The sequence below is a fragment of the Pseudoalteromonas sp. bablab_jr011 genome (assembly GCF_016464045.1).
Classification (GTDB): Bacteria; Pseudomonadota; Gammaproteobacteria; order Enterobacterales; family Alteromonadaceae; genus Pseudoalteromonas; species Pseudoalteromonas lipolytica.
Window position 1 is genome coordinate 1 of the sequence record NZ_JACDWU010000208.1, and the last position, 57,671, is coordinate 57,671.

At 41.2% G+C, this 57,671-nt stretch carries 53 protein-coding genes, 2 tRNA genes and 1 pseudogene (1 of these 56 running past the window's edge); 37 read left to right on the forward strand and 19 right to left on the reverse strand.

Annotated elements, in window-relative coordinates; genetic code table 11:
• The 5 genes and pseudogenes from JIG41_RS12330 to JIG41_RS12350 all read left to right on the forward strand — a co-directional run.
• Nucleotides 1–79: pseudogene (locus tag JIG41_RS12330) on the forward strand (IS200/IS605 family transposase); the annotation flags it as partial.
• 125 nt (nt 80–204) lie between these two features.
• Nucleotides 205–549, forward strand: coding sequence for a hypothetical protein (locus JIG41_RS12335; RefSeq protein WP_036968811.1), 345 nt, complete (start codon nt 205–207; stop codon nt 547–549).
• A gap of 19 nt (nt 550–568) precedes the next feature.
• Nucleotides 569–1,012: a hypothetical protein gene (locus JIG41_RS12340; RefSeq protein ID WP_118844217.1), complete on the forward strand. Its 444-nt coding sequence runs from the start codon at nt 569–571 to the stop codon at nt 1,010–1,012.
• Between the two features lie 38 nt (nt 1,013–1,050).
• Complete coding sequence (locus tag JIG41_RS12345) at nt 1,051–1,419, forward strand: hypothetical protein (protein WP_199524840.1); 369 nt, start codon at nt 1,051–1,053, stop codon at nt 1,417–1,419.
• 82 nt (nt 1,420–1,501) lie between these two features.
• Nucleotides 1,502–2,626 carry a sterol desaturase family protein gene (locus JIG41_RS12350; protein ID WP_199524841.1) on the forward strand — a complete coding sequence of 375 codons (1,125 nt, stop codon included), beginning with the start codon at nt 1,502–1,504 and terminating at the stop codon, nt 2,624–2,626.
• Between the two features lie 21 nt (nt 2,627–2,647).
• Here JIG41_RS12350 and JIG41_RS12355 read toward each other — a convergent pair whose 3' ends face one another.
• From JIG41_RS12355 to JIG41_RS12365, 3 genes are all read right to left on the reverse strand, one after another.
• On the reverse strand, nt 2,648–3,934 hold the full coding sequence (locus tag JIG41_RS12355) for a leucine-rich repeat-containing protein kinase family protein (protein ID WP_199524842.1): 1,287 nt from the start codon (nt 3,932–3,934) through the stop codon (nt 2,648–2,650).
• 31 nt (nt 3,935–3,965) lie between these two features.
• A complete protein-coding gene (locus JIG41_RS12360; RefSeq protein ID WP_199524843.1) occupies nt 3,966–4,679 on the reverse strand; it encodes a YebC/PmpR family DNA-binding transcriptional regulator in 714 nt (237 codons plus the stop codon).
• Nucleotides 4,680–4,753: 74 nt separating this feature from the next.
• On the reverse strand, nt 4,754–6,496 hold the full coding sequence (locus tag JIG41_RS12365) for an ABC transporter ATP-binding protein/permease (RefSeq protein WP_199524864.1): 1,743 nt from the start codon (nt 6,494–6,496) through the stop codon (nt 4,754–4,756).
• A gap of 207 nt (nt 6,497–6,703) precedes the next feature.
• Here JIG41_RS12365 and JIG41_RS12370 point away from each other — a divergent pair, with 207 nt between their 5' ends.
• The 9 genes from JIG41_RS12370 (at nt 6,704) to JIG41_RS12410 (ending at nt 15,607) form a co-directional block, all read left to right on the forward strand.
• A complete protein-coding gene (locus JIG41_RS12370; protein ID WP_199524844.1) occupies nt 6,704–7,750 on the forward strand; it encodes an NAD(P)-dependent alcohol dehydrogenase in 1,047 nt (348 codons plus the stop codon).
• Nucleotides 7,751–7,878: 128 nt separating this feature from the next.
• A complete protein-coding gene (locus JIG41_RS12375) occupies nt 7,879–8,316 on the forward strand; it encodes a hypothetical protein (protein WP_036968795.1) in 438 nt (145 codons plus the stop codon).
• 73 nt (nt 8,317–8,389) lie between these two features.
• The gene (gene secD / locus JIG41_RS12380) at nt 8,390–10,201 is read left to right on the forward strand and encodes a protein translocase subunit SecD (protein WP_199524845.1); all 1,812 of its coding nucleotides are present in this window, start codon (nt 8,390–8,392) and stop codon (nt 10,199–10,201) included.
• Nucleotides 10,198–11,118, forward strand: a complete 921-nt coding sequence (gene secF, locus JIG41_RS12385; protein ID WP_036968789.1) for a protein translocase subunit SecF — start codon at nt 10,198–10,200, stop codon at nt 11,116–11,118. Before secD ends, secF begins: the two co-directional genes overlap by 4 nt.
• Nucleotides 11,119–11,299: 181 nt before the next feature.
• Nucleotides 11,300–11,776, forward strand: coding sequence for a GreA/GreB family elongation factor (locus JIG41_RS12390; protein ID WP_199524846.1), 477 nt, complete (start codon nt 11,300–11,302; stop codon nt 11,774–11,776).
• A 251-nt stretch (nt 11,777–12,027) separates the two neighbouring features.
• Nucleotides 12,028–13,422 carry a RimK family protein gene (locus JIG41_RS12395; RefSeq protein ID WP_036968785.1) on the forward strand — a complete coding sequence of 465 codons (1,395 nt, stop codon included), beginning with the start codon at nt 12,028–12,030 and terminating at the stop codon, nt 13,420–13,422.
• Nucleotides 13,423–14,526, forward strand: a complete 1,104-nt coding sequence (locus JIG41_RS12400; protein ID WP_074988274.1) for a GNAT family N-acetyltransferase/peptidase C39 family protein — start codon at nt 13,423–13,425, stop codon at nt 14,524–14,526.
• 27 nt (nt 14,527–14,553) lie between these two features.
• Nucleotides 14,554–15,048, forward strand: coding sequence for an MgtC/SapB family protein (locus JIG41_RS12405; RefSeq protein ID WP_036968779.1), 495 nt, complete (start codon nt 14,554–14,556; stop codon nt 15,046–15,048).
• Between the two features lie 109 nt (nt 15,049–15,157).
• Nucleotides 15,158–15,607, forward strand: coding sequence for a GNAT family N-acetyltransferase (locus JIG41_RS12410; RefSeq protein WP_036968776.1), 450 nt, complete (start codon nt 15,158–15,160; stop codon nt 15,605–15,607).
• 319 nt (nt 15,608–15,926) lie between these two features.
• Here the strand turns inward: JIG41_RS12410 and JIG41_RS12415 are convergent, their stop codons facing one another.
• Nucleotides 15,927–16,937, reverse strand: a complete 1,011-nt coding sequence (locus tag JIG41_RS12415) for a GlxA family transcriptional regulator (protein WP_036968773.1) — start codon at nt 16,935–16,937, stop codon at nt 15,927–15,929.
• 125 nt (nt 16,938–17,062) lie between these two features.
• Here JIG41_RS12415 and JIG41_RS12420 point away from each other — a divergent pair, with 125 nt between their 5' ends.
• Together JIG41_RS12420 and JIG41_RS12425 are read left to right on the forward strand one after the other, a co-directional pair.
• Complete coding sequence (locus tag JIG41_RS12420) at nt 17,063–18,961, forward strand: beta-ketoacyl synthase (protein ID WP_199524847.1); 1,899 nt, start codon at nt 17,063–17,065, stop codon at nt 18,959–18,961.
• A gap of 300 nt (nt 18,962–19,261) precedes the next feature.
• Nucleotides 19,262–20,755 (forward strand): BCCT family transporter, encoded by a 1,494-nt coding sequence (locus JIG41_RS12425; protein ID WP_206770767.1) that lies wholly within the window; start codon nt 19,262–19,264, stop codon nt 20,753–20,755.
• Between the two features lie 182 nt (nt 20,756–20,937).
• Here the strand turns inward: JIG41_RS12425 and JIG41_RS12430 are convergent, their stop codons facing one another.
• From JIG41_RS12430 to JIG41_RS12440, 3 genes are all read right to left on the reverse strand, one after another.
• Nucleotides 20,938–21,489, reverse strand: a complete 552-nt coding sequence (locus JIG41_RS12430) for a sigma-70 family RNA polymerase sigma factor (protein ID WP_199524848.1) — start codon at nt 21,487–21,489, stop codon at nt 20,938–20,940.
• Nucleotides 21,490–22,148: 659 nt separating this feature from the next.
• Nucleotides 22,149–22,985: an S-formylglutathione hydrolase gene (gene fghA, locus JIG41_RS12435; RefSeq protein ID WP_036968767.1), complete on the reverse strand. Its 837-nt coding sequence runs from the start codon at nt 22,983–22,985 to the stop codon at nt 22,149–22,151.
• A gap of 54 nt (nt 22,986–23,039) precedes the next feature.
• Nucleotides 23,040–24,161, reverse strand: coding sequence for an S-(hydroxymethyl)glutathione dehydrogenase/class III alcohol dehydrogenase (locus tag JIG41_RS12440; protein WP_036968764.1), 1,122 nt, complete (start codon nt 24,159–24,161; stop codon nt 23,040–23,042).
• 108 nt (nt 24,162–24,269) lie between these two features.
• On the opposite strand from JIG41_RS12440, the gene JIG41_RS12445 reads away from it, so the two are divergent.
• The 6 genes from JIG41_RS12445 (at nt 24,270) to JIG41_RS12470 (ending at nt 29,481) form a co-directional block, all read left to right on the forward strand.
• Nucleotides 24,270–25,151, forward strand: a complete 882-nt coding sequence (locus JIG41_RS12445; protein WP_036968761.1) for a LysR family transcriptional regulator — start codon at nt 24,270–24,272, stop codon at nt 25,149–25,151.
• Between the two features lie 89 nt (nt 25,152–25,240).
• A complete protein-coding gene (locus JIG41_RS12450) occupies nt 25,241–26,458 on the forward strand; it encodes a lipoprotein-releasing ABC transporter permease subunit (RefSeq protein WP_199524849.1) in 1,218 nt (405 codons plus the stop codon).
• The gene (lolD, locus tag JIG41_RS12455) at nt 26,451–27,149 is read left to right on the forward strand and encodes a lipoprotein-releasing ABC transporter ATP-binding protein LolD (RefSeq protein ID WP_036968755.1); all 699 of its coding nucleotides are present in this window, start codon (nt 26,451–26,453) and stop codon (nt 27,147–27,149) included. Before JIG41_RS12450 ends, lolD begins: the two co-directional genes overlap by 8 nt.
• Nucleotides 27,139–28,383: a lipoprotein-releasing ABC transporter permease subunit gene (locus JIG41_RS12460; RefSeq protein ID WP_074988268.1), complete on the forward strand. Its 1,245-nt coding sequence runs from the start codon at nt 27,139–27,141 to the stop codon at nt 28,381–28,383. Before lolD ends, JIG41_RS12460 begins: the two co-directional genes overlap by 11 nt.
• A 17-nt stretch (nt 28,384–28,400) precedes the next feature.
• Nucleotides 28,401–28,931, forward strand: coding sequence for a DUF924 family protein (locus JIG41_RS12465; RefSeq protein ID WP_074988267.1), 531 nt, complete (start codon nt 28,401–28,403; stop codon nt 28,929–28,931).
• A gap of 103 nt (nt 28,932–29,034) precedes the next feature.
• On the forward strand, nt 29,035–29,481 hold the full coding sequence (locus JIG41_RS12470; RefSeq protein ID WP_036968747.1) for a DUF4826 family protein: 447 nt from the start codon (nt 29,035–29,037) through the stop codon (nt 29,479–29,481).
• Between the two features lie 68 nt (nt 29,482–29,549).
• On the opposite strand, the gene JIG41_RS12475 is transcribed toward JIG41_RS12470, so the two are convergent.
• The 12 genes from JIG41_RS12475 to JIG41_RS12530 all read right to left on the reverse strand — a co-directional run bounded on the left by JIG41_RS12475 (nt 29,550) and on the right by JIG41_RS12530 (nt 37,849).
• Complete coding sequence (locus tag JIG41_RS12475) at nt 29,550–30,008, reverse strand: GNAT family N-acetyltransferase (RefSeq protein WP_036968745.1); 459 nt, start codon at nt 30,006–30,008, stop codon at nt 29,550–29,552.
• Nucleotides 30,009–30,020: 12 nt separating this feature from the next.
• Entirely contained in the window at nt 30,021–31,166 is a 1,146-nt protein-coding gene (locus tag JIG41_RS12480; protein WP_074988266.1) for a cupin domain-containing protein, read from the reverse strand.
• A 269-nt stretch (nt 31,167–31,435) separates the two neighbouring features.
• Nucleotides 31,436–32,806: an adenylosuccinate lyase gene (gene purB / locus JIG41_RS12485; RefSeq protein ID WP_036968740.1), complete on the reverse strand. Its 1,371-nt coding sequence runs from the start codon at nt 32,804–32,806 to the stop codon at nt 31,436–31,438.
• A 33-nt stretch (nt 32,807–32,839) separates the two neighbouring features.
• Complete coding sequence (gene hflD / locus JIG41_RS12490; protein WP_036968737.1) at nt 32,840–33,442, reverse strand: high frequency lysogenization protein HflD; 603 nt, start codon at nt 33,440–33,442, stop codon at nt 32,840–32,842.
• On the reverse strand, nt 33,442–34,542 hold the full coding sequence (mnmA, locus tag JIG41_RS12495; RefSeq protein ID WP_065979989.1) for a tRNA 2-thiouridine(34) synthase MnmA: 1,101 nt from the start codon (nt 34,540–34,542) through the stop codon (nt 33,442–33,444). Before mnmA ends, hflD begins: the two co-directional genes overlap by 1 nt.
• A 209-nt stretch (nt 34,543–34,751) precedes the next feature.
• Nucleotides 34,752–35,186 (reverse strand): NUDIX hydrolase, encoded by a 435-nt coding sequence (locus JIG41_RS12500; RefSeq protein ID WP_036968734.1) that lies wholly within the window; start codon nt 35,184–35,186, stop codon nt 34,752–34,754.
• Nucleotides 35,179–35,826: an rRNA large subunit pseudouridine synthase E gene (locus JIG41_RS12505; protein ID WP_199524850.1), complete on the reverse strand. Its 648-nt coding sequence runs from the start codon at nt 35,824–35,826 to the stop codon at nt 35,179–35,181. Before JIG41_RS12505 ends, JIG41_RS12500 begins: the two co-directional genes overlap by 8 nt.
• Nucleotides 35,826–36,155, reverse strand: coding sequence for a sulfurtransferase TusE (tusE, locus tag JIG41_RS12510; RefSeq protein WP_036968729.1), 330 nt, complete (start codon nt 36,153–36,155; stop codon nt 35,826–35,828). Before tusE ends, JIG41_RS12505 begins: the two co-directional genes overlap by 1 nt.
• Before the next feature lie 3 nt (nt 36,156–36,158).
• Nucleotides 36,159–36,425 (reverse strand): sulfurtransferase complex subunit TusB, encoded by a 267-nt coding sequence (tusB, locus tag JIG41_RS12515; protein WP_065979864.1) that lies wholly within the window; start codon nt 36,423–36,425, stop codon nt 36,159–36,161.
• The gene (gene tusC / locus JIG41_RS12520; RefSeq protein ID WP_075593624.1) at nt 36,422–36,778 is read right to left on the reverse strand and encodes a sulfurtransferase complex subunit TusC; all 357 of its coding nucleotides are present in this window, start codon (nt 36,776–36,778) and stop codon (nt 36,422–36,424) included. The genes tusB and tusC overlap by 4 nt, the downstream gene beginning before the upstream one ends.
• Nucleotides 36,775–37,128 carry a sulfurtransferase complex subunit TusD gene (gene tusD / locus JIG41_RS12525; RefSeq protein ID WP_036968721.1) on the reverse strand — a complete coding sequence of 118 codons (354 nt, stop codon included), beginning with the start codon at nt 37,126–37,128 and terminating at the stop codon, nt 36,775–36,777. Before tusD ends, tusC begins: the two co-directional genes overlap by 4 nt.
• Nucleotides 37,129–37,183: 55 nt before the next feature.
• Complete coding sequence (locus JIG41_RS12530) at nt 37,184–37,849, reverse strand: Bax inhibitor-1/YccA family protein (RefSeq protein WP_036968718.1); 666 nt, start codon at nt 37,847–37,849, stop codon at nt 37,184–37,186.
• A gap of 257 nt (nt 37,850–38,106) precedes the next feature.
• Here JIG41_RS12530 and JIG41_RS12535 point away from each other — a divergent pair.
• The 15 genes from JIG41_RS12535 to JIG41_RS12605 form a co-directional block, all read left to right on the forward strand.
• Nucleotides 38,107–38,197, forward strand: a tRNA-Ser gene (locus JIG41_RS12535).
• A 42-nt stretch (nt 38,198–38,239) separates the two neighbouring features.
• Nucleotides 38,240–38,330 (forward strand) — tRNA-Ser (locus JIG41_RS12540).
• Between the two features lie 141 nt (nt 38,331–38,471).
• On the forward strand, nt 38,472–38,867 hold the full coding sequence (locus tag JIG41_RS12545) for a hypothetical protein (protein ID WP_036968716.1): 396 nt from the start codon (nt 38,472–38,474) through the stop codon (nt 38,865–38,867).
• A 125-nt stretch (nt 38,868–38,992) separates the two neighbouring features.
• On the forward strand, nt 38,993–39,454 hold the full coding sequence (locus JIG41_RS12550) for a GAF domain-containing protein (RefSeq protein ID WP_199524851.1): 462 nt from the start codon (nt 38,993–38,995) through the stop codon (nt 39,452–39,454).
• On the forward strand, nt 39,451–39,729 hold the full coding sequence (locus JIG41_RS12555) for a hypothetical protein (RefSeq protein WP_036968711.1): 279 nt from the start codon (nt 39,451–39,453) through the stop codon (nt 39,727–39,729). The genes JIG41_RS12550 and JIG41_RS12555 overlap by 4 nt, the downstream gene beginning before the upstream one ends.
• A 14-nt stretch (nt 39,730–39,743) precedes the next feature.
• Entirely contained in the window at nt 39,744–40,397 is a 654-nt protein-coding gene (gene proQ / locus JIG41_RS12560) for an RNA chaperone ProQ (RefSeq protein ID WP_036968708.1), read from the forward strand.
• 27 nt (nt 40,398–40,424) lie between these two features.
• Nucleotides 40,425–42,449 (forward strand): carboxy terminal-processing peptidase, encoded by a 2,025-nt coding sequence (gene prc / locus JIG41_RS12565; protein ID WP_036968705.1) that lies wholly within the window; start codon nt 40,425–40,427, stop codon nt 42,447–42,449.
• 196 nt (nt 42,450–42,645) lie between these two features.
• Nucleotides 42,646–44,124 (forward strand): Na+/H+ antiporter NhaC, encoded by a 1,479-nt coding sequence (nhaC, locus tag JIG41_RS12570; protein ID WP_065979868.1) that lies wholly within the window; start codon nt 42,646–42,648, stop codon nt 44,122–44,124.
• Nucleotides 44,125–44,166: 42 nt separating this feature from the next.
• Nucleotides 44,167–46,761, forward strand: a complete 2,595-nt coding sequence (gene pepN, locus JIG41_RS12575; protein WP_199524866.1) for an aminopeptidase N — start codon at nt 44,167–44,169, stop codon at nt 46,759–46,761.
• The gene (locus JIG41_RS12580) at nt 46,761–46,982 is read left to right on the forward strand and encodes a DUF2835 family protein (RefSeq protein ID WP_118844221.1); all 222 of its coding nucleotides are present in this window, start codon (nt 46,761–46,763) and stop codon (nt 46,980–46,982) included. Before pepN ends, JIG41_RS12580 begins: the two co-directional genes overlap by 1 nt.
• A 311-nt stretch (nt 46,983–47,293) precedes the next feature.
• A complete protein-coding gene (locus tag JIG41_RS12585) occupies nt 47,294–49,378 on the forward strand; it encodes a DUF1302 domain-containing protein (protein ID WP_199524852.1) in 2,085 nt (694 codons plus the stop codon).
• Between the two features lie 12 nt (nt 49,379–49,390).
• Entirely contained in the window at nt 49,391–50,755 is a 1,365-nt protein-coding gene (locus tag JIG41_RS12590; RefSeq protein WP_065979990.1) for a DUF1329 domain-containing protein, read from the forward strand.
• Nucleotides 50,756–50,878: 123 nt separating this feature from the next.
• Nucleotides 50,879–51,883, forward strand: coding sequence for a YCF48-related protein (locus JIG41_RS12595; RefSeq protein WP_036968692.1), 1,005 nt, complete (start codon nt 50,879–50,881; stop codon nt 51,881–51,883).
• A complete protein-coding gene (locus JIG41_RS12600; protein WP_199524853.1) occupies nt 51,883–54,207 on the forward strand; it encodes an RND family transporter in 2,325 nt (774 codons plus the stop codon). Before JIG41_RS12595 ends, JIG41_RS12600 begins: the two co-directional genes overlap by 1 nt.
• A 212-nt stretch (nt 54,208–54,419) precedes the next feature.
• A protein-coding gene (locus tag JIG41_RS12605) for an NAD-glutamate dehydrogenase (protein ID WP_036968686.1) crosses the window boundary here: on the forward strand, nt 54,420–57,671 show its 5' portion. 1,587 nt of this gene lie beyond the right edge of the window; the window shows 3,252 of its 4,839 coding nt (coding positions 1–3,252); its start codon is at nt 54,420–54,422; its stop codon lies beyond the right edge, outside the window.

Consider the following 57,671-nt stretch of genomic DNA (forward strand, 5'->3'; position numbering starts at 1 on the left):
TGAAGAAATAATAAGGCGGTATGTCAGGCACCAAGAAAAGGAAGAGGTGCAAGAGCAGGCGCAGTTAACACTTCAGTAAACAACGCCCCCTTCTAGGGGGCTAATGCAAAGCCACCTTCTTTAGAAGGTGGATCTTTTACTTTTGCTAGAAAAAACATTTTATTCGCAGTATCGTGTTGTTTACCGATATTTCAGGGAAAAATAATGAATAAAGTATTGCCAATACTATGTTTACTCATAGCATCCTGTGGCTCAACCACAACTAATAACTATCCTGACTTTACTCTCCCCAAAGACGTTTTATTACAAGCAAAAGACGACTTTAGACGTTCTGATGATAAAATTTTATTTTTGTTGATGGTCAATCAAACGGGTGATGTAGTTAAGGTAAGGGTATTGGATAATAAATTACAAAATAAGCAATTTTTGAATATGTTCAAGAAGAATATGTACAACCTCAAATACCCAAAAGCAGATAAAAGTGATCCTGAATTCAGGGAGTTTGTTTTACCATTCGGTGTAAAAACTGAAGTCGAATTCTATGGTTAAATACATCGAGGGACGAACAATGAAAAATATCCTGCTACCGCTTCTACTTAGTGCACTTGCAATGCTTCCTAGTTATACATTCGCTTCTCAAGAGGCGCAGCAACTCGCTGTTTGCCTAACTGATTCACTCAACGGTAAGGAACGTAAGAACCTTGCCAAGTGGATTTATCTGGGTATGTCGACTCACAGTATTATCAAACCGTTCTCAAACGTGACAGAACAAGATATCGATGATACCAATCGCTATGTTGGCGCATTAGTTACGCGCTTATTAACCGAAGACTGCCCAAAGCAAGCAAAAGCCGCTATTGATGTCGGTGGGCAAGGGGCAATGGAAAATGCATTTCGTCTTGTTGGTGAAGTTGCAATGCAAGAATTAATGACAGAGCCCAGTGTTGGCAATGCTTTGGGCGCATTTGATAAATACCTTGATCAAGAAAAGTTTGATAAAGCATTTCAATAGATTTCTATCGGGAAGTCGATACCTAAATAGGGAAGTTAATGTATCAAAAATTTAAATCGTTATTAGGCAACAGCGTTTATAAATCAATCGCGCTTGTTCTCGTTATACTTCTGGCTGGCCCAGAGTTAATGATAGGTTACGAGTTAATGGCGTTAGTTGAAATTTTAGGCCCAACCACATTTGTGCTTATACATTTAGTTGGTATCAAGCTTTATTTTTATAAATTTAAACAGCTTTTTTTACGCTTTGAGTCGCATAGTGCCTTGTTTTTGCCAACATTTAAGCAGCTTAAAACAATGCCAACGTTGCTGTATCACATACTACCAGAGCGCACTTTCGTCGCGAGTTTTTTACTTAGTGTTGCAGTGGGCTGCGCTCAAATAACATATTCCGCTTTTGTGTTTTAATGTCGCGTTGGCTAATTCAATTACCCATTTTTACGCATAATTGTCTGTGCTATGCTGCGACAAATTATTAAATGGATTTTAGATGATGTCTCGTATTAGTAAGCGACTCTTCCGTGCTGAGCAGTTTCACATCGGCGAGGGTAATATTAGTGGCTATATTGCCTGTTTTTTAGCGATGTTATCGTGTTTAGGTGTATTGGCTTTTCACTTCCCTGAATACCTTACAACCCCAGAATTACGACAAAGTTACAGTGTCGAATTTTTACGTCAGTTAATGTTTGTGGCACTGATTATTTCAGGCAGTTTAGGACTGTTGAACTTTGTCCGTAATACCAATAAACGACTGGGGGCAACTGCTTGGGTATTAATAACGGTGGCGATTGCGTTTGGTGGTCCTAACGTTGAAGTGGGCGACTTTAGGGATAACACGCCGTATTTAGGGCTTGATTGGTTTATTCTTGATTTACTCGGCTCTACGCTTATTTTTATCCTTATTGAAAAATTATTACCACATCGCAAAGAGCAAAAGATTTTACGTTCTGAGTGGCAAGGGGATTTAAATCATTTCTCTATTAATCATTTAATTATTGGCTTTGTACTGCTTGCAACGAACCAGTTTGTTCACCATGCGTTTGGGTGGGCAGTGTCTGAGACTGTACAAGGCTTTATTGTGCAAATGCCGTTTGTTCTACAACTGTTTTTGATTATTTTAGTGGCTGATTTAATGCAGTATGTTGTTCATAAAGCTTATCATGAAGTGCCATTGCTTTGGCGTTTTCATGCTGTGCATCACAGTGCAAAAGAAATGGATTGGTTAGCGGGATCTCGTCAGCATATTTTAGAAATTTTAGTGACTCGCAGCTTAGTGCTTACGCCTATTTTCGTGCTTGGTTTTCCTTCTGATGTCATTAGTCTTTACGTGATCATTGTTGGTTTTCAGGCGGTATTTAATCACGCCAATGTGAGGGTTAAATTTGGGTGGTTGAGATATATCATTGTGACACCACAATTTCACCATTGGCATCATTCATCAGATAAAGCCGCTATTGATAGAAATTATGCCGCGCACTTCTCGTTTTTAGATTACGTACTTGGCACGGCGGTAAAAGGCCAAGCCGAGTGGCCTGATAAATACGGTGTGGTGGGTGATTACATGCCAGAAGGTATGCTCAAACAGCAGTTGTTTCCGTTTAAAAAGCAAAAATAAAGCCTCAACGAGGCCTTATTTTTATAACCGGTTTAATACTTCGCTAAAGCTGGGTCGTTGTATAGCTTCTGCGCGTAAGCAATCTGTAGCGATGGCGGCAAGTTGTTCGGTAATGGCGTTCTCGTTGCTGACGACTGTGAGTAAGTCTTCAATAAAATAACCAAGCGCACGTATTTCTATGCCGTGCATGCATTGCTGCTGATACGGCACTAACTGTGACAAGTCGGTTGCTGCGCCAAAGTCGCCAAAAAGTAAGTCAGCGTTGTCGTTTATCATGCTGTTATGCGCATAGATGTCACCATGGCTGACATGGTTTTTGTGCAAATGCGCCAGTGTGCTGCTCATTTGTTTCACAACCTTTAGCACAAACTCAGGGCTATATTGGCAGCCATTTTCAAAGGTATCGCGAGTACAAGTGTCAAATGACGGAGGTAAACCGAGATTCCTGAAGCCTTCACCAATCAGCTCCATGACTAAACCTAATTGTGATGGCTCATTTATATAGCCAAGTGCTTTGATGAGGTTAGGGTGCTCGTTTGCTTGTAAGCAACAATTTAACTCATCTAGCGGGTAGCCATCGCTGGTTATATTGCCTTTAAATAACTTAAGGGCAATAGGGCGCTGCTGCCAATGTGCTAAATGAATAAACCCCGAGGCACCTTGGCCAATTTGCTGTTTTACATCTAGTTCATCTAAGCCAATTTCAGAAAATTGCTCAGACTCCAGAGAATCTGAACGATTAAAATCATTGCCCGAAAATGCAAGCCACGCAAGTTTGGGCAGTTCAAGCAACCAATTATCAATGTGAGAAAGCCTATTGGCACTTAAGCGAACCAATTCAAGCTCGTGGCAGGCACTCATTGACTCTGGTAGGGCCGTTAACTGATTACCGGCTAACGCTAATTTTTTTAGTTTACTGTACTCACCAAATGATTCAGGCAACGCTTTGATTTGGTTATCGGTTAAAATTAGCCATTCGATATTGCGTGGTAAACTGTGCTCGGCAAACTCGCAAATTTGATTCCCTTTAAACGCCACCATGATTAAATTTGGGCATTGCTTTAGTACTTTCGGAATGTGCTTAAACTGATTAAATGATAAAAACAGCCGCTTTAAGTTTTTTAGCGTGTGGAAATCATCAGGTAGGTTGCTTAATTGATTATTCGATAAATCGAGAATTTCTAATGTGTTGGCGAGGGTGTAAATTTCTTTTGGAAAATCAGTCAGTGCTTCTACGAGTTGCAGGCGAGTACAGCCTTGTAAAGCGCCTGATTTTAACTCTTCGAGGGTATTCAAAATTAAGTCCATGCGTTCAGGCCAACATAGTTGGCCTTGTTAATTAAAACTGTGCGTTGTGGTAAACGTTTTGTACGTCGTCGCACTCTTCTAGCATTGATAAAAAACGTTCCATTACTTCAACGTCTTCGCCTTCAATTGGTGCTTCAACTTGTGGTACGAAAGCGATGAGATCTTCATCGAAGTCGCTAATGCCCATTTCTTCAAGTGCAGTGCGCGTATTGTTGTATTCTGTGTGCGGCGCAAATACAGTGATTTTACCGTTTTCAAGTTCAACATCCGTCACATCGACATCGGCCATCATCAGTGCTTCTAATACGGCTTCATCATCGTCGCCATCGAATACAAAAATAGCGAGGTGGTCAAACATATGCGATACCGAGTTTTGTGCGCCAATTTTGGCGTTTACTTTGGTAAAGCACACACGTACGTCGGCAAAAGTACGTTTGTTATTGTCTGTTAAACAGTCAACTATGATCATGCAGTTGCCTGGGCCATACCCTTCGTAGCGGGTCGCAACATAATCTTCGCCGCCACCCCCTTTGGCTTTATCGATTGCACGCTCGATTACATGACTTGGTACTTGATCTTTCTTTGCGCGCTCGATTAAACGGCGCAGCGCTAAGTTGCCATCAGGGTCTACACCGCCATTCTTAGCGCAGATATAAATTTCTTTACCGTACTTAGAATAAACTTTGGTTTTAGCACCCGCAGTTTTAGCCATTGAATCTTTTTTATTTTGGTAAGCTCTTCCCATCTGCGTGTTGCCTTTTTGTTTTAGTGAAAATTAAAGCGGCTATTCTAATCATTTAGCGCGCTAGTTAACAGTTTTTATTCTTCACTCTGTTGTAATTGCCACATTCGGGCATACTCGCCATTCGCTGCGAGGAGCTGCTGATGTTGACCCTGCTCAACCACTTTACCATCTTGCATTACAATGATTTTATCGGCATGTGTAATGGTTGATAAGCGGTGCGCAATAACAAGACTGGTGTGTTTTTTAGCCACTTCACGCATGGCGCTCAGAATAGCTTGTTCTGAATGTGAATCGAGAGCCGAGGTTGCTTCATCAAACACTAAAATCGGTGAGCCTTTCAAAATTGCGCGAGCAATAGCTATGCGTTGTTTTTCGCCTCCCGATACTTTTAAACCACGCTCACCAACGAGTGTTTGATCGCCCTTATCAAGGCTTGCAATAAAACTATCAAGGTGCGCAAGTGAGATCGCGTGATCAATCTCAGCCTCGCTTGCTTGGGGGTTACCGTAAGCTATGTTATCGCGAATTGTGGTGTTAAATAACACGGTGTCTTGCGGCACAATAGCAATCGCTTGTCGCAAACTTTCTAGAGTAACCGTATTAATTGCTTGGTCATCAATATAAATGTTTCCTGCATCGACGTCATAAAACCGATAAAGCAGGCGGCTTAAGGTACTTTTACCAGCTCCACTGGCACCGACAATGGCGACTTTACTGCCAGCTGCTACCTCAAAGCTTAATTGCTTTAAGATAGGGCGTTGCTTGTCGTAACTAAATGACACATTGTCGAAGCGAATAGCTGCGTTGTGTAATTTCAGCGGTGTGGCATGTGTGTCATCGCTTATTGCTGCTTTTCTATTTAAAAGCCCGAGCATGTTTTCGAGGTCGGTGAGTGCGCGGCGGATTTCTCGGTACACAAAGCCTAAAAAGTTGAGCGGTAAAAATAACTGAATCATGTAGGCATTAATCATGACCAGCTCACCAATACTCAACTCTTTATTGACAACATCGCTGGCGCCCAGCCACATTAGTGCCGTTATAGCCGCAGCAATAATAAGTGCTTGTCCTGAATTAAGCGCAAGCAACGACATGCGGTTTTTAAGTCGCGCTTGTTCCCATTTAGCGAGAAAACTGTCGTAGGTGTTTGCTTCAAACTGTTCATTATTAAAATATTTTACTGTTTCGTAATTAAGTAAACTGTCGATTGCACGGGTATTCGAATTATTATCAGCAGCATTTGCTTCGCGAATAAATCGGTTGCGCCACTGAGTGACAACCACTGTAAAGACAATATAAGTTGCAACGGCCACGAGGGTCACTAAAGCAAACCACGCAGAGAATAGGGTGGCAAAAATAATCGCCACAGTCATAATTTCAAATAAAGTGGGCACAATATTAAACATTAAAAAGCGCATTAAAAAGCTAAGTCCATTGGTGCCTCGCTCAATGTCGCGACTAATACCGCCGGTTTGTCTGTCTAAATGAAAAGCCAATTCGAGGTTATGTAAATGTTTAAACACTTTTAGACCGATATGACGCATTGCGTGTTCTGTTACGCGTCCAAAAAGGGCATCACGTATTTCGCCAAAAAACACACTCGCAAAACGAAGTAAACCATAGGCCACTAATAGGGCAACAGGCACACTTAAAATAGGGTGAATATTGGCATCAACGGCGTCGATAATTTCTTTTAGAGCCCAAGGCATCAATAATGTCGCGCCTTTAGCAGCAATCAGTGCTAATACTGCTAAAGTAACTCTTCCTTTAAATGTCATTAAATAGGGCCACAGTGTTTTAATGCTTTGTGACAAATTCATAGCATCAGGGGATTTTGTAACCTGTTCTCGACGGCTCATTCCACGCATGGGGGTCTCTTAGAATTAATTTAATAAAAATAGGCAAACATATCGGTATTTTAGGCAAGTGAAAATGCAGCTTTACCTCTATACTGGTGACAGTATACATGAGAGCATTAACATGTAGTTAAATACAAACGTAAACACGAAGAAAGTAAAGGAGTAATCATGAAAACCATTGGTTATGCAGCACATGCCTCAGAAAAACCTTTAGAGCCGTATCATTTTGAACGTCGTGCACTTCGTGACGAAGATGTCTCGATTGAAATCCTTTATTGTGGTGTGTGTCATTCAGATTTACACACTGCAGAAAATGATTGGGGATGGACTCAGTCCCCTGTTGTGCCAGGTCATGAAATTGTGGGCCGTGTTCTTGAAGTAGGCAGCGGCGTTACTAAGTACAAAGTAGGCGATCATGTTGCGGTAGGTTGCATGGTTGATAGTTGCCTGAGTTGTGACCAATGTCATCAGGGTGAAGAGCAGTTTTGCCGTGAAGGCATGGTTGGTACTTATTCTGGTCAAGACCGAATTAGCGGTGAATTAACCCAAGGCGGCTATTCAAAACACATCGTGGTGCGTGAAGAGTTTGTATTACGTGTACCAAAAGGTTTAGATTTAGCTAAATGCGCACCTATTTTATGTGCAGGTATCACAACCTATTCACCACTTCGTACTTGGAATGTGGGTCCGGGCAGTCGTGTGGCTGTAATCGGCTTAGGTGGTTTAGGCCACATGGCAATTAAAATTGCAGCGGCAATGGGCGCACATGTGACGGCTATTAGCCGTAGCGATAAGAAAAAACAGCAGGTGCTATCGTATGGCGCAAAAGAGTTATTAGTCTCAAGCGACGAAGCGGCGATGCAAGCACATGCTAATCAATTTGATCTCATTATAAATACCATACCTGTAAAGCATGACTTTACACCTTACATGCCATTACTTGATATTGATGGTACGCAAGTCTTGGTTGGTCAAGTGGGTGAGCTTGCTGAGTCAAACTCAGTTCCAATGTTATTGGGGCGCCGTCGTGTTGCCGGTTCATTGATTGGAGGGATAGCGCAAACACAAGAGATCTTAGATTTCTGTGCCTTACATAATATTCTTCCGGAAGTTGAAATGATCAAAATGGACGAAATTAATGATGCCTTCGATAAATTAAAACAAGGTGATATGGCCTCACGTTTTGTCATTGATATGTCATCATTAGACGTGTGATAACAAAGCCGTAAGTTGACACTAAAACGCGAGCCTCTTTAGGCTCGCTTTTATGTGTTTAATGACTTGTTTTTTATTTTTTAACCCTCATTATAGAGGGGTTATCCGCTTAATTTATTGGTTTCTCTTTGTTACGGTTTTTTTCAGTCATTATATTGCTATTTACTGTGCTCTTTAGTGCACAGAGCTTAGCTGCGCCTTCGACTGATTCGCCACTGGTTGCCACTAAATTTTATCAGCTTGAATTAACGAAACCCCCTATCATTGCCCATAAACAGGTTATTGTTCATCCAAAGCCTTTAGAAAAGTCGGGTTTTGATACTTTATTACCCCGACTTACAGCCAGTAATTCATCCTTATTTCTTTACCATAGTCAGGTAGATCCTGATTATGAGTTATTGATTGAGTTTTTCGCTGAAAACTGGGGTAAAGCACATTTCTTAGCACCTCCTAAAAGAGCACAGACTGTTCCTTGGTTTGCTATTACGAGTGCGCGAAAATCACGTATTAGTGGCTGGAAAGACGCTAATCTTATTTATAAAGCCCGCGCTACATACCACAGCTAAACGACTTCCTTCGTCATTTTTTTATTTTAGGAATTAATTTTACCGGCTTAATAGAGTCGGAAGGAAGTCTTGTATGTCAAAGAAAAAAAAGCCGACGTTTTGGCGTCGACTAAAAATGAGCTATGCCGCTATGATAGCTGCCTGCATTTTATTATCTATCAGTGCGCTACCTAATTTATACCCAAATAAATCGTGGTTACACATCGAGCAACCTGAACAGGTTGTATCACTGCAAATGGTGACTAATTCGCTAAATCAACAGGGTTTTAAGGTAGACAAAGCGAATGATTCAGCTAATCAGTTGGCTATTTTATTAAATGAGCCAACACAAAGTGCCAATGCGCTGAGCTTTATTAAAACAGCGTACCCCACCTTAAATAGCAAAATTGTTGAGCATGCCACAAGCCCTCAATGGTTACAGCAGTTAGGCTTATCGCCAATAAAGCTCGGGCTAGATTTAAACGGTGGCGTGCTATTCGTGCTTGATGTTGATTTAGATAAAGCGATGCAAGAGCACCTAAGTAGTGTCTATCAGCAAACTAAGTTAGTACTTCGCAAAGAAAAAGTACGCGGCATTCGTGCCAGTGAAGTGAAAGGCGGCATTGAACTGCACGTTTTACCCAGTGGTGAAAATAACCTGGCTGGCTTAGTCGCCACGTTACAAGCGCAATTTAAAGGCCTCGTGCAAACTAAATCAACCAGTAATAATTTAACCACGGCGTTTTTGCATTTTGATGAGCAAAGCCGCAGTGAGTTTGATAAACAAGTGATGGCGCAGAGCTTAACAACATTACGAGGACGTATTGAAGAGCTCGGTATTACTGAAGCGGTAACACAGAGACAAGGCAAGCAGCGTATCCGCATAGAGTTACCCGGTGTGCAAGACCCCGCAGAGGCAAAGCGGATCATTGGTGCGACAGCAACCCTTGATTTTTATCAGGTTGTTGAAGTCGGTGGCAAAGCCTTTAATGTACAAGGTGGCGGAGTTGTTAACCTTAACCCTGTCGCTATTTTTTCGGGGGACCATATTAATAACGCCAATGTGGGCAAAGATGAGTGGGGGAAACCGCTTGTTCAGTTGAGTTTAGATTCGCAAGGTGGCGATGCGATGTCTGCTTTTTCAAAACGCAACATTGGTAAACCCATGGCCACCGTTTACTCAGAGTATTCGCGAAACGCCAATGGCGAAGTGATTAAAAAAAGTGAAGTGATTAATATCGCCAATATTGCTCAACATTTAAGTTCACGCTTTAGTATCACTAATATGAAAAGCCCACAAGCGGCCTACGATTTAGCATTGTTATTGCGTGCAGGTTCGCTCACAGCACCCGTTACAATAGTCCAAGAGCAAACGATAGGGCCAAGCTTAGGTGCTGAGAATATTGAGCATGGCCTTGCTGCATTAATGCTGGGTATAGGTATTACTCTTGCTTTTATGGCGCTGTGGTATCGCCGCTTAGGGCTTATTGCCAATATTGCTTTATTACTTAATTTAACGGCACTAGTGGGGTTAATGTCATTATTACCGGGCGTTGTACTCACGCTACCTGGCATTGCGGGCTTAGTGTTGACCATAGGTATGGCCGTTGATACTAATGTGATTATTTTCGAGCGTATTAAAGAAGAAAAACGCAAAGGTAGACCCACCTATCAAGCCATTGAGCAGGGTTATAATCAAGCATTTTCCACCATTTTTGACGCAAACGTAACAACCATGATTACGGCGATTATTTTGTATGCAGTCGGGTATGGCCCCGTCAAAGGATTTGCCATTACGTTAGCACTTGGCTTACTCACCAGTGTGTTCACCGGTGTGTATATTTCAAAAGCACTTAGCCAAACACTGTATATTAAATTAACGAATTTAGCGGGGGCAAAAGCATGAGCTGGTCTACATTAACAGCAGCAAGTAAAGCGCGCGTTTTAGGATTACTTCTAAGCTGTGCGCTAGTGATAAGTAGCCTTGGGGTGTTATCGGTTAAAGGGTTAAACTTTGGACTTGATTTTACAGGGGGCTATATCACAGATATTAGCACCGAATCGGTTACCTCGATTGCAGACTTAACAGCAAAGCTAAGCCCTGAGGTCGTCGATAAACTAATAATAAGCAAAGCAGGCGATCATCACTTTGTTTTAAGACAAGCCCCAGACCTTAATACAACGGCTAATTGGCAGGCAGAGCTTAGCCAGCAAGGCATTGACTTTAAAGTGCTTTCAACTTCATTTTTAGGGTCTCAAGTGGGTGATGAGTTATTTGAGCAAGGTTGTTTAGCACTTTTTGCCGCACTTATCGCAATTATGGTGTATTTAGCCGTGCGTTTTGAATGGCGACTGGCTGTGGGCTCAGTGGTCGCACTATTACATGACTTAATTTTGGTGCTAGGTTTGTTTTCGTTATTAGGGCTTGAGTTTAATTTAACCGTGCTGGCGAGTTTATTAGCTATCATTGGTTACTCATTAAATGACTCAATCATTGTTGGCGACAGGGTCAGGGAGCTTTTACGTATTCAATCAGGTAGTCAGCGCATTGATACTCATGTGGTGATCAACGATGCAATAGGCTCCACACTCACTCGCACATTAATTACCTCAGGTACAACTCTTGCGACCATCGCATGTATATGGCTGTTAGCCGGTGCTGCATTAACCGGGTTCGCGATTGCCTTATTTGTCGGCATTGTGGTGGGAACATTTTCATCAATTTGTATTGCTGCCACGTTACCGCAGTTATTGGGTCTGAGTAGCGATAATTACACGCAAACTTTAGATGATAAAACCCAAGCTTACATTGATATGCCTTAACCACACTTGCGCAGGGTTAATCATGATTAACCCTGCGCTTTTTTAAACTTAGCACGCGCAATATAAAGCACCAATCAGATAAGCTAATGAGCTATTGCTAACATATTCAAACCATATCAGTTCAGTTACAAAAATCGTAAAACAGGGTAGAATGCGCATTTTACGTTTTAGCTGCTTTGATATGAATAAAACACACGTTATAGAACACCTTCGTTTCGCCTTAGAATCGCAATTACACCGTGCTAAAGAAGCGGCAAAAGCGGCTCATGATGCTGCCACCCATGAAGAAAGTGTGGCCGAAACTCAATACGACACCCTAGGATTAGAGGCGGCCTATTTAGCTCAAGGTCAAGCTGAACGAGTGAATGAATGTTACCGTGATATTCAAGCGTTTAATACGGTATTCAAAGAAACAAAATTTCCGAAAGTTCGCGAAGGGGCATTGGTCTCTCTTATTGATGATCAAGACCAGCAAAAATGGTTCTTTATTGGTCCAAGTTCTGGTGGCTTATCAGTGACAGTTAAAGAGCACACGATTTATGTTGTGACTCGCGAAGCACCCTTAGGTAAAAAATTGCTTGGTAAAAAAGTGGATGACGAAGTCGAACTTGTCATAGGCGACAAAAAGCAGTTTTATACCATTGATAAGTTAATTTAAACACACTGATTTTTAATTAGTAAATTTCATCTTTAAGTGAAAAATATCTCGTTGGTAACTCCTCGCAAAACACTCTATAAATCACATCAAGCTTAGCGCTTATACCCACACGCTTAATCAATCTAAATGATTTTGCATTATTGCGGGTTGGTATCATAAGCACCCATCTAGTTGAGTGAATTTTAGCCTCATGCATTCACTTAATTGGTTGGGTGTTTTTTCATTATTAAAGACTTATTATAGGAAAAGTCGTGTTTAAAACCTTGATTGTGGTTGATAACAACGAGCAGCGTATTGCTCAAAACTTTGAAAATGTGATCACTTTTGATACTTACCTACGTGATTACCCAAAACATAACGAACCCAAAACACGTATTTTAAATCTGTGCGATACAGGACAGTATTTAAGTAAGGGTTACTATTGTTCTTTACTTGCAGAAGCAAGACAACACCAAGTATTACCCAGCGTAAAAACCATTAATGCATTACGTTCAGATGAGCACAGCTCTCGCCACATGCAATTACAAGGTCGCACCGTATTTTTTGGGCAAACACATTGCGAAGACGATATTAAAGCAACTAAAGCATTGTTTTCACAATACCCTGCGCCAATACTGGTGTGTGACGAGCAAGGTGTAGTGAAACAAGGTGCTATTGCGGCGCTTGATGACGACGCGTTTGCCGAATTTGTAAAACAGTTAAGCAGCTTCACAGAATCTGTCTGGCGTATTCACGATAAAAAACGCCGTTACCGCTGGGATATGGCGATTTTGGTTGATCACCAAGAAAAAGTACCACCCAGTGATAAAGACGCCATTGCAAAATTTATTAAAGCGGCAGCTAAGCATGGCATTTATGCACAAGCACTGACTTTTGATGAAATTACCAGTATTGCGCAATACGACGCACTATTTATTCGTCAAACAACGGCGATTGACCACCCAACTTATCGATTAGCAAGTAAAGCACAAAGCTTAGGGCTTGTGGTAATTGATGACGCAGAGTCAATTTTACGCTGCTGTAATAAAGTGTACTTACACGATGCCTTTAATTATCAAAAAGTGCCAAGTTTAAAAACACATGTGGTAGCTGATACATCAACAGACACCATTGAAAACTTAGAAACAAACTTTACGTACCCATTGGTGCTAAAGATGCCAGAGGGGTCATTCTCTAAAGGGGTGTTTAAAGTTCAGAACCGTGAAGAGCTGATTGCAAAACTCACGGAGCTTTTTGAGTTCAGTGCTCTAGTGCTAGCACAAGAGTATATGTACACAGAGTATGACTGGCGTGTAGGGGTATTAAATGGTCGCGCGATTTATGCATGCCGTTATTTAATGGCGCGTAATCATTGGCAAATTTACAACCATGATGCAAAACGCTTTTTTTCAGGTGGATTTGAAACTCTCCCGACTTTTGAGTTACCGAAAGTGGTATTAGATGCGGCATTAAAAGCCTGTAAAACAGTGGGTAAAGGTTTGTATGGCGTTGATGTAAAAGAACATCAAGGGCGCGCGTACGTACTTGAAGTAAACGATAACCCAAGCATTGATCACAAAGTAGAAGATGCCTACCTTGGCGATGAGCTTTATATGATCATTATGGACGAATTTAAGCAACGCCTTGAAGCACGAGGCCGAGGTTAAATGAAGACATCACATTGCCAAATCCGGTTTGCGAAAGTATCGGATTTGGCGGCACTTGTTGCCATTGAAGAGCAAAGCTTTAGTCAAGATAGATTAAGCAGTCGCAGCTTAAAGCGCTGGCTTTCAGCAAGCCATGGTTTGTTAATGGTTGCTGAAGTTAACGGTGAATTGGTCGGTTATGGCCTTGTGTGGTGTCATAAAGGCACGCGGTTAGCGCGGTTGTACTCATTGGCCGTCCTTGCGAGCCAACAAGGTAAAGGGGTGGCTTCGCAGCTGCTAATTGCTCTTGAAAACGAGACTGTAAAACGAGGTCGTAGTTTTATGCGACTAGAGGTTGCAGTCAATAATCAGGCCGCAATTCGTTTATACGAAAAGCATGGTTATCATGTGTTTGGTCATTACAGTGATTATTATGATGATCACAGTGATGCGCTACGAATGCAAAAAACGATTCGTCGTAATACCGCCTTTAATGCTGATAAACACACACCGTGGTATCAACAAACCACTGAATTTACCTGTGGTCCCGCGGCATTACTAATGGCTATGTCGTCGCTTAATAATACGCCAATGAGCCAATTAAAAGAACTTGATATTTGGCGTGAGGCAACCACCATTTTTATGACCTCGGGTCACGGTGGCTGCCATCCGCTGGGTTTAGCACTTGCAGCGATGAAACGTGGATTTAAGGCTGATGTTGTTTTAAATACCCGTGAATCATTGTTTATCGATGGTGTGAGAAGTGAAAAGAAAAAAGCAATTTTACACACAGTGCATAACCAATTTGTTGCTGAAGCTATCGTTGCGAAAATGCCTGTACGCTATCAAGAACTAACCCTCAACGATATTGAAACATGGCTAGCGGCGGGTAAAGCGGTGGTTTTACTCATTAGTACATATCGCTTTGATGGTAAAAAATCACCACATTGGGTGTGCGTAACGCATGTGGATGAGCATTGCTTATATGTTCATGACCCATTTTGTGAAGACAAAAAGCAACTCGCCATTGATTGCCAACATGTGCCAATAGCAAAAGCCGATTTTAGTAAAATGGCCAGCTTTGGATCATTGCGGTTAAGCACCGCGATGGCGTTTTCTTTATAATTATTAATTCAAATATTTGGAAGTACAGTGACACTGAATAGTCTATTTGATATTGCCCCTTACTCTTGGTCTGCAATTGGTAGTGCTGCATTTTGTGGTGCGATCATTGGTATGGAGCGCCAATTGCGCGGAAAGCCAGTGGGTATTCGCACCTCGGCGCTTATTGTTCTAGGGACCTATTTATTCTTAGCCACCGCGTTTATGTTACATGGTGATGTAATTGACCACTCTCGTGTAGTTGGGCAAATAATTACAGGTATTGGCTTTTTGGGTGCCGGCGTCATGCTGGCAAAAGATGGCGCAGTGGTGGGTGTTACTTCAGCTGCAACCATTTGGGTATTAGCGTCTATCGGTGTCGTAATTGCCACTGATAACCTTATGGCCGCTATTAAGCTTTCGGTATTGGTTGTGGTTATTTTATACGGTGTTGATGTACTGGAAGCGAAGTTTAAAAGTTTAGGCCGGGGTGTTCACGCACAAGTAAAACGCTATTCAAAATTGTATTATCGCAAAGAAAAATAGTTTTAGAAATTAGAAATCAAACATTAGATATTTGATCTGACTCCGATAAAGTAGGATCCTTTTTGGAGTCAGATCAATTTGAATTTAGATTTTGAGTCGGAAAAATGTAATGACAACTTGTTACTCAATAAAGTCAGCTAATTTACAAGATTTATTACTTGTAGATAGCCAAATTCCTGAGTTTGATGGCAGAAATACGCTAAGTAAATTACACGCAAAGTTGGCTGGTCGTGAGCATCTTGTTTTAGTCGCGTATATTGATAATGAGCCTGTCGCGTATAAGCTCGGTTATGGGTTAGATAATAATACCTTTTATAGTTGGCTTGGTGCCGTGTTGCCAAAGTGCCGAGGGATGGGAATTGCTCAAGCTTTATTAGCAGCACAAGAAATGTGGGTGAAAGAGCATAATTACGATGCAATTAATGTGAAATCAATGAATCGTTTTCCTGCGATGCTAAGTCTGTTGATAAAAAATGGCTATACCATAGCGGGTTATGAAGACAGGGGTAACCCGCACAATAGCAAAATTATATTCAGCAAAGAGCTTGCACCCAATTAAGTTAGTTTGTCTCAATAATTTAAAAAGCGTCGCTTACACTAACTATTCCCATTTGCAATAATATTAAATCCTTTCGAGTGATTAAACTGGTCGCTACCTGCGTTAAAAATGTCTGATTTACGACTGCATGGATGCAGGAGGTAGAGCAATGCAGGAGCAATTGCTGAGAATAACTAAATAACTAAATAACTAAATAACTAAATAACTAAATTTTTGCCTTGTTATCAAACGAAGTTTTATTCGCTCAAAATTATTCACTTAATTAAGCAAATTAGTATGAGTTGGCTTTTGAAGCGTTGTTTTATGGTATTGAATAGCGTTACCCAAATAGCTTACGTCTTACCACTGTTCTATATTCACTGGGTGTTTGCGACAGTACCTTCTTAAATACACGGGTTAAATGTCCTTGGTCATTATAGCCAACTTCAAGTGCCACCTCTTGGATTGATAAATTAGAAGACGCGAGTAATTCTTTCGCGCTTTGTACACGTAACTGCTGCCAATATTCAATCGGAGTTTGGCTGGTGGCTTGGCGAAAACGTCGGGTAAACGTTCGATAGCTTAAACTAAATTGGGCTGCAATTTCCTGTAAGGTGAGCTCAGATGTTAGATTGTTTTTAAGCCAAAACTGGATCTGTGCAATTAATTCGTCTGGGTGTTTATCAACAGCACCTTCTAAATAACGCTGGTCTTCGTAAGGTTTTCGAATTTCATGGGAGAAGTTACGCTCTACATGTTGTGCGGCTTCTCGGCCATAATACTGGCTAATTATATGCACAATGACATCGGCTAAGGCATTTAAACTGGCAACGGTATACATACGCTCAGACTGGGTAATAAAGAAGTCAGGCTTTAACTGTACATTAGGGTAATCTCGTTTAAATTGTTCAGCATAATGCCAATGCGTTGTGGCTGGGTGACCGTTTAATAAACCTGCTTCTGCTACTAAGCAATTACCTGTTCCTACGCCCACTATATGGCTCCCTTGCAGCCACGAATCAGCGAGCCAATTAACAAGGCGAGGATGTTTACTCACCACAGGTCGAGGGTTACGCCAAATACCTGGAACAATAATTAAATCGCTATATGGCGCTGTGTCGGGGTCGCTGTCGGGCATTATGGCAAGCCCCGTTCTGTTTGCAATCGGTTTTACTGTGCTGGCAACTAAATTGATATTAAGCGGGGTAAATTCATCGTACCGGTGATGACTTTTCGCAAAAGCTTCACCCGCCCTAAGCATTTCTATAGGTAGAGTAAGACTTGTAATGAGTAGGTGAGGGTACACTAAAATACTAATTTCGATAGCGTTTGCATGTTTACCGTGTGTCACTTTTATTGCTCCGACCAGTTGTTTTTGGCCTATTATGCATGTTATTTGGCTATTAAAGCACAAGGCTACCTAGTTAATCCATTTAAACTTAAGCAATTCTCGTAACACGTTTCTCAAGGTTATTTATGACAGCATTACCCGTTATTGTTGGTATGGGTGGTATTAATGCCGCTGGCCGCACTTCTTTTCATCAAGGTTATCGTCGTATCGTGTTAGACAGCTTAGATGCAACAGCCCGTCAGGAGACATTTTTAGGCTTAGCGACGTTAATGAATTTAGTAACACTGACCGACGGCGTTTTAAAAGATGCTGAAGGCAACGTTATTAACGAAGCTGATATTGAAGCACAATTCGGCGAACAAGTATTAGCAGGTACGCTAATCCGTAAAATTGAAAAAAATCACTTTGACGTTGATGCAACTCCATGGCAACAAAAAATGACGCTGACAGCGTCTGACGAGCAGCAAATTGTGTTTGAAACTCGTCGTCGTGATTTACCAACGCCAGTACCTGCAAGTTGGCAGGTTGAAGATCTCAGCGATAAAAAAGTAAAAGTAACCATTAGTGCCGACCTTGCTATTAAGCACGACAGCACCCGTGACAACCCGATTAAAGCCGCAGGTCAATTACCTACAGGTTTTGATCCAGCGACCATGTATAACAGTCGTTACCAACCACGAGGCCTACAAGCGACCATTTTTGCGGCAACCGATGCCATTCACTCTACAGGGCTTGCATGGCAGCATGTTATGAATAGTGTTGAGCCTGATCAAATTGGTACATATTCGGCCTCGGTAGCAGGGCAAGTGGATGACGAAGGGTTTGGTGGCTTAATTCGTGCGAGACAACAGGGCGACCGCGTAAGCACCAAACAATTAGCACTTGGCTTAAATACCATGTCGACTGATTTCATTAATGCGTATGTGACTGGTAATGTTGGAACAACGTTCACCACATCGGGTGCGTGTGCCACCTTTTTATACAACCTACGCGCTGCTGTTAACGATATTCAAGCTGGTCGCACCCGCGTTGCGATTGTTGCATCTGTTGAATGCGCCATTACGCCTGAAATTGTCGAAGGCTTTGGTAATATGAGCGCACTTGCTAACGAAGAAGGCCTAAAACGTCTTGATAATACCGATGTGGTAGATCATCGACGTACCAGTCGTCCATTTGGTGAAAACTGTGGTTTTACTATTGGTGAAGGCGCACAGGTGGCAATTTTAATGGATGATGCGCTTGCACTCGAACTCGGTGCTGATATTCAAGGCTCTGTTGCCGATGTATTTGTAAATGCCGACGGTATTAAAAAGTCAATTACAGCACCGGGCCCAGGTAACTATATTACAATGGCTAAATCGGTCGCGCTTGCCAGCAGTATTGTTGGTCAAGAAGCCGTACAAAAGCGCAGCTTTATTTTAGCGCATGGTTCTAGCACACCTCAAAATCGTGTAACAGAGTCTCTTATTTATCATAAAGTAGCTGAAACATTTGCGATTGATAGCTGGAAAGTGGCCGCGCCAAAAGCGTATGTTGGCCACACAATTGCACCGGCAAGTGGTGATCAACTTGCCATGGCGTTAGGCGTGTTTAGTCATAATATTATGCCGGGTATTACCACTATTGATAAAGTGGCCGATGATGTTTATAGCCAGCATTTAGATATTCGCACAGCGCACTATCAATGTGATGCAATGGATATCGCTTTTATAAACTCAAAAGGGTTTGGTGGTAATAATGCAACCGCCACAGTGCTGTCGCCAAACGTGACAATGCAAATGCTTACAAAGCGTCATGGCGATGCAAAAATGGCTCAGTACCAAGACCGCAATACCCATGTTGCACAAGCACAAAATGAATATAAGCAACAAGCCGACTTAGGCCATTATGAGCTTATTTATCGTTTTGGTGATGGTTTAATTGATGAAAACGACATTGTTATTAATGAAGAATCGATGACTATCCCAGGTTTTGACAAAGCGATAGCGTTCAACAAATCGAATCCTTATAAGGATATGTATTAAGATCAAGACATGTTTAAGCACATTCTTGACAGCAAGGCGCTTTTAAAGCGCCTTTTTTCGTTTCCCAAAAAATACACCTTATTTTTAGCTCCTAAATCGTGTAAGAAAATTTAGTTTAAAAGAGCGTATTTAACTCTATCACTCTACTTATAAATATATTTTTAAGGGACATGTAGCCGCGTTGTAGTGATTCAGTATTGGTATAATTTACGCGTTAAAGGTAATAATTCACACTTTTGCCTGTTTGTATCAACGCCGTGCTGACAGTATTCTTAATGCGCTCACTTTTTAGGCTTAATCTTGAAACACTCTATCTCTTCACTTGAAAAAACGGCACTGGCTATTTGCTTGACTGTTGCACTGATCGCTGTTGTTTTACCTAATTTAATGACAGAACAAGTTCAGCCGATGATTTCTAAAGCATTGGCACACATAGGCAGCGGCTTCTTTTTGTTAATTAACTTTTTATTATTTGCAGTAATAATACTTGCGTTTAGTCCATTGGGAACTCGTAAAATAGGGGGTGAGAATGCACGCATTGAATATTCAAATTTTGGGTGGTTTGCCATGCTTTTTGCTGCGGGAATGGGCTCTGGATTGGTTTTTTGGGGAGTCGCTGAGCCTGCGCTGCATTCATTGAGCCCACCCTTAAAGCAAAGTTTATACCCCGATAGATTAGCAAGTAGTCTTGCATTAACGCTGGTCAATTGGGGCGCACATGCGTGGGCATTATATGCGGTGTTTGCCATCGTGTTAGGTGGTTTAACTCAATACAGCGGTAAATCTGGTGACATGTGCGCGCCTGTAATGAGTGCAATTGGCAATAAGGTAGATAAACAGGGGCAACTTACTCTCTGTTTTGTGGTTAAGTTGATTGCCGTATTTGCCATTTTTTTTGGTGTGGTTGGTACCATTGCTAATTCTACATTACTGATCAGCAAAGGAGTTGAGCTTGAGTTAAACATAACTTCGCCGGCTTTAATTGGCTCTCTAATAGTGGGGGTGCTCTTCATTATTTATACCGTATCGGCAAAGTTTGGTATTAGGCGCGGTGTGCAATCGTTAAGTATATTTAATGTAATTTTGGCGTTTACTCTATTAATTTGGCTTTTGTGTGTCGTGCCTATAGCGCCAATTATACAGATAGCCTTAGATGGTACAGGTTATTACATACAACTGCTTGTAACGGGTACTTGGCAGTTTGATAGCCAGTTAAATAACTCATATTGGGCGAATCGATGGACTTATAATTACTACTTTTGGTGGTTAGCATGGGGACCATTCGTGGGTGTTTTTTTAGCGAGAATTAGCCAAGGACGAGCTGTTTGGCAGTTTGTTTTAGCTGTTGTCTGCATTCCCACGGTTGTAACAATTATTTGGTTTTCTGCATTTTCTGGTGCAGCAATTGAATGGGATAAACTGAATCAATCGGGTATTTTATTGGCTATAAAAGATGATTATAGCCAAGGGCTGTTTGTTTTTTTTCATCAATTAGGTTGGCAAGGTACGGTATTCATTTGGGCTAGTTTGCTGCTGTTACTTGTGTTTGTTGCGACATCAGCAGACTCTGCAATTTTAGTTATTAAGCAGCTAGTGGAGCGTGAAAACTCGCAGGGGATTACTTTATATGCTTGGTGCTTAGCTTTGTTTTTATGTAGTTATGTATTGTTGCTTCAGCACGATGAGCTACTAAATAGAAGTGTAGCGATTCTTGGGGCACTGCCTTTTTTGATAATTTTTATTTTACAGTTTGTTGGGTTTTTAAAAGAATTTGTTCGTGACTTGTGTAAGTAAGCTATTCAACATTTTTTACAGTCGTCATTGATTGTCAGTTATTTGTAAGAGGTGGTTAAAGAAGAGTCGCAGTGAGTGTGCCGCAAAATTTTGTCACGGTGAAAGCGTGTGAGGAAATCCCGTCTTGCTGGCTGACTCTTTAAAGTAAATAGTGAGTGCCGGCTTCTAAGTGATCTAATAGGCTAGCTATCTGCGCTGCAACCGCATTGATTCTTACACTCTGCATCCATGCCCTTTACCGCGAAGGTAAAGTTACAGCACGCTTGTAATTTAGTTTTAAGTTGTTCGCGACCGCGTTTGATGCGTGATTTAACCGCTGGCAGGCTCAATTTATATTTGTCGGCAATTTGTTGTTGTTTGAGTTGCTGCAACTCGCTGTCGATAAGTATGTTGCTAACATGGGCGGGTAAATCTTGAATTAACGTGTTAATACAGCGGTTGAGTTGCTGCTCACTGTAAGCAGCTGCCCAGTCTACCTCAGGCGCATGCAGTTGCTCTAGTTCGTCGCTACTACTATTGGGACGTTTACTGCGGTAGTAATCAATTATGGCGTGACGGCAGATTTGATAAAGCCAGGGCTGTAGCTTGTCGGCGGCACTAAGGCTGTCGATATTGTTAAGCACTTTAATAAAGACATCTTGCAGTATGTCTTCAGCCATCGCTTGGTCGTTCACTTTGCTGGCGATAAATCCCAGCAGTTGCTGGTGGAATTGCTTCCAGATATTTTCAATCATAATTAGGCTTCGTCCATACTAAGGCATCAGCACCTAACTGCTGTTGCCTTGATATTTATGACAGCTTAACAGCAGCTGTTTTTTGTATTTGGGTTACAGCTCTTACAATGGCAGGGCTGTAAGGTTTGGCACTCATTGTTAGCACAGTTGCAGTTACAATTACAGCTACTGTCACAGTCATTGTTACAGTTACTTTCATTGTTACAGACACAGGGCTCGTCGCAGTTACTGCTAGTGGCGGGGTTACCGGTGTTGTTAGTTGTACTCATTGTCTTGCTTCCTTATATTGTGATTAAACATTCACTTCACTACTAGAGACGCAAGCGAGAGAAAAAGGATGCACGTATTTATCGCAAGAGCGCTCACATTAGAGGTTACTTGCGCTTTAAATTAGGTAATTTCGTGAGGGGGGGAGGTGAAAATTTATTTATTTACAAGAACTTGTTGTTGAAGAAGTCTTAAAAATATAACTGCCATGTTGCAATAAAATCGACTTATAATTTTTGAGGATATACTTTAATAGTTGTGGGTGAGTATTTTCAGCTACTTTGATTCTCAGGTAAGTAAGTTATTGACAAAAGCAAGGCTCCAACCGTTAGCGCCTATCTGTTTGCTTTGTTGAAAGCGTGTGAGGAAGTTATATCCTCACACTAAGTACACTACAGGTGACGGTGATGAAACTCTAAATGTTCATCAATAAAGCTACTAATAAAATAGTAACTGTGATCATAGCCAGCATGCATATTTATTTCAGCGGGGTAATCTTTTTCATTGACGACCAAAAACAAGTTTTCTGTTCTTAGTTGTTCAACTAAAAAGTTGTCAGCTTCGCCTTGATCAATACGCAGCGGTAAATAATCTTCTGGGCTTGCTTGTTTCATGAGCTCGCAGCTATCGTAATTGCGCCACGCCGCTTTGTCATTCCCTAAGTAATGAGTAAATGCCTTTTCACCCCATGGGCAATTAATAGGGTTGACGATAGGGCTAAATGCGCTTGCGCTGACAAACTGTTTTGGATTTTTAAGCGCAATCATTAGGGCGCCGTGCCCTCCCATTGAGTGACCTGCAATCGCTTTTTTATCAGTAACAGGGAAGTGCGCTTCAATTAACGCTGGCAACTCAGTCACAACATAATCATACATATTGTAATGTACATTGTAGGGGGCTTGTGTTGCGTTAATATAAAAGCCTGCGCCTTGACCAAAATCGTAGCTTTCGTCGTCAGGTACGGTGTCGCCGCGTGGGCTGGTATCAGGTGCGACAATAGCAATGCCCAGTTCGGCGGCTTTTTTAAAGGCACCGGCTTTTTGCATAAAGTTTTCATCAGTACAAGTAAGGCCTGACAACCAATACATCACAGGTACTTTATTGGTTTCACTTGCACCCGGTGGTAAAAATATAGCAAAACGCATTGCGCAGTGTGTACTGCTCGCTTGATGCGTGTATTGCTTATGCCAACCACCGCTGACTTTTGTTGAGCTTATATTTTCGAGCATATCAGCATCCTTGAAAATGAAAGCGCCTTTTTAAATCAAGGCGCTTATTAATGATTAGTAATGAATAACAGAGCGGATACTCTTACCTTCGTGCATTAAGTCAAAGGCTTCATTAATATCTTCAAGTTTCATGGTGTGTGTGATGAAGTCATTAAGTGCAAATTCACCCTTCATATATCGTTCTACGATTTCAGGTAACTCAGAACGGCCTTTTACTCCACCAAATGCGCTACCACGCCATACGCGGCCTGTTACAAGTTGGAATGGGCGTGTTGAAATTTCTTGGCCTGCGCCTGCAACACCAATAATAACTGATTCACCCCAGCCTTTATGACAACACTCAAGTGCAGAGCGCATTACGTTTACGTTACCAATACACTCAAATGAGAAATCGACACCGCCGTCGGTCATTTCAACAATCACTTCTTGAATTGGTTTATCGAAATCATTTGGATTGATCAAATCTGTGGCGCCAAGCTTAGTAGCCAGTTCAAATTTGCTGGTATTAATATCAATACCGATAATACGACTAGCGCCTGCCATTTTTGCACCGATAATGGCAGATAAACCAATGCCGCCAAGACCAAATATAGCAACCGTGTCACCTTGTTGTACTTTAGCAGTTTTAGTAACCGCCCCCATACCTGTTGTTACGCCACAGCCAAGTAGGCAAATTTCTTCAAGCGGGGCTTCTTTACTCACTTTTGCGAGTGAAATTTCAGGAAGTACAGTGTATTCAGAAAACGTTGAGCAACCCATATAATGATAAATTGGTTGACCGTCTTTATAAAAACGAGTGGTGCCATCTGGCATTAAACCTTTACCTTGTGTTTCACGAACAGCTGAACACAGGTTTGTTTTACCCGATTTACACATCTTACACTCGCCACATTCAGCGGTGTAAAGAGGAATGACGTGGTCGCCGACTTCAACGTGAGTTACACCTTCACCCACAGCCTCTACAATACCGCCGCCTTCATGGCCGAGAATAGCAGGGAAAATACCTTCAGGATCTTCACCAGATAAAGTGAATGCGTCTGTGTGACAAACACCGGTTGCTACAATTTTTACAAGCACTTCGCCTTTTTTAGGCATCATCACATCGACTTCTTCAATCGATAGAGGTTGGTTTGGTCCCCAAGCAATTGCTGCTTTTGATTTAATAAAATCAGTCATAACGTTCCCTTATTTGTAGGTAGTAGATAATTAACATAGACTATTTTATTTATTTCTCAATGGATGATAATCTTCGATTTATTAAAACACTTTTACAGTATGGTAATAATGAATCGTTGGCATGGAATTGATGAGTTTTTAGCCGTCGCTGAAACAGGCAGCTTTACTAAAGCAAGTCGATTATTAGGGATGTCAGTGGCGCATGTCAGTCGCTATGTGAGCCAATTAGAAGAGCGTTTAAATACGCAATTGCTTACTCGGACAACACGCAAGGTGGTACTTACCCAAGAAGGTGAAGTGTTTGCTCATCAAACTAAACAATTGCAAAATGCGATGGACGACGCCACGGCACTTTTGGCTGAGCAGCAACTGACACCAAAAGGGACAATTAAATTAACTGCACCAGTGATGTATGGCGAAAGCTACATTATGCCTGCTGTCCATACATTTATGCAGAAACATCCTGATATTGAAGTTATTAGTCACTTGAGCAATGAACAAGTCAATTTATTAGATGAGGGGTTTGATCTGGCGATTCGGTTAGGGCATTTAAAGGATTCATCATTAAAGGCCAGACGAATAAGTCAGCGACGTTTAGTGATTTGTTGTAGCCCAGACTATATCAATAACTATGGTCAGCCTCATAGTGTGAGTGAACTTCATCAGCACCACTGTTTAATTGGAAATAACAGTTACTGGCGTGTGAAAGATCAACTTCAAGATAAACATATTAAAGTGGCGGGTCGATTACAGTGTAATAGTGGCTGGGCTTTGGTTGATGCTGCTATTAAAGGTTTAGGCATTGTGCAGCTACCAGATTATTACGTGGATAAATATTTGCAGTCAGGTCAATTAGTCGCGGTGCTTTCCAATGTTGCCCCCGCACCTGAAGGCGTTTGGGGGGTATATCCGCCAAGGCAATTTATTGCAACTAATGTAAAAGCATTATTAGACCACTTAATAGAGACTGTTCAAGTATCAGATTTATAATTATTTTTTACAAATTCGATAATCCCATCATGGCTAAATATATGCTAACATGAGCGCATATTTAGCCCTTATAAAACCTATAATTACTTATGTTTCAACCTGTTAGCCTTTTTATAGGGCTGAGATATAGCCGCTCCTCAAAGGGCAACGCCTTTATCTCTTTTATTTCGTTTTTTTCTATTGCGGGCATTGCTATCGGTTTAATGGCTCTATTTACCGTAAGCTCTGTGATGAATGGTTTTGAAAATAACCTCAAGACTAATATGTTAGGTTTGATCCCGCATATTGAAGTGGACGCTAAGTCACAGTCTAAAGAAGCCATGTCGCGTATTAAGTCACAGCTGTCGGAGTCTCCTGCTGTAAAACAAGTCAATTTGTATCGTCATGGAGAGGCTATTTTACAAACTAATCAAGACCTTCATGGTGTGCTCTTACAAGGCTTATATGATGATGGGAGCTCGTTATATAACATTAAAGAAAAAATAGTGGCAGGTAATTGGTCACTAGTCATGGATGAAAATTATCACATAGCAATAAGTCGTTATTTAAGTCGTAAACTGGGTATTTCGTTGGGTGATAAAGTACGAGTGATCATGCCAAATGCAAGCACCTATACTCCGCTTGGTCGAGTACCTAGCCAGCGTTTATTTACGGTTGCAGCGCTGTACGAAACACAATCTGAAATCGATATGTCACTTGCATTTACTAGCGGCTATTCATTGCAGCGTGTTTTAAAGCTCTCACAATCAGTTGCCCCTAATTTGAGTGTTTCTTTGCATGAACCATTTGCCGTTGAGCAGGTGCTTAAAAGTCATGCGTCTATATTTAAAGACGTTGAACACACAGACTGGCGCGATAGCCAAGGCACCTTATTCGCTGCGGTGGCCATGGAAAAGCGCATCATGTCTATGTTACTGGGATTAATAGTATTAGTTGCGGTGTTTAATATCGTCTCGGCTTTAACCATGATGGTGAGTGAAAAGCAAAGTGAAGTCGCTATTTTGCAAACCTTAGGGCTAACACCAGCACAAGTACAAAATGTATTTATGATCCAAGGTCTGTATAACGGTTTAATTGGCACCAGCATTGGTGCATTACTGGGTGTGTTGTTTAGTCAGTACATTAATGAATTATTGAATATGTTTGGCATCAATTTACTCGCAGGCATGCGTTTATCTGTTAAATTTGATGTAGTCAGTTTAAGCCTAATTGCCGCCGGTAGTATTGCAATGAGCTTTTTAGCAACGTTGTATCCTGCCCGTAAAGCTGCAAAAGTGAACCCAGCAGAGGTATTACGTTATGAGTGAGTTAGTAATCAAGTGTCAGCAGCTTAATAAAGTGTATCAAGATGGCGAAAACCAAGTTGCAGTATTAAAAGGGGTTAACTTGAGCTTAGAGCAAGGTGAAATGCTCGCTGTTGTTGGCAGCTCGGGTTCAGGAAAAAGCACGTTACTACATATTTTAGGTACGCTTGATGGTGCCACAGACGGTAAAGTTGAAATTAAAGGTAAACAAGTCGGTAAACTAAATCGTAAGCAACAAGCTAATTTCCGTAATGAGAATTTAGGGTTTATTTATCAATTTCATCATTTATTAATGGAGTTTACGGCAGTTGAAAACGTTGCAATGCCGTTACTCATAAAGGGATTAAGTGCCAAGGACGCGACTGAAAAAGCACGGGTTATGCTTGATAAAGTAGGGTTGTCTCATCGTAGTGAACATAAACCATCGGCTTTGTCTGGTGGTGAGCGTCAGCGTGTCGCAATTGCGCGTGCATTGGTGACAGAGCCCGCTTTAGTGCTTGCCGATGAGCCTACCGGCAACTTAGATAAGCAAAATGCGATTAAAATATACGACCTCATTAAAGAGTTAAACAGCAGCTTAAAAACCAGCTTTGTGGTGGTAACACACGATTTAGAACTTGCTGATAAGCTTGGCAAGATTGCTTATCTTGACGATGGAAAATTAGCGATTAAAGAGTCTCAGCATGTTGCTTAGTGCGTTTATTTCGAAGCGTTTTAGAGCGCACTCAGGACACAAAGATGGGCAAAACGGTTTTGTTAGCTTTATAGCTAAAGCATCGACAATTGGTATTTTATTGGGCGTGGCCGTTTTAATCGTTGCCCTTTCGGTTATTAATGGTTTTGAGCAACAGCTTGTTCATCGTTTACTGTCTGTCGTGCCTCAGGTTGAATATGTTGCGCCGAATAAACCGATTAATAATTGGCAGTCAAAAGTAAGCCTACTTAACTCGCAATCTGGTGTAGTGGGAGCGGCGCCTTTTATTAGCGTGAATGGCATGGCGCAATTTAAAAGTGATTTAAAAGCTGTTGAGGTACGTGGAGTTGCTAGCGAATTTGAAAACCAAGTATCAGCGATTAATCAATTTACTCAAGGCCGACTGGTTAGCCAGCTGCAACAAGAAGATATTCTCTTAGGTCAGCAAGTTGTTAATAAACTAGGGCTGAAAATAGGGGATCCTGTTACTTTGTTAATCCCGCAAATTAACCAGCAAAGTAACACCTTGCTTGCGCCAAAACGGGTTAGTTTAAACTTGGCTGGCATTATTAACATGGGTGGACCTATTGATGAAACGGCTGCTTTTATTCGTTTAGATAAAGCACAATCAGTATTGGGTTTTAGTGAAGATCAGGTTACAGGTTTACGTTTAAAAGTGGATGATGTTTTTAATGCTCATCAAATCGCGATGCGTGTTGGCCAAGTTATCCCTGATTATGTGTATGTCTCGAGTTGGTTTAGAACGCAGGGCAGCTTGTATCAAGACATTCAAATGGTGCGCACCATTGTTTATATTGTGGTGTTTTTAATCATTGCTGTGGCGAGCTTTAATATCGTGTCATCTTTGGTGATGGAGGTACGCGAAAAACAAGCAAATATTGCCATTCTAAAAACCATGGGCGCACAAGACAGTACTATTTTAGCAACGTTTGTGATGCAGGGATTTACACAGGCGCTAATAGGGGTTGTACTTGGCACTATTATCGGTGTGATGGTCGCGTTAAATATCAGCGAATTATTTACTTGGCTGAGTAACCTTTTGGGCGACAACCCTTTACAAGGTGTTTATTTTATTGAGTTTTTACCCAGTAAATTAGTCTGGCAAGATATTGTGATCACCGTTATTGTGACCTTTGTGTTAGCGATACTGGCCACTTTATATCCTGCATGGCAAGCCACCCGTGTAGACCCAGCAAAAGTGCTAGGCAATTAAATGTAGGAGACGAGTGCATGGATAAGCAATCAGTTATTGATTTTTGGTTTAATGATTTAGGGCCTTCGGCTTGGTATCAGCAGTCCGATGAATTAGATAGGTTAATTACTGATAAATACGCACCGTTACTTTTGCAGGTAATAGCAGGAGAGTGCGCTAATTGGCGAGTCGATGCGATAGGCTCTTTAGCAGAAATCATTGTTTTAGATCAGTTCTCTCGTAATATTTATCGCAATTCACCGCGTGCTTTTAGCCAAGATGCCCAAGCGCTAACTCTTGCTCAGCGTGCAATCGAATTAGGCTTTGACAAGGCACTACCGACTGAACAAGCAGCCTTTATTTATATGCCTTTTATGCACAGTGAATCAAAAGCGATTCATCAGCAGGCCTTACAATTATTCAGGGGCCTGCCTAATTATGAATTTGAACTAAAACACAAGCTGATCATTGATAGATTTGGTCGTTATCCCCACCGCAATGCCATTTTAGGGCGAGAATCAACGCAAGAAGAGCTGCAATTTTTAACGGAACCGGGCTCTTCCTTTTAACTTGGGTGAATAATATCCAAATGCACTTCGTTTACCCCTAAACACTTGCACAGCTCAATATTAAGCCTTAAAGTGTCTGAAATGTTGTAAAAGAGTAACCATCATGGAACAAAAACAAGCGAGACCATTAACACCTGAAGAACAAGCAGAAGCACAAAAGCAAAGTGTTATTTGGCAAAGAGAATGTTTCCAAAATGCACAAAAGCACTTAGCTGAAAAAGGTGTTATACCGCAAACTGTTGTTGAAAAAGAAAGCCGTTTTATTGCACCGCTAGTCGCAATTTGGAAGTTCAAAGCGCAAAATGGTAAAAGTTATTGGGTGATTACGGGTCGATTACCTACCGATCATGCTGAAGCGGGCGCGGCTGCAAACCCACGCGAAGTCTTACGTTATTTCTCAATGCAGTGGCAATTAAAAGCAGACCAATTGATGCAATCTGGTGCAACAGATAAAACGAAAGTTGATTTTGCTAACCTACTGATTAATCGCGCTCATGGTTTGTATGAGTTATTCGAAAAAGATGAAATGTGGCAGAATGAGCCCGCGTAATCGCATTTTAATTATAAAAAAAAGCTGAATAATTTTATTCAGCTTTTTTATGAAAATGACAAAAGTCACTAATGAACCATCGTGAATGGTCGCGTATCAAACTGTTTTATAGGGCAAAGCATTCGCTGTCTAGGAATACCCGCTTCCATAAATACTAAGCCATCAGCAGCAAAACCATTTCGTTTAAATCGTTCAACTTCATTTAAAATACAATTAATACTGACGCAATCACAGCCTTGCTTTTCAGCCATATTAACTAAGTAGGTTAGCAGTGATTTATAGACCGAACGGTTGCGATGCTCTGGTAAGACGGCAATGCGCCCAATCAAGCCATCATTACACAAACGCCCAGTGGCAACTGGGCATTTTCCATCGTCTGTAACGAGCACGTGATGGGCTGTTTTATCTAAATGATCAAATTCAACGTGTTTTGGTATATGAAGCTCATATACAAATACACGTTCTCTGATCCGTTGTAAGAGTTCCTTGTCGATACTCCATTCAACTTCGTCAATATGATACCCCATAAGCACACGCTCCTAACAAAACCAAATACCCTCATTTAAAAGTGTAGTAAATGTTTTTAAAAAGTCGTGGTTATTTTTTGAACTATTTATATCGTCTGCTGTCAGCCAGCTTTGGTCTGTAAGCCTTTTGATATCGGCAAGTGCACTCATTTCATGCAGGTAGTTTATACCGTTAACACTTAAAAGAACTTTATCATCAATAATTTGATAAATAGCGCGTGTACCACCTAAACGTTCAAAAACCAGCGTTTCATCAGTGAGCAGCTCACGTACTTGATCAACCGTGTAGGGCTCTTCTAAAGGCGCTAAGTCCATATCGTGTTTTGGTTGACTTAAACTGTTACCAAGCCAGGTTTTAAACACTGTATTATCATCGATGGCTGCGATCATGAGCTGTTTAATTTGCTCGGCTTCTAGGTTGTTTAGCTCACCTTTAGAATCGCGCAGTGTCAGCTTGCTATCGCCATAGCGTGTATTGCCAAGTTCAGTATCAATTAGGTGATCGGCAAATTGTGAGAGTAAGTCTCGTTGATTAGGTGCTCTAAAACCCACTGAGTAGTTAAGAGCATTTTCAACTGCATAGCCTTCATGTGGGCAACCTGGAGGAATATACAAAATATCGCCAGGCTCTAATACACAATCAATTACAGCAGGGAATTGTTCTACTTGAAGTAGACTTTTATTTTGAGCGAATTGTTTTAAGTTTGCATCAGGTAAACCAACACGCCAATGACGTTTGCCAAGACCTTGAATGATAAATACATCATATTGGTCTAGATGCGGACCCACGCCACCCCCTGGTGTTGAGTAACTTATCATCAGATCATCAATTCGCCAGTTTGGAATAAAACGAAATGGTTCAAGTAATTGAGCTGCATCTGCATGCCAATGATCAACGGCTTGTACTAGCAATGTGGCATTCTTTTCTGTTAGTAAGCTAAAGTCTTCGAATGGGCCGTGGTATGCCTGCCAGTCATCAGCATGATTGGTGATGATACGTGACTCAATGCTGTCTTCCATTGCAAGTCCAGCTAACTCCTCTGGCTCAATTGGATCTTGAAAATCACTAAAACCTTGTTTAATAAGTAGCGGTTTTTTCTGCCAATACTCGCTTAGGAATTGCTGCGGAGTAAGCGAATTAATAGTTAGTTGATACATATAGGTACCTAATACCAAGCTGTTGAGTTATACCAATGTGCAAAAATACTTAATCATCTTGAGTGATTAAACCAGTCGCTACCAGCGTTAAAATTTCTGATTTAGAACAACTAAATAACTAAATTTTTGCCTGTTATCAACGCGGTTTTATTGCCTCAAAATAAACCACTTAAGTAAGCAAGATGGTATTAATTGAGCAAGTTGGCATGATTAAAAGTAATAAAAAAGCGAAAGGAAGGCCTTTCGCTTTTTAAAGTCACATACGCAATTTATGCTAAGTTATCAATGAACTCAACAGCACGGCCAATATAGTTTGCCGGTGTCAATTTTTTCATTTCAACTTTTGCTTCTTCTGGTAAATCAAGACCATCAATGAAATCAGCCATGATTTCTTTGTTAACACGTTTACCACGTGTTAAGTCTTTAAGCTTTTCGTACGGCTTTTCGATACCGTATTTACGCATGACTGTTTGAATAGGCTCAGCAAGTAATTCCCAGTTTTGATCAAGTTCTTCTAAAAGGCGCGGTTCGTTAACTTCAAGTTTGCTAACACCTTTTAACGTTGCTTGATAAGCAATTAGGGTATAGCCCATGCCCACACCCAGGTTACGTAAAACGGTTGAATCAGTTAGGTCACGTTGCCAGCGAGATACAGGCAGTTTTTGCGCAAGGTGAGCAAAGATTGCATTTGCAATACCTAAGTTACCTTCAGAATTTTCAAAATCGATTGGGTTTACTTTATGTGGCATTGTTGATGAACCAATTTCACCCGCAATCGTTTTTTGTTTAAAGTGATTAAGAGCAATGTAACCCCAAACGTCACGGTCAAAATCAAGTAGCACAGTATTGAAACGTGCAATTGCATCAAAAAGCTCTGCAATATAATCGTGTGGCTCGATTTGTGTTGTGAATGGGTTAAATGTTAAACCAAGACTCGTAACGAATTGTTCAGCATGGTTGTGCCAATCGTAATCTGGGTATGCACTTAGGTGGGCATTGTAGTTACCTACTGCACCGTTGATTTTACCTAGCATTTCAACTTGAGCAATTTGGTCACGTTGACGCTTTAAGCGCATGTAGACGTTTGCAAACTCTTTACCCATTGTTGAAGGTGTTGCAGGCTGACCGTGTGTACGAGTCATCATAGCAACAGATTTATATTCAACTGCTTTTTCTTTTAAAGCATTTAGGAGTTGATCACAGTAAGGAAGTAACACTTTGTCACGCGCTTCAGTTAACATTAAACCGTGAGATAGGTTGTTAATGTCTTCTGATGTACATGCGAAATGAATAAACTCATTCACTGCGTTAAGCTCTGCGTTGTCAGCTACTTTTTCTTTCAGTAGATATTCAACGGCTTTAACGTCGTGGTTAGTTGTGCGCTCGATTTCTTTAACGCGTGCTGCGTCAGCTTCGCTAAAGTTATCAACAATGGCATTAAGTAAAGCATTAGCCTCGTCGCTAAATGCCGGTACTTCTGTGATTGCGCTTGCTGCAGACAAGGCTTGTAACCAACGAACCTCAACAGTTACACGGTATTTGATTAAACCAAATTCGCTGAAAATGCTGCGTAGTTCCGTGGTCTTGCTGCCATAGCGACCATCTACCGGAGAGATAGCGGTTAACGCTGAAAGCTCCATAATGACTCCTAAATTGTCTAGTTTGAACGATAATTAAATATACTGTTTAGCAATAGCGAGAATTTTTCTTTTCGCAAAGAAAAAGTGACGGCGTTTACCGCCCATTTGTCGCCATAACACGGCACTACGAATTCCGGCTAAAAGGAGAGCGCGGATTTTGTTTTGCGTGAGTTGCTGCTTTAATAACTCTGGCTTGCCGTACACTTGAATACGATGCCCAAGGGGGCTTAGCACCGATGAGTAAATATCGGCAAGCGCTGCGACCACGGTATCATCTGTGATTGCAAAATGGTCGAGGCGTCGTTTTACATCATCGATACGTCGACCTAATTCATTTAAACTGTTTTGTTTTGCACTTAATGCACGTTCTAACTGCATTAAGCCACCTACATACTTTACGATTTCAACGTCTTTGTCGGCGCCTGCTGAAAGCTGGGCAGTCAACACGCGATAACCCTCACGTAAATTATGTTTTCCCTGGTATACATCTTCAGGGGTATTCGGTGACGTTTCTACAATACAGTTGAGTAATTTTTCTAATTCGTGATCGCTACCACTGCCATATTGCGCTACTTTTTGAACCTGTTTAGCAACTTGACACATGGCGGCTAATGCCATGACTTGGTGCTCTGTCATTATTTGATCACCGAATCGATAATACCGCCACCGAGGCATACTTCGTCAGCATAAAAAACGGCTGATTGGCCTGGTGTCACTGCTTTTTGTGGCTCATCGAATAATACGCGTGCCATACCATCTTCACCAACCAGCAATGTACAGCTGATGTCTTCTTGGCGATAGCGTGTTTTCACTGTACAACGCGTCGTGCCCTTTGGCCCAACACGGTCAACCCAGTGAAGTTGGTTAGCATTTAAGCCATTACTGTATAAGCGAGGGTGATCTTTACCTTGACCAACCACTAAAACATTGCGTGCAATGTCTTTGTCTACAACATACCAAGGCTCGCCTGAACCTTCTTTCATACCGCCAATTAACAGGCCTTTTCGTTGGCCAAGGGTATGGTACATAAGACCTTCGTGCTCACCGACTTCGTTACCATCAGTGTCTTCAATTTTGCCCGGTTGTGCCGGTAAGAATTTTTGTAAAAAGTCTTTAAATTTACGCTCACCAATAAAGCAAATACCGGTGCTATCTTTTTTATCGTGCGTTATTAAATCTTGTTCTTCGGCAATGCGACGAACGTCTGGCTTGGCAATATCACCAACAGGGAAAAGTGTTTGTGCAATATGCTCATGACTTAGTGTGTATAAAAAGTAGCTTTGATCTTTGTTGTCATCAAGGCCACGGCACATAACATATTTGTCGTCTCGCTTTTCACGGCGCACATAATGACCCGTGGCGATATAATCGGCACCTAGCGCTTCAGCTGCAAATTCTAGAAAGGCTTTGAATTTAATTTCTTTGTTACACATGATGTCTGGATTAGGTGTGCGACCTGCTTTGTACTCTGCTAAAAAGTACTCAAACACGTTATCCCAGTATTCTGCTGCAAAGTTAACAGTATGTAGTTCAATACCTAGTTTATCGCACACGGCTTGTGCGTCTTTAAGATCTTCTGCAGCAGCGCAATATTCATCATTATCGTCTTCTTCCCAGTTTTTCATGAACAGGCCTTCTACTTGATAGCCTTGTTGCTTTAATAAATACGCTGATACAGAAGAATCAACACCGCCGGACATACCAACGATGACTTTAATGTGACTATTTTCGCTCATAATATTCGCTGTCATTTTTTAACTGCTGTGGAAAGGCCGATATTATATACCCAAACCACTTCAAGATGCGAGTTTCAGTTAGGATTAAACGTAATTTAGGCGCGCTACTGATTGCAAATAGTGGTTATTTGCTTGTTACTGTAATAAATCGCTTTTATTTAACAGCGTTAATCAAAATAATCGTCATTATTGGTAAATAACACGCGTCGTTATTGGTAAATCAGGCTCAGTGGATAGGCATGTCCTGCGAGATGATCTTCAATACACTTTAAAACCAGAGGGCTTCTGAGTGGCAGCTCTTTTATGGCGTCTAAGCTGAACCAGTGAGCGCTTATAATATCGCTATCAATAGGTGAAGGGGGGAGCTGCTCTGCGCAACTAAACGCAAAACTAAATCGCATGTAGTGTACACCATTTGTGGCATGCAGATTATAAATACCCACAAGATGTGAAGGGGAGAGCGTTAAACCCGTTTCTTCGTATAGTTCACGACTTGCTGCTTCGCTCACGGTCTCGTGTGCTTCTAAATGCCCTGCAGGTTGATTGTAACAAATTTCGCCTGTGTGTTTATCACGCTCTTTTACCAGTAAAAACTTGTTTTGACAGGTAACGATAGCGGCAACAGTGACATGAGGTTTATGCATCTGGGTTATCCACTACTTTATATTCGCCACTTGCTAATCCTGCAAGGGTATATTTGCCAATGCTGTAACGGATAAGTCTTAAGGTCGGGAAACCAACATGGGCTGTCATGCGCCTTACTTGACGATTTCGTCCTTCAGTTATTGAGATTTCAAGCCAACTAGTCGGAATGTTTTTACGCTCTCTTACCGGTGGTGTTCGAGGCCATAAGGTCGGTTCGTCAATGCGTTTAACTTTGGCTGGTTTGGTCATGCCATCTTTAAGCTCTACACCTTTATTGAGCGCATAAATGGCTTCGTCGGTAACATCGCCTTCGACTTGCACCCAGTAAGTTTTAGCGGTCTTTTTATGTGGCTCAGTTAATGTGTGCTGTAATTTTCCACAATTGGTGAGTAGCAATAGGCCCTCGCTGTCTCTGTCGAGGCGACCTGCAGCATAAACGTCTTTGATGTTTATAAAATCAGCCAGAGTTTTACGATTTTGATCATCCGTAAATTGGCACAATACATCAAATGGCTTATTGAACAGCACAACTTTGCGTTGCTCTGGGCTTAAGGGTTCTTTTACTTCACGTTTTAGTGTGGGTCTTGAATAACGTCGCCCATTACTGCGACGCGGTTTACTCGTAGGTTTGTGTGCCATTAAATACACCTTGCTGGCTTTGGTAAACCTGCAATTTTTGTAGCTTGCTTCGCAGGGCCTTTTGGAAACAGCTTATATAGATACATGCTGTTGCCTTTTTCTTCGCCGAGTTTTTGTGCCATTGCTTTTACTAGCATACGAATAGCTGGACTGGTGTTGTATTCTAAATAAAAGTCACGAACAAAATGCACGACTTCCCAATGTTGTGCAGTCAGGGTTATGTTTTCTTGCTCAGCAATTATAGGAGCCAGTGCTTCACTCCAATCTGCGCTGTTGAGTAAATAACCTTGTTTATCAGTGTCTATTTGTTTGTTATTAAATTCGAGCATGGTTTACCACGTGATAGTGTTTTGGCTAGTTAAAGTCAGTTCAACAAACTGGTTGTAGTCAATATCGACATCATATTCGCTAAGCGTAATGGCACGCGCTGTGGCATCTTCTTTTAATAAATGCAAAGCAGCAGAAAATTGTCTGTACTGTTTAATGTTGTAGCAAGCATCACCGACAAGCAGCACAGTGTCATCACTGCTGATTAAATTTTCAAGTGCATTGGTGCAGTAGTGCGACAAAGGTTTTGAAAAAATATGCAAGGTACTCATAGAGTCACCACCTGGTGCTGCTGACTTATTAAGAGGCGCTGCTGTTCAAAATTAGCGACTTTTACATCAATAATTAAATTATCTTTGGTTAAATTAAAATCCATCAGTGATTTTTCGCAAACGTAAATGTTTTCAACATCATATAACTCAAGCGTTTTAATGGTTTTAAAATAGTTTTTAATTCCCAATACTTCAGGTTGTTGGTGTTTTTTGAGTGCCAGTACAGCATCGCCACTGAGTAACCAACTAATATTTTGCTCAATGGCAGCAAATATCAGTGTGGTGTCGAGTGATTCACGCATATGCTGATCGTCAAACGGGCCATGTTGGCTAATTACTAAAATGTTCTTCATTTAAATTGCACCCATTTATCAGCATCCGCAGCGAGCATAGCAAACTCGGCCAGACCTGCGACGGTGAATACCCCTGTATTTTCGATGTCTAAACCACGCTTTTCTGCCGCGGTAACACACAGTAAAAGTGGGATACTTTTAGCGTTGAGTTCTTGCCATAAACGACTAACAGGTAACTCGTCACTGGCGAGTTCTAAATGTTGACTGGCGTGATACACACCTGCTTGATACAAAAAAACAGCTGAAATTGTGTGCCCTGCATCAAGGCAAGCCTGTGTAAATTTAATCAGACGTTGCGTACAGTCATGATCGGTCGGTGCGGTGTGAAGTGAAAGTACAAATTGTGCCAAAACGCATCCAATAAAAAAGCCCCTAGAAAGGGGCTATTTTAACAGAACTATTTAATTAGTCATCACTTGCGCCAAGTAGATGTAGAAGCGAAGTGAATAGGTTATACACGTTTAAGTACAGTGCAACGGTGGCACGAATGTAGTTTGTTTCACCGCCGTTAATAATGCGGCTTGTGTCGAACAAGATTAAACCCGACATAATTAACACAACTGCTGCATTTATCACCATAAACGTGATTGAGCTGCCGATGAATAAATTGACTAAGCTTGCAATGATAACAACGATTAAGCCTACGGTTAAAAAGCCGCCCATAAATGAGAAATCTTTTTTGGTCGTTAGCGCATACGCCGATAAACCAAAGAAAATAAGTGCGGTTGAACCCAGTGCTTGCATAATAAGCATTGGACCATTTGGCATTGCTGCGTAGTAGTTAAGGATCGGACCTAAGCCTGCTCCCATCAACCCCGTAAAAACAAATACCCATGCAACACCCGATGCGCTGTCTGCCTTTTTATGCACCACAAAAAGCACACCAAACGCAACTAAGCTAAATACTATACCCATAAAGTAAGGTAGGTTCATTGCCATTGAAATACCTGCAGTGATGGCACTGAAAGCCAGTGTCATAGCAAGTAAAAAATACGTGTTTTTTAGTACTTTATTTGTTTCAATGGTCGACATAACCGGTCTAGCGGTATTGTACGATTGATTAAACGCCATTGTTAGAGCTCCTTAAATGAACTGATATGTTCGTTAGTTCCAATAGTTAAACTGAACTAAGCCTATCAAGAGTTATATATTTGGGCAAACCTTTGTAGATCAATAGACACGATAAATAATAAAAAAGTTCAGATTGTTCACAATTTGGCTCGCATTGTGTTTTTGCTGAACGATTTAGTTGTTTTTTAATCACTTAAACAGTTTTTTGAAAAAAAAGCTTCACAAACTAAGCTGCCTTATCTATTATGCACGCCGTCGGAGAGATGGCAGAGTGGTCGAATGCACCGGTCTTGAAAACCGGCAGGGGTTTGTAGCCCCTCTAGGGTTCAAATCCCTATCTCTCCACCATTATTTTTACTACTGGCGAAAGCGAGTAGTTTTTCCGCACTCGGAGAGATGGCAGAGTGGTCGAATGCACCGGTCTTGAAAACCGGCAGGGGTTTGTAGCCCCTCTAGGGTTCAAATCCCTATCTCTCCACCATTATAAAAGCCGCTGAATCTAATTCAGCGGCTTTTTTGTTTCTGCTGTTTTTAAATTACGACTATGGTCGATATTTCGTATTCTACCGAGTTAGTCCATGCTTAATACTTCTCGTATTATCTTTGTGAAATTAGGGAATTTATGAAACATCGTTTAGCAAAGAGTGTAGGACTTTCATTATTATCACCCGTCATTATTGGCTGTGTACTCGGTGTGTATTACGCATTGACGCTAGAAGGAAATGGCTGGCGTATCTTTTTCAATTTATTTATGAACGCGATTGCAAATGCACATATTGTTGGCCTTACAATGGCAGCATTTGTTGTGCCTGGTTATCTGCTTATGTACAAGTACGCAAAAGTAAACTATTCAGGCGTTCTTACTTTGGGTTTACTCGGGGGTGCTATTTTTAGTTACTTGCTAAGTGCGACATCAGGTATGGCGTTTATTGTAAATGCAATTATGTCTGCATTGGCCGCAGGATTATTTTTATTTGGCTTGCGACAGGGTCTACCATCTCAAACATCTCATCAATAGCAGAATATTTAATCAAGCTGACTGAAATTAAGGGCAAAATGTTTTTTTTTGCCCTTAAAAGGTTTCATTTATCGCCTACAAAGAGTACCTTTAGCTACTGTATGTTTAATAAGAAGTAGTTTGGTATGCAAAAGCAAGATTTTTACCAGTCATTAGTTAAACAAACTGAATCGCTGATCGCTGGTGAACCCAATGTCATAGCTAATATGGCGAATATTAGTGCGTTGTTATTTACCTCATTAGAGGATATAAATTGGGCGGGCTTTTATTTACTGGATTCGCCAGAAGAATTAGTGCTAGGGCCGTTTCAAGGTAATCCTGCGTGTATCCGTATTCCAGTTGGAAAAGGGGTATGTGGGACTGCGGCACAAACACAAGAAACACAATTAGTTGAAGATGTTCACGTTTTTGCAGGTCATATTGCTTGTGATGCAGCATCAAACTCTGAAATTGTTGTACCAATCTTCAAAGATGGTCACGTGTTTGCCGTGCTTGATATCGATAGTCCGAGCATCGGTCGATTCGATACTGATGATCAAGCTGGTTTAGAAGCATTGGTAAAATGCTTTGAGGCAAATCTGAAATGAAAGATCTGCTAAATGTGCAAGATTACCTTTTTGCCATTCACGATGTTGGTGATTGGGAAGGGGAAGAAGAAGTTGCAGCTGAAAGGCTCAACGACTTGATTCATATGGCTTGGGATCGTCTTCCAGATGACTTAGACTGTGAATCAATTGATGAAATTATAAATGGTATTTGGGAACACCTTCGCGGTGATTTAGCGCTTATTGAAGCGGACTTCGAAGAGTTAACCGACTGGGTAACACACTATGTCGATTCATCGCTCGATGAAAAGATGTAATAAAAGGTTCTAACATGGAAACCACAAACAAGCTAAAAGATATTAATGAAGTATTGGATTTCTTATACCAAGAATTTCCACAATGTTTTAAACAAAAAGACGGCATTCAGCCGCTTAAAGTGGGTATCTTTAAAGATATCGCTGAGCGCATTGAAGGTTCTGAGAAAGTAAGTAAAACTCAGGTTCGTCAAGCGTTAAGAAAGTACACCTCAAACTGGCGCTATTTAGAAGCCGTGACAAAGTCTGAGTTCCGTATTGACCTTGATGGTAATCAAGATGAAAAAGTGGAACAAGAGCACATTGAGCACGCTCAAAAAGCGTTAGAAGAAAGCCGCGCAAAAATGGCTAAACGCAAAAAAGCCCAGCGTCCACCACGTAAAGATGCAGACACAAAATCTTACAAAAAGAATGCGGGTTCGCACGCCAAAACAGGCGATAAAGGCGCTAGAGTTAACACTAAACCAGCTAAAGCTGCTCCTGCAAAACGTTCAGGAAAAGTTGAACCATTACCTGCCTCAGAGGTCAAGGTTAATAGCAAGGTTAAAGTTAAACTTGGCCAAGCACTTGTAAACGCAGTTATTACTGAAGTGAATAAAGATGAAGTTCACGTTGAGTTAGTAACAGGAATGCAAGTTAAGACCAAAGCAGACAGCCTGTATATCATTTAATAGCTGTAAAAAATAAAGGAGTTGTGTATGAGTAAAAAGTTTACGCTCATTCCGTTAGTCGCTGCCCTGTTTTCAGGTTCATTATTGGCTTCTACAGATAATTTAACTGCAGAAGATTTACCAGTACTCAAGCAAGAAAGCCAACATAGTACAGCAAGCAAACGGGTGACAAACTTATTTACTCGTGCACACTACAAACCCATTCGCTTTAACGATGAATTATCTGAACAGATATTTGATCGTTATATCGAATCCCTCGATTTTAATAAAAGTGTGTTTTTAGCGTCTGATATTGCTTCTTTCGAACAATATAAAGATCAGTTCGATAATGCGCTCTCTTCAGGGAAACTTGGGTTTGCCTTTGATATTTTTAATCTGAGCTTAAAGCGTCGTTTTGAGCGTTATGATTATTCTTTATCGTTACTTGAAAATGAAATGAAGTTCGATAAAGCAGATGAATATATGTTTGACCGCGAAGACGCTAAGTGGGCAACGACTCAAGCTGAGCTTGATGAATTGTGGCGTCAGCGCGTTAAATACGATGCGTTGCGTTTAAAAATGACCGGTAAAGATTGGCAAGGCATAAAAGAGGTCTTAACCAAGCGTTACCACAATGCGCAAAAACGCTTAGTGCAGACAAACAGTGAAGATGCATTTCAAATTGTAATGAATTCGTTTGCACGTAGTATTGAAGCACACACATCTTACTTATCACCCCGCCGTGCTGAACAGTTCAAAATGGACATGGACCTTGAACTTGAAGGTATTGGCGCAGTATTAAGTTATGATGAAGATTATACCGTGATCCGAAGCCTAGTTCCGGGTGGTCCCGCTGACAAATCTGAACAAATTAAAGCCGATGACCGCATTATAGGTGTTGCTCAAGAGGGCGAAGACTTTGTTGATGTTATTGGCTGGCGTCTTGATGACGTAGTTGATTTAATCAAAGGCCCTAAAGGTACTAAAGTTCGCTTACAGTATCTAAAAGGGGCGGATGCTCATGGTACTCCGAAAGTTGTTGAGATAACCCGTGATAAAATTCGTTTAGAAGACCGTGCTGCTAAATCAGAAGTATTTGAAGCGAAATACTCAGATTTAACAAGTAAAATCGGTGTGATAGAAATCCCAGGTTTCTACAATAATTTATCGCAAGACGTAAAAGTTGAAATTGCGAAATTAAAAGAAGCGAAAGTAGATGGCATCATAATCGATTTACGCCAAAACGGCGGCGGTTCATTGTATGAAGCGACGCAATTGTCAGGCCTGTTTATTGATCAAGGTCCAGTCGTACAAATTCATACGTTAAACAACCGTATCGAAGAGCAAAAAGACCGCGATGGTGTCACTTTTTATGATGGCCCATTAACCGTTTTAGTTGACCGTTACAGTGCATCAGCCTCTGAAATATTTGCAGCAGCGATGCAAGACTATGGCCGTGCTATTGTGATTGGTGAGCAAACGTTTGGTAAAGGTACAGTACAACAGCACAAACCGCTGGGCCGTGCGTATGATTTATATGATCACCCACTTGGCAGCGTACAATACACAATTGCAAAATTTTATCGTATTAATGGCGGAAGCACGCAGCATAAAGGGGTGATTCCCGATGTGTCATTCCCCTCAGCGATTGACCCAGCAGACTGGGGCGAAAGTCAGCAAGACAATGCATTACCTTGGGACAGCATCATTCGCGCTAAATATAATTCAGTTGACGATTTGAAGCCTGCGATTGCTTATGTCAATAAATTACATGATGCGCGCATTGCCAATGAGCCTGAATTTGGTTATGTGTTCGATGACATTAAACGTTATCAAGAAGAGAAAGATCGAAAAACAATTTCACTTGTTGAAGCAACACGTATTAAAGAGAAAGATGAAGGTGAAGAGCGTGCGCTTGAGCGTGCTAATGAACGATTAGTTCGATTAGGTCACAAACCTGTAGAAAGCTTAGATGATTTACCTGATACGCTTGATGATCTCGACCCTTTCTTAGAAGAAGCCGCGTTAATTACGCAAGACTATATTAAGTATGGTCGGCTCGCGAAAAAATAAATACCTATAATTGGTTAATAAAAAGGCGCTTAGGCGCCTTTTTTACTGCCCAAAACGGGGCATCTTGTTATAATTGATTAATCTGGCTGTCTAAAATGTTCGTGGTCTAATTAATAAACATTAATCCAAGGCGTTCTTTAGGCAATCAAACAATAATAATTAAACACGCCACATAAGACGTGTAGGAGACTATCTTTTGAATTCAATTGAAGAGAAGCCGATCAAACAGGCCAGTTTTTTAGATGCCTTGATCCCCATTACTGTTCTCGTGTGCCTATTGGGTGCAGCTGTTTATTTATTCGGTGATAACTCATCATCGGGGCCAAATCAAATAGCCTTACTCTTTGCTACTTTTACTGCTGCCTTAATCGGTCTAAAAAACGGCTATACCTGGAAAAAGCTTGAACAAGCGATGATTGAAGGGATCACCTTATCATTAGGTGCCATTATTATACTGTTAATGGTAGGCGCATTGATTGGCACATGGCTGCTATCTGGAACAGTACCCACCTTAATTTACTATGGTTTACAAATTATCAATCCAAGTTGGTTCTATGCGGCTAGTTGTTTAATTTGTGGCATTGTTGCGATGAGTATTGGTAGCTCATGGACGACAGCTGCTACCATCGGTGTGGCATTATTAGGTGTTGCAACGGGGTTAGGACTTGAGCAGGTGGTGACTGCCGGTGCTGTTATTTCAGGCGCGTACTTTGGTGATAAGTTAAGCCCACTGTCGGAAACAACAAATTTAGCCCCTGCGGTTGCCGGAGCCGATCTGTTTGAGCATATTCATCATATGCTTTGGACCACGGTGCCTAGCTTTATCATTGCCTTAATTATTTTTATTTTTATGGGCTTTAATGCAGGTGGTTCAGCAGAAGCAGGCCGAATTGATGAAATCATTAACCTGTTAGAAAGCAACTTTAATATCGGGCTTGAAATGCTCGTGCCATTAGTCGTGTTGCTTATTCTTGCAATAAGAAAAATGCCGGCATTTCCAGCTATTTCAATTGGTGCAGTACTGGGTGCTATTTGGGCTATGTTGTTTCAATCAGATTTAATTAATAGTCAAATTGATACGTCACAAGGGCAGTTAATTGGCTATTTCAAGCTAGTATGGACAACATTTTTTGATGGCTTTAGCATCGATACGGGCGACGAAAAAATGGATTCATTGCTCAGTGGCGGCGGTATGGCCGGAATGTTAAACACAACTTGGCTAATTATGACCGCATTGATGTTTGGCGCCATTATGGAGAAAACTGGCTTGCTAGATATGTTTGTAAAAAGCATATTGAAAATAGCGAAAAGCACCGGCTCACTTATAACAGCGACAATTGCGACTTGTATCGGTACCAATGCAGTGGCGGCAGATCAATACATTGCTATTGTTGTACCAGGACGTATGTTTAAAGATGAATATGAAAAACGCGGTTTAAAACCGGTGAATTTATCACGTACTTTAGAAGACGGTGGTACCATTACAAGCCCGCTGATCCCATGGAATACGTGTGGTGCATATATGCAAAGCGTTTTATTAATTAACCCATTTGATTATGCACTTTACGCTTTCTTTAATTTAATTAATCCAGTACTCGCTGTTGTTTACGCATATTTAGGTATTAAAATTTTACGTATCGAACCAAAACACGTTAAACAAACCAGCGCTGAATAATTCATGTTAGGCCCTGTTAAACAGGGCCATTTGGAGTCAATGATGTCTGCAACGAGTAAACCTCAAGCTCAATATTTAAAAGATTACCAAGCCCCTCATTTTTCAATACAACATATCGATTTACGCTTTGAATTAGCGCCCTTAAAAACCGTCGTACACTCAACAATGACGATTAACCGTGTGGACGAAACGGGGGCTGATTTAGTGCTTGATGGTGTTGATTTAACACTTATCTCACTGCATGTAGATGAGCAAGAGTACAGTGACTATACGCTTGAGGATGAGGCACTCATCATCCACAATTTACCTGCTAATTTTATTTTAAAAATTGTCAACCATATCGATCCTCAAACAAACACTTCCCTCGAAGGCCTGTATTTATCAGGGGGCGCGTATTGCACGCAATGTGAAGCTGAAGGTTTTAGAAAAATCACTTATTACTTGGACCGCCCAGATGTATTGGCAAGTTTTGATGTTACGATCATTGCTGAGCAAAAATACACGCATTTATTGTCTAACGGTAATCAGATTGATGCAGGCACACTTGATGATGGTCGCCACTTTGTCAAATGGCAGGATCCATTTAAAAAACCAAGTTATTTGTTTGCATTAGTTGCAGGTGATTTTGATGTGTTACGCGACCAGTACACAACGAAATCAGGCCGTAATGTCGAGTTGGCCTTATTTGTTGATAAAGGTAATTTACCAAAAACCCCGCATGCAATGACATCGTTAAAAAAATCAATGCAGTGGGATGAAGAACGTTTCAATCTTGAATACGACTTAGATATATACATGATTGTTGCCGTCGATTTCTTCAATATGGGGGCGATGGAAAATAAAGGATTAAACATCTTCAACTCTAAATGTGTGTTAGCGAATCAAGAAACCGCCACCGATAAAGATTACCACACGATTGAATCTATTGTAGGGCATGAATATTTTCATAACTGGACGGGCAATCGCGTTACTTGTCGAGACTGGTTTCAGTTGTCTTTGAAAGAAGGTTTAACCGTATTTAGAGACCAAGAGTTTAGTAGTGATTTGGGATCTCGTGCCCTAAACCGTATTGATGCTGTAAAAGTAATGCGAACTCATCAGTTTAGCGAAGATGCAGGGCCTATGGCGCACCCAATTCGCCCAGAAAAAGTTATTGAAATGAATAACTTTTACACTGTGACAGTGTATGACAAGGGCGCAGAAGTTATTCGTATGATGCACACGATATTAGGCGAAGAAAAGTTTCAGCAAGGTATGGCGCTTTACTTCCAACGGCACGATGGTCAAGCCGTTACCTGTGATGACTTTGTTGCAGCCATGAGTGATGCTTCTGAAATTGACTTGCAGCAGTTTAAGCGTTGGTACAATCAAGCGGGTACTCCAAGATTAAAAGTAGATCAATATTTTGATCATGCTAATCAAACCTTTACACAGACCATTGAGCAATTTGCGCCAGATAATCAACCTAATAATGCGTTGTTACATATTCCGTTTGCGATTGAACTACTTGACCCTGCTGGTCAATCAGTGCCGTTAACGATTAATAATCAGATGCAAGATTCTGTGCTTAATATAACTGAAAAACAACACACCTTTGTGTTTGAAAATGTTATAGAGCCGCCTGTTGCAGTGCTTCTGGAAGATTTTTCTGCTCCTTGTATTGTTGACCAAACTAGCAGCACCGCTGATTTGCTCCATATTATGCGTTTTGCACGAAGTGATTTTTCGCGATGGGATGCACAGCAACGATTATTTACCAACGAAATTAAAGCCGCAATATCATCGGGTAATGCATGTTTATCACCCGACATCATTTCTGCTCTTAACGTATTAATTACAGAACGAGCAGGGGATTTGGCACTGATTGCAGAGCTATTAAAATTACCAAGCTATGACACGATTGCGGCTGAATATGCAGTGATCCCCGTTGATGACATTGTTTCAGTAATGAATACATTTGAACTACACATTGCGACTGACTTATCGGACTCATTGATTGCGTGTTATAAGGCATTACACGATGATGGCACAACATCTGCCGAGGCTGTTGCCGTTAGGGCACTTAAACAGGTCTGTTTGCACTATTTAGCAAAAACTGAACAGCAAGACGTGAATGACTTTATTGACGAAGCCGTGGCCAGCTCTAACATGACAAATGTGTTAGCTGCGCTAAGTGCGGTTGTAAAAGCGAATCACCCTCGCTGTGATGATTTGCTCAATGAATTTGATGCTAAATGGCGACATGATGTACTTGTAATGGACAAATGGTTTGCATTGCAGGCAATGAAAGAGTCAGCAACCTGCATTGAAGACATTAAGCAGTTGTATGATCACCCAAGTTTTGATTTTGGTAATCCAAACCGTGTCAGAGCATTGGTCGGCAGCTTTAGTCATTTTAATACTACACAATTTCATCGTGCAGACGGCAAAGGGTATCAATTATTGGGTGATTTGCTTATTAAGCTCAATGATATTAACCCGCAAAATGCATCACGTATGTTAACACCATTTATGGCATGGAAACGTTATGATCACGACCGTTCGCAGGCAATCAAAGCACAATTGCAACGTTTGGCATCATTAGAGAGCCTAAGTGATGATTTATTTGAAAAAGTTGAGAAAGCGTTAGTAGGTTAATGACTGAATACTTTTTTTCTTTGTATTTAAGTTATGCAGAATGCCTTGATTACTATCATGGTAAATATACTTCAATACAGGTAACAGAAGATGGTGGCAAAACAATTCGTTTTGCTGCCAAGCATTTACGTCCTTTTATTTCATCATTAGGGATAAGAGGGCGTTTTAGACTCACGCTGGGCGCTGATAATCAGTTTTTAAAGCTTGAAAAAGTGAATTAAAACGCCAAATAGCCTTAAAGCTGTCATACGACAAAGTGTGCTAATTTACCCAAAAATTAGCCACATTTTTCTCCCTCCTATAAAATAATCTTATTATATTTTTGTTAATTCAATTTGTTCTATTGTTAATTTACGTGTATAAATTATCTGGTATGACGTCTTACCAATACGTAAACGTCACATTTTTAAATAAATATTAACCGATTGAACGCGTTCTATATTGTATTTTTACTATTTCGCTTCTATCGTTAGAAAGATTCTAAAAACAACAATTTGATCACAAAACAACCCGTTACAGGGGGATGAACACAATGATAAAAAGATCGCTTTTTGTTAAAAACAAAATAGCTTTGGGATTCGCGGCGGCGACTCTGGGACTCTCAAGCACAGCTTTGCACGCGGCCACTTTTCAATTAGGTGATTTTGACGTACGTTTTGACTCTAGCTTTTCATATGGGCAGAGTATTCGAGTCGAAGACCGTGACTTTGCAATTATAGGTAAAAGTAATAACCCATCATTTGATTGGTCGGGCTATCATCCTGCTTTAAATCCTATTTACTCTTCTTCTGATGTATGGAACCAGCCAGGCGCTTATTCAAATAATGGCGATGCTGGTAACCTTAACTTCGACAGTGGTGATTCTTTTTCAAAGCTGTTAAAAGGCAACCACGAGTTATCGATTAGTAAAGATAATTACGGTCTTTTTACCCGTTTCATGTACTTTTATGATTTCGCGTTGATGGATGGTGACTTTGCATATAGTAACCCAACATCAGGTAAGAAAGTTGACCCCTGTGATGATGACGACACCAAAGAGCAAGTATGTGCCGATTTACGCTTACTTGACGCGTACGTCTGGGCGAACTTTGACCTTAACGAAGGTCGAAACCCGCTATCTATTCGCTTAGGTCAGCAGGTCGTTAACTGGGGTGAAAGTACCTTAATTTCTCACGGTATCAACGTAAACCCGGTTGATATTGACCGTTTGAAAGCGCCAGGTGCGGAGTTAAAAGAAGCATTCATACCCGTTGGTATGCTATGGGCTTCATTAGGTATTACCGATAATATTACCCTTGAAGGTTTTTATCAGTATGAATGGCACGAAACGCGCCTTCCTGCTGCAGGTACTTATTTTTCAACGAATGATTTCGCGTCTGAAAATGGCTACCAACAAAATATCCAGCTTGGTTTTACATCAAACCCTGATATCGATTTAGCTTTCTTAACAGACAGCTTAAATAGTTTAGATGATATTGTGCGCTCGCAAGGTATCGATCCTGAATCGCCGCAAGGGCGAGCAATGATGGCACAAATGTACCTGGCATTCCCGACCAAAGTTGCTTTAAAAGGCAAGGGGGATGCGGGTAAAAATGAGCCTGATGATGGTGGACAATACGGTTTACGTTTAGGTATGTACTTACCTGAACTAAACGATACAGAAGTCGCCCTTTACCATATTAACTATCACAGCCGCCGACCTGTCATTTCTGGTCAAGTATCTAACTTTACATCGCCAGCATTGACTGCTGATATTGGTATGTTATTAACTTCTGAAATAACAGAAGATAATGTTACAAGTCTTCAAGCATTCACTAAAGGGCAATTAGAGTACCCTGAAGATATTAAGCTGTACGGTTTAAGCTTTAATACAACCGTGGGTGAGACCGCACTTGCGGGCGAATTTGCCTTCCGTCAAGATGAGCCACTGCAAATAGATGATGTTGAATTATTATACGCTGGTATGCCTGAGCAATTAGCTGTTGCGGGTATTCGTCCTGATTTTGCAGGTATTTCGCAAATGAGCTTAGGCGATGCGACCAGTGTCGTTGGTCCTGGTGAAGTTGCACAAGGCTATATTCTTCGTAATACAGCTCAGCTTCAGTTTACTGCTACCCATTTATTTGGCCCATCTCTTGGTGCTGATAGTTGGGCTGTTGTGGGTGAAATTGGTGGTGTTCGTATTAATGATATGCCGGAATACGATGAGTTACGCTTGAATGTTGCGGGTACGGGTCGAAGCGGTATCATGCAAGGCCCATTAGGTGATGATTATTCGACACTCCACCTCGGTATTTCAAACGGCCCTGAGACAAACCCATTTCCAACTGCGTCTGCGTGGGGTTACCGCTTAATCGCTAAAGGTGATTACTTTAATGTCTTTAACGGGGTGAATTTCTCACCACGTTTCGTATTTTCACACGACGTGAATGGTATTACACCTGACCCGATGTTCCTGTTTGTTGAAGATCGTAAGTCACTGGGCGTGACGATGAACTTTAACTATCAAAATGCGTGGTCATTCGACTTTAGCTACAACTCTTTCTGGGGTGGTGGTGCGACGAATACTTTCTCTGACCGCGATTATGTTTCTTTCAATATTAAATATTCAATTTAAGGGTAAATTATGATTATTAGAAAACCTACCCTCATTGCTGCAGCGTTTTGTAGCGTTTTTGCAAGCAGCAGTGTGCTTGCAAAAATTACCGCTGATGAAGCGGCACGTTTAGGTACAGATTTAACACCCATTGGTGCAGAAAAATCGGCAAACAAAGATGGCTCTATCCCTGAATGGACAGGCGGTATTACAACGCCTCCTGCAGATTACAAACCGGGTATGCATCACCCTGATCCGTTTGCAGATGACAAGGTATTATTCACCATCGATAAGTCGAACGTCGATAAATACAAAGATCTCTTGAGTCCTGGTCAAATTGAGTTATTCAATACATACCCTGACACATTTAAAATGAACATTTATCCAACCCGTCGCAGTGCTTCGTATCCTCAGTTTGTATACGATGCTACTAAAAAATACGCGACTACGGCTGAATTAGTTGAAGGCGGTAATGGTATTAAGAACACGGCAGTAGGCGTGCCATTCCCAATTCCTAAAGACGGCTTAGAAGCAATTTGGAATCACCTATTACGTTTTCGTGGTTTAGCCGTAGAGCGTTATGCTGGACAAGCAGCACCGACGGCATCAGGCTCGTATAATTATGTAGGTTTTGATGAACAGTTGTTAGTTGAATACTCAAATCCAAAGTCGACACCTGAACAACTTCAAGAATCAAATATTCTATTTAAGTTTAAACAAAAGGTAACAGAACCTGCTCGTCTTGCTGGTACCGCATTGCTTGTTCATGAAACAATGGACCAAATCTTAACGCCACGTCAAGCATGGACCTACAACTCAGGTCAACGTCGTGTTCGTCGTGCGCCAAACGTAGCCTATGATGCACCGGGTACTGCAGCAGATAGCTTACGTACAACCGACGACTTTGATATGTTTAATGGTTCACCAAATCGCTATAACTGGACATTAAAAGGCAAGCAAGAGCTTTATATTCCTTACAATAGTTATAAGCTTCATAGCGACAAGTTAACCTACGATGATATTTTACAAGCGGGTCATATTAACCCTGAACATGTGCGCTATGAAAAGCACAGAGTATGGGTTGTAGAAGCGAACCTTAAAGAAGGCACGCGTCATATTTATAAAAAGCGTGTGTTTTATATTGACGAGGATAGCTGGCAAGTTCATGTAGCCGATATTTATGATAATCGCGATCAAATGTATCGTGTTGCAATGTCGCATGGCTTGAACTACTACGAAGTACCTACGCATTGGAGTACGCTAGATGTATACCACGACTTAAATTCACGTCGTTATTTAGCGATTGGTTTAGATAACCAAGAAAAAATGTATGACTTCTCAAAAACATTAAACGACAATGAGTTTACCTCTAGCGCATTACGCCGCGAAGGTCGTTAATCTACACACTAGGCACCTGGAAACAGGTGCCTCTTGCAATGTAGGCAAGTCAACGTATGAAAGGTGTAATCACGATTATGTTGTTGGCTTGCTTTTTTATTCTATCGAAGGCGATTTATCTTTATGAAGTATTTGCTTTATGCTTGTCTTGCTTATAGTGCTTCATGTTTTGCTCAAGACATGCCACAGCCTCAGCAGGCAATTTCTGCTGTTAACGCAGACAAAACCCTTCTTACTGATATTGAGATATCAGGCAATCAACTCATCGCAGTTGGTAAACATGGTGTTGTCATCACGAGCTCAGATGCACAGCAATGGCAACAGGCGAGTGTACCTACACAAGTGTTATTAACGGCAGTGAACTTTTATGACACGGATTTAGGATGGGCCTGTGGCCATGATGCAACCATTATTAATACGACGGATGCTGGTAAAACATGGCAATTGCAACAGGCATTGCCCCATATGGATAAGCCGTGCCTAGACATTTTATTTACCTCAGCGCAGCATGGCTACGCAGTGGGTGCTTATGGGATGTTTTTTGAAACGAATGATGGCGGAAAAAACTGGAATAAACGGTTTTTAGACAGCTTATTATTTGAGGATGATCGTGTTTATTTAAACGATCTTAAAAACAATGATCCTGAAGGATACGAAGCTGAAACAGCATCAATCCTGCCACATTTTAACCGTATTGTTAACGTTGCAGACCGTTTAATGCTCGTAGGTGAAATGGGTTTAATGGCGCAAAGCCTAGACAATGGTCAAACATGGCAGCGTTTAGAAGAAATATATATGGGTTCTTTCTTTACGTTTGCGTCAACTGCACAAAGCGGTGGCGAAGATCTTGTTGCAGGTCTACGAGGAAATATTTTTACACGCCAAGCGCAATCTCAAGAGTGGCTACAAGTTGACTCTGATAATCACGCTACCGTTAATAGCGCAATTAATTACAAAAATGAATGGCTATTATTCGCAAACAGTGGGGTTATTTTTCATATCAAAGATGGTGAGCTAACAGAAGAGCAGATGGCTGATGGTAAATCATTACTCGATGGCGTTGTATTTCAGAATAAACTGGTTATGGCTTCTGAAGATGGCATTAAAGTGAAGGAGTTGAATCAGTAATGCGTGGCTTTTTAGATTTTTTAGAAAAGGCGGTGTTTCGTCATCGTCTATTTGCGATTATTTCGTTTGCAGTAATCACTTGTTTTTTATTGTTTAAAGCAACACAAATTCAACTCGATGCGTCGTTTAATAAGAATATTCCACTAAACCACGAATACATGAAAGTGTATACCAAACATGAAAAGCAGTTTGGTGGTGCAAACAGCATTTTAATTTCAGTGTGTGATGCTGAGGGCGATATATTTAATGAGGAGTTTTTTACGCAGTTAAAAGCTGTTCATGACCAACTTTACTTTATTCCTGGGGTAAATCGTCCGCTAGTAAACTCAATTTTTGCTCCTAGTGCACGTTTTGTAGAAGTGGTTGAAGACGGCTTTGCCGGTGGCCCAATTATTCCAGCCAACTTTACTGCTGATAAACAAGGTTTAGCAGTTGTAAAAGAGAATATTGAAAAAGCAAAAGTTGTGGGGCGCATGATTGCGAGTGATTATTCATGTGCGATGGTGACAGCACAGCTACTTGAATTTGATCCCCAAACGCAAGAAAAACTCGATACCCTCGCATTTGCTGAAAAATTAGAAACACAAGTACGCGAACCGCTCAGTACAGACAAAGTCAGTATTCATATTATTGGCTTTGCGAAAATGGCGGGTGATGTTGCAGAAGGTGCGAAAGGCGTGGTGCTGTTTTTCGCTATTGCTATCGCATTTACATTTATCATGGTGTGGTTATTCTGCCACAGTTTAAAACTAACAATTTTGCCGATTGCTTGTTCAATTATAGCGGTCATCTGGCAGCTTGGTTTACTGTCAAGTCTTGGCTTTGGACTTGATCCAATGTCAATCCTAGTGCCATTTTTGGTGTTTGCTATTGGTGTAAGCCATGGCGTGCAAATGATCAACGACATTGGTAAAAAAGTGTGCACCGGCAGCAATACACGCGTGTGTTGTCAGGCAAGTTTTAGGGCCTTATTAATTCCCGGTGGTATAGCGTTGTTATCTGATACGATTGGCTTCCTAACATTATTAACCATTGATATCGGTATTATCCGAGAGTTAGCGATTACAGCGAGTTTGGGTGTGGCGGTGATTATATTCACTAACTTGATCCTTCTGCCTGTTTGGGCGTCTTACATGAACTTTGAAGGCTCGGTGCGTATCCAATCTGGTAACCACACAGACAAACCAAACATGCTGGATACCTTGCGTGAAATTTTGGTTAAGACAACTGAGCGTAAGACCGCAGCTGTCATCATTGTTTTAACGGCACTCCTCTTTGCAGTCGGTTACTGGCAGGCAGATAAAATGCGTATTGGTGACTTGCACGCCGGCGCACCTTCACTGCATCAAGATGCGCGATATAATCAAGACACCTTCTTGATTTCAGATAAGTACACGATTTCATCTGATATTTTAAAAGTGATTGTTGAAGCATATCCTGCAGCGTGTACAGAGCATGATGTAATGGAGCGAATCGGTCGTTTCCAATGGCAAATGGAAAATGTAGCTGGCGTACAATCAGCAGTGAGTTTAAGTAGCGTTGCTCAGTCGGTTAATGCTGGTTTTAATGAAGGTAATTTAAAATGGCAAAGTTTACCGCGTAATACCGCAAGCTTAGTGCAATCGACATCGCGTGTTGAGACCAGCTCTGGTTTTTTAGATGGTAACTGTTCAGTGATGCCTGTAATCATTTTCTTAAATGACCACAAAGCAGAGACAATTGATCATGTTGTCGCAAAGGTAAAAGAGTTTGCAGCTCAAGAGCAAACCGATAAAGTGCAATTTAAGCTAGCTTCAGGCCCTGTTGGGGTAATGGCTGCAACAAATGAATCTGTGTCGGCTGCACAATTACCGATGATGCTCTATGTTTATGGCGCAGTTATTTTACTTTGCTTAGTGAGTTTTAGGAGCGTAAAAGCCACAGTAGCCGTGGTACTGCCGTTGTATATCGTATCAACACTTGCGCAAGCATTAATGGTGCAATTAGAAATAGGCTTAACGGTATCAACCTTACCTGTTATCGCATTAGGGGTGGGGATTGGCGTTGATTACGGAATTTACATTCTGTCATCGATGATGTCACAGTTAAAACGTGGCGTCGCATTAGAAGTCGCTTACCGTAACGCCCTTGTTGAACGAGGCAGTGCAGTACTCTTCACAGGTATCACCTTAGCGATAGGGGTGAGCACGTGGATTTTCTCTGATCTGAAGTTCCAGGTGGATATGGGTATTCTGCTTACCTTTATGTTCTTAGTGAATATGTTAGGTGCAGTGCTGCTTTTACCCGCGATTGGTAGCTTCCTCTGGACTGACCAGAAAAAATAATGTAAATAATTGTGCTCCGATATGGCCAGGAATGGCCATATATATCTATATTTTGTGAATAGATGACCAAATAGCTGAAAAGCTTAAAATGATTTCATCGAAAAGGCTGTTTATTAGCTGTAAAAGAGTTAGAATTTACCTGACTCCACGCTAATAAATGGCTGTACAAATATTCTACTAATCAATAAGTAGTATAGATTAAGGAACATACAATGACACGAAATGAAGGGCAAGCCTCGGTTATCTTAGATAATGTCTGTAAGCTGATCCAGAAAAAAGTTCACGCTGATAATGTGTTACTCGTTGAGAAATTCGCCAAAGCCTTGTACAGCAATATGTCTAAAGAGGATTTGGCACATCGCAACGATAGTGACTTATATGGCGCTGCACTAAGCCTATGGAACTCGCTAGAAAAAAATAATTCTGATGACGCGGTTGTCCGTGTCTTCAATCCTGAAGTAGCAAAAGATGGCTGGCAGTCATCGCACACAATTGTAGAAATTATCGCTAAAGATATGCCTTTCTTAGTTGATTCTGTGCGCATGGCCATGACCCGCGAAAACATCGCTTCTCACTTGCTACTTCACTCTCCGCTTAAAATTCAACGTGATAAAAACGCAAAAATCACGGGTATTTCTAGCTTAAAAGCAGAGCAAGAATCAACGTCTACAAAAACGGTATTCTTTATCGAAATTGATCGTCAAACAGACGCAAAAGTGATTGAATCGTTTAAGAAAGAGCTTGAATCTGTGCTTGTTGATGTTTCTGTTGCTGTAGAAGATTGGCAGCCAATTCGTGAAAAACTAATTGCTGTAACGAAAGACTTACCGAAGCGTCACCATAATAATAAAGAAAGTGAAGTTTCTGAAACGGTTGAGTTTTTAGACTGGTTAGCGAAAGATAATTTCACTCTAATGGGATACCGTGAATACGAGCTTTCGCCAGTTCAAGGCGACTATCAGTTAAAAGGTAAAAAAGGTACTAGCTTAGGTTTGATGAAAAACTCAGACGAAGAGCACAGCCGTCTTTTATCTGAGTTACCTGAAGTGGCGCGTCAAGAAGCGCGTAGCAATAACTTACTCATCTTAACAAAGACGAACTCAGTGTCTCGCGTTCATCGTCCTGCATACATCGATTATGTAGGCATTAAACGTTTCGATGACAAAGGTAACGTGGTTGGTGAAGACCGTTTTATCGGTTTATTCTCATCAAGTTTTTATAACAACAGCGCCGCTGATGTGCCAGTACTAAAAAGTAAAATCAACCGCATTATGGAAATGTGTGATTTTGCGAAAGGTACGCATGCATACAAAGCCGTGTTAAATATTTTAGAAACGTACCCGCGTGATGAGCTTGTACAAGCACGTGAAACCGAGCTGCTAGAAGTTGCAATGGGCGTGTTACAAGTACAAGAGCGTGATATGTGTCGCATTTTTGTTCGTAAAGACGCATACGGTCGTTTCTTCTCGTGTATGGTTTATGTACCGCGCGAGCGTTACAACACCGCACTTCGCCGTGAAACACAAAGTATTTTAGCGAATGCATTTAATTCTGACGAAAAAGTCGAATTTACTACTTTCTTCTCTGAGTCGACATTAGCCCGTACACACTACACGGTGCGTGTGACTGACAATAATATTGAATATAACGTGAAAGACATCGAAAATAACCTAATTGAAGCGGCCCGTACTTGGGAAGATAGATTACAATCTGCATTACTTGAAAGTGCAGGTGAAGCACGCGGTAAAGAATTAAACCGTAAATATGCGCAAGCTTTTGCAAGTGCGTATAAAGATCAAGTTCTTCCAAGCGCTGCAGTTGTTGATATTGAAAAGCTTGAGCTTCTTAGCGACGAAAACAAATTAGAAATGTTGTTCTACCGTCCGCAAGAAGAAGCGAATACCAATGTTGTACGCTTAAGCTTGTTCCATAAGGATGAGCCTATTCATTTATCTGACGTCATGCCAATGTTAGAAAACTTTGGACTTCGCGTTGTAGGTGAAACGCCTTACTCAGTAAAAACAACTGATGGTAACGTTAATTGGATCATGGACTTCACCATGCTAATTGACAACAAGGGTATCGCTGACTTTGATAAAGTGTCAGCTCGATTCCGTGCTGCATTAACAAATGTTTGGAACAATCGTTTAGAAAACGACGGCTTCAACCGTTTAGTATTAATGGGTGGCTTAACAGGCCGTGAAGCATCAATTTTACGTGCTTACGCGAAATATATGCGTCAAATTGGTGTAACGTTCTCGCAAACTTACATTGAAAGTACTTTTGCTAATTACCCGCATATTGCATCGCAAATCGTTAATTTATTTACTAAGAAGTTCTCTGTTAAGAACCCTGGTAGCGAAAAGACGCTTGAGAAACTGATTAGTCAAATTTACCTTGAGCTTGAAAACGTTGCTAACCTAGATGATGACCGTATCATTCGTTTATACGTTGATATGATTAACGCGACACTGAGAACTAACTTCTTCCAAAAAGAAGCTGATGGCCAATTTAAGTCATATGTATCGTTCAAAGTACAGCCTTCTATGATCCCTGAAATGCCACTACCGCTTCCAGCGTTCGAGATTTTCGTTTACTCGCCGCGTGTTGAAGGTGTGCATTTACGCGGTGGCAAAGTTGCGCGTGGTGGTCTGCGTTGGTCAGACCGTCGTGAAGATTTCCGTACTGAAGTATTGGGTCTTGTTAAAGCACAACAAGTTAAGAATACAGTTATTGTGCCAGTAGGCTCGAAAGGTGGTTTCGTTTGTAAGCAACTTCCAACAGACCGTGAAGCATTTTTTAAAGAAGGCCAAGAGTGCTACAAAATCTTTATCCGTGGTTTATTAGACATTACAGATAACATTGAGCGTGGCGAAATTGTTCCGCCTGTTGATGTTGTCCGTCATGATGAAGACGACCCATATCTTGTTGTTGCTGCCGATAAAGGTACTGCTACATTCTCTGATATCGCAAATGGCATTGCTAACGAGTATAACTTCTGGCTAGGTGATGCTTTCGCATCAGGTGGTTCAGTGGGTTATGACCATAAGAAAATGGGTATCACTGCAAAAGGTGCGTGGGAATCTGTTAAACGTCATTTCCGCGAAATGGATATCGACTGTCAAACAACAGATTTCACTGTGGTGGCCATAGGTGACATGGCGGGTGACGTATTTGGTAATGGTATGTTGCTTTCTAAGCACATTCGACTGCAAGTGGCGTTTAACCACATGCACATCTTTGTTGATCCTAACCCTGATGCAGCGACGTCATATCCAGAACGTGAGCGTTTATTCAATCTACCACGTTCTTCGTGGGAAGATTACAATAAAGATCTTATTTCACAAGGGGGTGGCGTTTTCTCTCGTGCCGCTAAATCAATTAGCTTAAGCCCTGAAATGAAGAAAATGCTTGGCACCAAGAAAGCGAGCATGACACCTAATGAGTTAATCAAAGCTGCCTTA

Coding starts and splice junctions, on each gene's coding strand:
- JIG41_RS12555 (WP_036968711.1), top strand. CDS start 39,451: ATGAAAGATCTGCTAAATGTGCAAGATTACCTTTTTGCCATTCACGAT.
- JIG41_RS12530 (WP_036968718.1), bottom strand. CDS start 37,849: ATGGCGTTTAATCAATCGTACAATACCGCTAGACCGGTTATGTCGACC.
- JIG41_RS12360 (WP_199524843.1), bottom strand. CDS start 4,679: ATGGGAAGAGCTTACCAAAATAAAAAAGATTCAATGGCTAAAACTGCG.
- tusE (WP_036968729.1), bottom strand. CDS start 36,155: ATGCTCGAATTTAATAACAAACAAATAGACACTGATAAACAAGGTTAT.
- purB (WP_036968740.1), bottom strand. CDS start 32,806: ATGGAGCTTTCAGCGTTAACCGCTATCTCTCCGGTAGATGGTCGCTAT.
- mnmA (WP_065979989.1), bottom strand. CDS start 34,542: ATGAGCGAAAATAGTCACATTAAAGTCATCGTTGGTATGTCCGGCGGT.
- JIG41_RS12390 (WP_199524846.1), top strand. CDS start 11,300: ATGAATAAAACACACGTTATAGAACACCTTCGTTTCGCCTTAGAATCG.
- JIG41_RS12600 (WP_199524853.1), top strand. CDS start 51,883: ATGCGTGGCTTTTTAGATTTTTTAGAAAAGGCGGTGTTTCGTCATCGT.
- JIG41_RS12475 (WP_036968745.1), bottom strand. CDS start 30,008: ATGGGGTATCATATTGACGAAGTTGAATGGAGTATCGACAAGGAACTC.
- JIG41_RS12350 (WP_199524841.1), top strand. CDS start 1,502: ATGATGTCTCGTATTAGTAAGCGACTCTTCCGTGCTGAGCAGTTTCAC.
- JIG41_RS12580 (WP_118844221.1), top strand. CDS start 46,761: ATGACTGAATACTTTTTTTCTTTGTATTTAAGTTATGCAGAATGCCTT.
- JIG41_RS12595 (WP_036968692.1), top strand. CDS start 50,879: ATGAAGTATTTGCTTTATGCTTGTCTTGCTTATAGTGCTTCATGTTTT.
- JIG41_RS12460 (WP_074988268.1), top strand. CDS start 27,139: ATGTTGCTTAGTGCGTTTATTTCGAAGCGTTTTAGAGCGCACTCAGGA.
- JIG41_RS12585 (WP_199524852.1), top strand. CDS start 47,294: ATGATAAAAAGATCGCTTTTTGTTAAAAACAAAATAGCTTTGGGATTC.
- proQ (WP_036968708.1), top strand. CDS start 39,744: ATGGAAACCACAAACAAGCTAAAAGATATTAATGAAGTATTGGATTTC.
- JIG41_RS12365 (WP_199524864.1), bottom strand. CDS start 6,496: ATGAATTTGTCACAAAGCATTAAAACACTGTGGCCCTATTTAATGACA.
- JIG41_RS12400 (WP_074988274.1), top strand. CDS start 13,423: ATGAAGACATCACATTGCCAAATCCGGTTTGCGAAAGTATCGGATTTG.
- JIG41_RS12480 (WP_074988266.1), bottom strand. CDS start 31,166: ATGTATCAACTAACTATTAATTCGCTTACTCCGCAGCAATTCCTAAGC.
- JIG41_RS12500 (WP_036968734.1), bottom strand. CDS start 35,186: ATGCATAAACCTCATGTCACTGTTGCCGCTATCGTTACCTGTCAAAAC.
- JIG41_RS12505 (WP_199524850.1), bottom strand. CDS start 35,826: ATGGCACACAAACCTACGAGTAAACCGCGTCGCAGTAATGGGCGACGT.
- fghA (WP_036968767.1), bottom strand. CDS start 22,985: ATGCTCGAAAATATAAGCTCAACAAAAGTCAGCGGTGGTTGGCATAAG.
- lolD (WP_036968755.1), top strand. CDS start 26,451: ATGAGTGAGTTAGTAATCAAGTGTCAGCAGCTTAATAAAGTGTATCAA.
- JIG41_RS12470 (WP_036968747.1), top strand. CDS start 29,035: ATGGAACAAAAACAAGCGAGACCATTAACACCTGAAGAACAAGCAGAA.
- tusB (WP_065979864.1), bottom strand. CDS start 36,425: ATGAGTACCTTGCATATTTTTTCAAAACCTTTGTCGCACTACTGCACC.
- JIG41_RS12340 (WP_118844217.1), top strand. CDS start 569: ATGAAAAATATCCTGCTACCGCTTCTACTTAGTGCACTTGCAATGCTT.
- pepN (WP_199524866.1), top strand. CDS start 44,167: ATGTCTGCAACGAGTAAACCTCAAGCTCAATATTTAAAAGATTACCAA.
- JIG41_RS12420 (WP_199524847.1), top strand. CDS start 17,063: ATGACAGCATTACCCGTTATTGTTGGTATGGGTGGTATTAATGCCGCT.
- JIG41_RS12465 (WP_074988267.1), top strand. CDS start 28,401: ATGGATAAGCAATCAGTTATTGATTTTTGGTTTAATGATTTAGGGCCT.
- JIG41_RS12550 (WP_199524851.1), top strand. CDS start 38,993: ATGCAAAAGCAAGATTTTTACCAGTCATTAGTTAAACAAACTGAATCG.
- JIG41_RS12410 (WP_036968776.1), top strand. CDS start 15,158: ATGACAACTTGTTACTCAATAAAGTCAGCTAATTTACAAGATTTATTA.
- hflD (WP_036968737.1), bottom strand. CDS start 33,442: ATGACAGAGCACCAAGTCATGGCATTAGCCGCCATGTGTCAAGTTGCT.
- tusC (WP_075593624.1), bottom strand. CDS start 36,778: ATGAAGAACATTTTAGTAATTAGCCAACATGGCCCGTTTGACGATCAG.
- secD (WP_199524845.1), top strand. CDS start 8,390: ATGTCAAAGAAAAAAAAGCCGACGTTTTGGCGTCGACTAAAAATGAGC.
- JIG41_RS12345 (WP_199524840.1), top strand. CDS start 1,051: ATGTATCAAAAATTTAAATCGTTATTAGGCAACAGCGTTTATAAATCA.
- JIG41_RS12445 (WP_036968761.1), top strand. CDS start 24,270: ATGAATCGTTGGCATGGAATTGATGAGTTTTTAGCCGTCGCTGAAACA.
- secF (WP_036968789.1), top strand. CDS start 10,198: ATGAGCTGGTCTACATTAACAGCAGCAAGTAAAGCGCGCGTTTTAGGA.
- JIG41_RS12430 (WP_199524848.1), bottom strand. CDS start 21,489: ATGATTGAAAATATCTGGAAGCAATTCCACCAGCAACTGCTGGGATTT.
- prc (WP_036968705.1), top strand. CDS start 40,425: ATGAGTAAAAAGTTTACGCTCATTCCGTTAGTCGCTGCCCTGTTTTCA.
- JIG41_RS12440 (WP_036968764.1), bottom strand. CDS start 24,161: ATGACTGATTTTATTAAATCAAAAGCAGCAATTGCTTGGGGACCAAAC.
- JIG41_RS12335 (WP_036968811.1), top strand. CDS start 205: ATGAATAAAGTATTGCCAATACTATGTTTACTCATAGCATCCTGTGGC.
- JIG41_RS12355 (WP_199524842.1), bottom strand. CDS start 3,934: ATGGACTTAATTTTGAATACCCTCGAAGAGTTAAAATCAGGCGCTTTA.
- JIG41_RS12370 (WP_199524844.1), top strand. CDS start 6,704: ATGAAAACCATTGGTTATGCAGCACATGCCTCAGAAAAACCTTTAGAG.
- JIG41_RS12545 (WP_036968716.1), top strand. CDS start 38,472: ATGAAACATCGTTTAGCAAAGAGTGTAGGACTTTCATTATTATCACCC.
- JIG41_RS12450 (WP_199524849.1), top strand. CDS start 25,241: ATGTTTCAACCTGTTAGCCTTTTTATAGGGCTGAGATATAGCCGCTCC.